The organism is Amycolatopsis sp. NPDC003861, assembly GCF_053605405.1.
This window is the reverse complement of record NZ_JBSGJD010000058.1, coordinates 1-41,905: the sequence shown is the minus strand read 5'-3', so window position 1 is coordinate 41,905 and position 41,905 is coordinate 1. Positions and strand designations below refer to the sequence as shown.

Genomic DNA, 41,905 nt, shown 5'->3' with positions numbered 1-41,905 from the left:
GTTCGGTGCGTAGGACGCACCGAACGCCACATTGGGTGCGTCTGACGCAACCAACGCCACATTGGGGCGCTTGAAACCGGCGTCAGAAGTCGAAGCCGCCGCCGTCGAAGCCTCCGCCGTCGAACCCGCCTCCGTCGAAGCCGCCGCCGCCCCAGTCGCCGCCGTCGCCACCGAAGTCGCCGCCGCCGTCGCCACCGAAGTCGCCTCCGGCGTCACCGCCGCCGTCGCCGCCCATGTCGCCGGACTCGAGCGCGTCCTGCTGGCCCGCGTCGTAGCCGGACTCCCAGGCCGAGGCGCTCGCGATGCCGCTCATGCCGGAGAACATCGCGCTGAACAGGAACATCGAGCCCAGACCCCAGGCGCCGGCGACGAGCGCGGGCTTCCACCACGGCTCGCTGTACCAGCCCTGCGGCACCGGACGGCCCGCGACGCGGCCGCCGGGGTAGTAGTACGGCGTGTCCTGGCCGGCGTCGGGCGAAGCGGCGTAGTGCTGGCCCTCGACGTCGACCTCGCGGCGCTCGGTGACCTTGCCGGCGCGCTCGCGCTCGGCCTCCTCCGGCAGCTGCGGGCCGGGGTCCATCCCCATCGCGACCCGCGCGGCGCGGACGTAGTAGAGGCCTTCGACGGCGGTGTCCTTCACCAGCCGGGCCTGTTCGATCGTGCGGGCCTGCTCCAGCTGCGAGCCGGCGGCGTTGTAGCGCTCGCTCGCGTCGGCCATCGCCTGCATCGACGCGGTGTCGTTGCCGTTGAGGTTGAGCACCTGGCCGCCGAGCCGCTCGACCAGGCGCCGGGCGTCGGCCTTGGCGTCGTCCAGCTCCCGCTGCCGGGCCGCGGCGCGCTGCCGCGAGAAATAGAGGCCGCCACCGACGATCACGACGACGAGCACGATCAGGAAGATCGCGGTGCCCATGGACCACTCCTGGAAGTTCGGGGCTCGGTGACGGGTGGTCACCGTTGAAACGGACAACGCGGACGCTACGCGGTGGGTTCCCGGTGCGTGACCGGGCCCACCGCGAGCGCTGGCCGAAGAAACTAGAACACGTTATAGTTCGGCCATGAAGTTCACCCTGTCGATCGCGATGAACCCCCTCGATCAGCTGGGCGAGCTCGCCCGGGCCGCCGAAGAGGCCGGCTTCGCCTCCATTGCCCTGCCCGACTCGCTCTTCTACGCCGAAACGGTGGACACGGACTACCCGTACACCCCGGACGGCAGCCGGTTCTGGACCGCGGAGACACCCTGGGTGGACCCGCTCGTCGCGACCGCGTCGATGGGCGCGGTCACCAGCCGGATCCACTTCTACACGTCGGTGCTGAAGCTCGGCTCGCGCAACCCGGTGCTGCTGGCCCGTCAGGTCGGCTCGGCGAGCGTGCTCACCGGCGGCCGGTTCGGCCTCGGGCTCGGCGTCGGCTGGCTGCCCCAGGAGTTCGAGTACTGCGGCGTGCCGTTCGAGCGGCGCGGCAAGCGCGTCGACGAGGCCATCGACGTGCTGCGGCTGATCCTCGGCGGCGGGATGGTCGAGTACCACGGCGAGTTCTACGACTTCGACAAGATCCAGATGAGCCCGGCGCCGCCGACCCGGGTGCCGTTCTACATCGGCGGTCACACCGAGGTCGCGCTGAAGCGCGCCGCCCGGGTCGCCGACGGCTGGTCGTCGGCGATGATGAAGCTCGACGAGCTCCGCGACACCATCGCCCGGCTCAAGGAGCTGCTCGCCGAGCGGGGTCGCGCCGACGACCCGTTCGAGTACCAGGCGGTCTGCATCGACGCCTTCGGGCTGGACGGCTACCGCGCGCAAGCCGACGCCGGTGTCACCGACGTGATCACCATGCCGTGGGTGTTCGACGGCATCGGGTTCGACGCGCCGGTCGAGCCGAAGCTCGAAGCGATCCGCAAGTTCGGAGCCGAAATCATCGCGAAGTTCGAGGAGTGACTCCCATGGGCGTGCAGGTCAGCTGGGACACCGAGGCGGAGCAGCCGCCCGCGCGGCGTGCGGCGTACGCGTCGATGACCGCGGTGACGGCGGGCGACAAGGAGGGCTGGCTGGCCCTGTTCGCCCCGGACGCGGTGGTCGAGGACCCGGTCGGCCCGTCGTTCTTCGACGAGACGGGCAAGGGCCACCACGGCCGCGAGGGGATCGGCGCGTTCTGGGACAAGACGATCGCCAACGTCGAGCGCTTCGAGTTCACCATCCGCGACTCCCACGCGGGCGGCGACGAGGTCGCCAATGTCGGCACGATCACGACATTCCTGCCCGGCGGCTACCGCGTCGACACCGACGGCGTCTTCGTCTACCGAGTCGGCGACGACGGCCTGATCCGCTCGGTCCGGGCGTTCTGGGAGACCGAACGCGCGATGGCGACGGCCCGCCAGGTCTGACCCCTACCCCTGCGAAGGCCACCCCGGGACCCGGGGTGGCCTTCGTCGTGTGTGTGATCGACACATACCGCAACCGCCATGTTGCGGAAAGAGCGCATTCTGGCGATTGTTTGCTCAACCGTGCTACTTTTTGCTCATGCAAGCAAAAACGTTCACCGAGAACGCCCGGCGGGCGCAGATCGTCCGCGCGGCGATCGAGACCATCGGTGAACTGGGGTATGCGAAGGCTTCGTTCGGGCAGATCGCGAAACGCGCCGGGCTGAGCAGCACCGGCATGATCTCCTACCACTTCGACGGCAAGGCGGACCTGATCGCCGAGGTCGTCCGGGACGTGCTGGCCACGAGCCTCGCTTACATGCGGGAGCGGATCGACGCGGTGCGGGGGCCGGCGGCGGAGCTGCGGGCCTACATCGAGTCGAACCTGGCGTTCATCGCCGAGCACCCGGTCGAAATCACCGCGCTGCTCGAGAGCCTGCGGCACGGCGGCGGTGTCACCGCGGGCAACGACGACTGGTACCACGGCGCCGTCGACATCCTGGAATCCTGCCTGCGCGAGGGCCAGCGCTCCGGCGACTTCGGCCGGTTCGACCCGCGCGTCATGGCGATCACCGTCCGCCAGGCCATCGACGGCATCCACACCGAACTGATCCGGCGTCCCGCCACCGACGCCGACGCCTACGCCGCCGAGCTCGTCGCCATCGTCGAACGGGCCACCGCGCCCGACTGAACTGGGGAAACCATGGTCACCTCGAACACCTCCGGGCGCGTGCTGCGGCCGGTCATCGCCCTGCTCTACCTGAACCTGCTGATCAGTGTCGCGTTCGCGGTGCTCACCTTCCTGCACAAGGACGGCATCCTCGACTACCAGGTGCTGCACTGGGAGTCGACCGGCCAGGCCGACCCGGCCGATCGCGCCGGCACGCGCGCGTCGCTGGAGAGCGTGCTGTGGATCCGCCCGGTGTCGGTGCTGGTCATCGCGATCGTCTACGTCCGGCTGGCGGGCCGGCTCAAGCTCGGCCGCCGCAGCACCTACGTCCGGCTGATGGTGATCACCGTGCTGGGGCTGGCCGGGCTGGTCTACCTCGTCGTCGCGGCCGAGTTCCCGAACTGGATGCGGGCCGGGCAGGTGGGGCAGGCGGTGGTCCTGCTCGTGCTGTTCCTGCTGCTGTGCACGAAGAGCGTCCGGGGGTACTTCTCGAAGCAGGGCCGGGTTCCGCAGAAGGTGTGAACCCGAACCGGATTTCCGTTCACATTGTGTTTCCCGGACATTGTTCAACGACTCCGGAAAAGATTCAGGTTTCGCGGAAGTAAACGTTACCCGGTCGCCTCGATCACCCGAATGCCCGAACGCCGGAGCGGCGGCTCCGACCCTGAGTGGAGCGCGGGTTCGTGCAGCTTCCGCCCGGTGTCCGGGGTGCCGGTACCCGCTTTGGTGGATCGGGACCAATCGGACATCCTCGGGTGGGGAAACCCCGTTGTGCCTCGTTGCGGCACGTAGGGGCAGGTGGTAGCTTCTGATCGTTATCTCCTCGCGGTGTACCGGGCGATCAGGGCAGTAATCGCCCAACGGGAACCGCGGGGATCTGGGGTCTGGGGAAAGGTTGTCCGATGAACGTTTACCGCGGTCCTTCATAAGGGACGCCGAATAACACTTCGCCGGCGGCTCGCGCGCGAGTCGACGGGACTTTGTCATCACCAGGCACTCGTTGGGGAGCGGTGGGCCCGGTCGATCGACCGTCAAGCATTGCGTGTGCGGCGGCATTTGCCCGTCGCGTGCGCGGCTGCGCTGGTGATTCGCGAAAAAAAGCCGTGTTCGGCCCGTCTGGGGTGGCCGCAACGCGGGTCGTGGATCAGCCGAACCCAACAGGCGACGAATTCCTGGGGGATTTACCTGTCATGCTCATCGAACGTGATTTCGAAACGGCGACGCTGAGCCAGATGCTCGCCGACGCCCACTCCGGCGCCGGCGGTGTCGGCCTGGTCCTCGGCCCGGTCGCCAGCGGCAAGACCGCGCTGCTGGAGACCTTCGGCCGGCAGGCCGCCGGCACCGGCGCGGTCGTGCTGTCCGCCTCCGGCGCCCGGTCCGAAACCGCCGTCGGCCTCGGCGTCGTTTCGCAGCTGGTCCACACGCCGGGCGTCCGCGCGGACATCGCGGACCAGGTGTCGGCGTACGTGGAGGACGCCGAGGCCGACGCGACGCTGCTGGACAGCCGGTTCCTGCACCGCCTCTCCAGCGCGGTGATCGGCTGGTCGGCCGAGAGCCCGCTGGTCGTCTGCGTCGACGACGCCCACCACGCCGATCCCGCGTCCCTGCAGTTCCTGCAGCACATGGCCCGGCGGATCCGCCCGGCCCGGGTGCTCGTGCTGCTCGCCGAACGGGCCGACCCGGGCGAGCGGCGCCCGGTCCGCCACGTCGACCTGATGCGGCGGCCGCACTGCCGCCAGCTGCGGCTGGCCCCGCTGTCCCGCAACGGCGTCGGCGTCCTGCTGGCCGGCAAGCTCGACGAAGGCAAGGCCCACGCGCTGGCCGCGCAGTGCTTCGCGGTCAGCGGCGGCAACCCGCTGCTGGCCACGGCGCTGGTGCACGACACCCGCGCGGCCGGCACGGGCGAGGTCGTCGCGGGCGCCGCCTACCGGCACGCCGTGCTGAGCTGCCTGCACTCCAGCGAGCCGCGGGCCCTCGAACTCGCCCGGGCGCTGGCCGTCCTCGGCGACGACGAGCAGTCGCAGATCGCGCTGGCCGGCGGCATGGTCTCCTTCGCGCCGGCCACCACCGAGCCGGTGCGCCGGGCGCTGGAGTCGGCCGGCGTGCTCGACGGGCACCGGTTCCGGCACCCCGAAGCCCGCGTCGCGGTGCTCGAGGAGCTCGACCCCGGGGTCCGGGCCGCCCTGCACGGCCAGGCCGCCCGCCTGCTGTTCGACCAGGGTGCCCGCCCGACCGCGATCGCCGCGCACGTGGTGGCGGCGAACCTGGACGAGCCGTGGACCGAGCACCTGCTGTCCGAGGCGTCGGAGGCGGCGCTGCTGGAGGACGACGTCGAGCTGGCCCGCGCGTGCATCGCGATGGCCAGCCGCTGCTGCACCGACGACCGCGACCGGGCGATCGCCAAGGCGTCGCTGGCCGACATCGAATGGCGGACCACCCCGGCGAAGGCGATGCGCCGGCTGCCGGAGCTGGTGCACGCGACCCGCGCCGGGTACCTGCCGGGCATCCGGGTCGTCGGCATCTTCGAGTTCCTGCTCTGGTTCGGCCGGGTCGACGAAGCCGTGGAGATCTCGAAGGCGTTCGGTGACCTGGTCGACTGCCGGGACCGCCGGACCCGCGGCGAGCTGCTGACGCTCGATTCGTGGCTGGCCAGCTCGGTGCCGGGGATGCGGCGCCTGATCGAGCCGATGCTCGCCTCGATCACCGACGAAACGCCGTCCCCGCAGCTCGGGCTCGCGGTGAACTCGCAGCAGAAGGCGATCGACGCGCTGACCAGCGCGGTCCGCGAAGGCCCGTCCGAGGCCGCGGTGCTCGACGCCGAGCAGGTGCTCGAAGGCACCCGGATGACCGACATCACCCTGCGGCACCTGGTCTTCGCGGCGACGGTGCTGGTCTACGCCGAACGCCTCGGCAAGGCCGCCACCTGGGCGGATCACCTGATGGCGCAGGCCGCCGGCCGTCCGGCGCCGACCTGGCAGGCGTCGCTGGCGGAGCTGCGCGCGGAGGTCGCGCTGCGGCAGGGCGACCTGCCGCTCGCCGCCCGCGACGCCAAGATCGCGCTGACGAAGATGACCCCGGAGGCGTGGGGCATCGGGGTGGGCGCGCCGCTGGCGACCCTGCTGGCCGCGCTGACCGAAATGGGGCGGTTCGACGAAGCGGCCGAGCTGCTCAACCAGCCGGTGCCGGACGCGCTCGGCGAGACCCGGTTCGGCCTGCACTACCTGCACGCGCGCGGCCACTACTACCTCGCGACCGGCCGGCTGCCGACGGCGCTGAACGACTTCCTCGCCTGCGGGGAGCAGATGGCCCGGTGGAACCTGGACCAGCCGTCACTCGTGCCGTGGCGCTCCAGCGCCGCGGAGGTCCACCTGAAGCTGGGTGACCGCGAGAAGGCCCGTCAGTTCGCCGAGGAGCAGGCGGCGAAGCTCGGGCCGGACTGCGGCGACCGCACCCGCGGCATCACGCTGCGGACGCTGGCGCTGGTGGCCGACCCCGCGCGGCGGCCGAAGCTGATGCAGGAAGCGGTGGACGTGCTCGAGAAGTCCGGCGCCAAGCTGGAACTGGCCCGCACGCTCGCCGAGCTGAGCCGGGCGGGCGGCGACACGCCCGCAGCGCGCACGGCCGCCCGGGACGCCCGGGTGCTGGCCAAGGAATGCGGCGCGGAGCTGCTGCGGAAGACGTTCCTCGACGGCGGGGACGACGACGTGGTGGTGTCCCTCCGCGGCCGGGTCGCCCCGGCCGACGTCAAGCTGCTGACCGACGCCGAGCAGCGGGTCGGCTGGCTCGCCGCGCGGGGCCACACCAACCGCGAGATCGCCAGCCAGCTCTACATCACGGTCAGCACGGTGGAACAGCACCTGACGCGCGTATACCGCAAGCTGAGCGTCAGCCGGCGCCGCGACCTGGCGTCGGAGCCGCAGCTGCGGGTGCCGGAGCAGCAGGAGCGCTTGCCGGGCGTGCCCCGGCCGCCGGTGGCGGTCAACCACCGGGCGCCGGCCCCGCCGGTGCGCCGTCCACTGAGGCCGGTGCCGCCGGTCCGCTGACGGACGTCACCGGAGCCGGGATCCCGTACGGGGTCCCGGCTCTTCCGTTTCCGCAGACCCCTATAGGTGCGCCCCTAGGTTTCCCTCCGCGGCCACTGACTTGGCGCCCGATTCGTTGACAAAGAACCGGTGTCCCGCGAGCGTGAACGTCGTTGCCGGGCACCGGATCCGGCGCGATTTTCGCGGCGGCGAGGTACCCCGGAGCTGCTCGCACGGCGGCCGGACGACGCCACGGCGGGAGCTGTACTCGTGACGTGGCAAGGAAGGCACATCCATGGCGAAGCGTGCGTTGATCACCGGAATCACCGGGCAGGACGGGTCGTACCTGGCCGAGCACCTGCTGGCCGAGGGTTACCAGGTGTGGGGCCTGGTGCGCGGCCAGGCCAATCCGCGCAAGTCGCGGATCAGCAGGCTGGTCTCCGATCTCCACTTCGTGGAGGGGGATCTGATGGACCAGGTCAGTCTCGTGTCCGCAGTGGACTTCGTGCAGCCCGACGAGGTGTACAACCTCGCGGCCATCTCGTTCGTGCCGATGTCGTGGCAGCAACCCGAACTCACCACCGAGGTGAACGGCATGGGCGTGCTGCGGGTGCTCGAAGCGGTCCGGATGGTGTGCGGGCTGGACAAGTCCCGCCCGACCGGCGGCGGGATCCGGTTCTACCAGGCGTCGTCGTCGGAGATGTACGGCAAGGTGGCCGAGACCCCGCAGAACGAGCAGACCATCTTCCACCCGCGCAGCCCCTACGGCGTCGCGAAGACCTACGGGCACTTCATCACCAAGAATTACCGCGAATCCTTCGGCATGTTCGGGGTGTCCGGGATCCTGTTCAACCACGAGTCCCCGCGCCGCGGCGCCGAGTTCGTCACCCGCAAGATCACCATGGCGGTGGCGGAGATCAAGCTGGGCCTGCGCGACAAGCTGTACCTGGGCAACCTGGACGCGGTCCGTGACTGGGGATTCGCCGGCGACTACGTCCGCGCGATGCACCTGATGCTGCAGCAGGAGACGGCGACCGACTACGTGGTGGGCACCGGGCAGATGCACTCGGTTCGCGACGCCGTCCAGATCGCCTTCGACGCGGTGGACCTGAACTGGCGCGACTACGTCGTCATCGACCCGGCCCTGGTCCGGCCCGCGGAGGTCGAAACCCTCTGCGCCAACCCGGAAAAGGCGCGCGCCGAGCTCGGCTGGAAGCAGTCGGTCGACTTCGAGGAGCTGATGCGGATGATGGTCGAGGCCGACCTGCGGAAGGCGTCGAACGAGCACAAGTACAGCGAGCTGATGCTCGCCGGGAGCTGGTGACGGCCGTGACGCCCATCCTGTTCGCGTCGATCGCGGACGCCGGCATGATCAACCCGCTGCTCGTCATCGCCGGCGAACTCGCCCGCCGTGGCGTGCCGGACCTGTACTTCGCGTCCACAGAGGACCGCCGCGCCGACGTCGAGGCGATCTCCGCGACCAACCCGGTCCGGTTCGTTTCGTTCGGGGAGCGGCTCGAACGGCCGCCGGGCGAGTGGCACCCGGACCTCTACGCGGCGGCGACCCAGCCCGCGAAGCCGGGCAGCCTGACCGCGCGGCCGCAGAACGTCGTCGCCTACCTCAGCGGGGTCACCGACGCGAGCATCATGGTGACGATGTACGAGCGCGCGCTGGCCGTCGTCGACGAGGTGAAGCCGGCGCTGATGGTCATCGACTCCTCCAGCGTCTACCCGACCGACGCGGCGATCGCCCGCGAGGTCCCGTACATCTACAGCGTGCCGATCTCGGTGAGCGAGATCTTCGCCGAGCGCCTGCCGTTGAGGTACCCGAGCCCGAACACCGGGCTGCCGCGCGCGCTTTCGGGACGGCAGAAGCTCGCGAACCTGTGGTTCCGGCTGCGGCTGCTGCACGGCATGCTGACGAAGGTTCCGGCGATGCAGTTCACCAAGGCCCGCAAGGAAGCCGGGATCCTGAACGCGACGGCCGGTCAGTCCGGCTACGCCGACCGCGCGCGGGCGATCCTCGGGTATTCGGTGTTCGGCATGGAGTACCCGTTCGACGCGGCGCCGTCGCACCTGCGGATGGTGGGGCCCGTGGTACCCCCGCTGCCGGAGGCGGTGACGCCGGATCCGGCGTTATCGGCCTGGCTGGACGAGCACGAATCGGTGGTGTACCTGGCGTTCGGCACCCACATGCGGCTCACCGCGCCCCAGGTGTCGGCGATCGCGGAGGCGGCGCGGCGGATCGGGCCCGAGCACCACGTGCTGTGGAAGCTGCCGAAGGCCCAGCGCGCGTTGCTGCCGGCGGACCTGCCGCCGAACGTCCGGCTGGAGAACTGGGTGCCGTCCCAGTTCGACGTCCTGGCCCACCCGCACGTGCGCGTCTACTACCACCACGGCGGCGGCAACAGCGCGTACGAAGGGATCTACTTCGGGAAGCCGGGCCTGGTGCAGCCGTTCTGGATGGACTGCCACGACCACGCGGCGCGGGTCCTCGACAGCGGCTGCGGGCTGGTCCTCTCGTACGAGGAGACGATTTCGGCGGCCGCGATCGTGGCCAAGCTGCGCCGGGTGCTGGAGGAGAAGGAGTTCACGGCCCGGGCCGAGGAGTGGGCGGACCGCTTCCGCGCGGCGGGCGGCCTGGGCGCCGCCGCCGACACCGTGCTGGCCGCTCTCGGGAAGGGATAGGCATGTCCGTCAAGTATCCGGTGTCCCAGCCGTACCTGAACGGCGACGAGCTGGCCAACGTCACCGACGCCGTCACGAGCGGCTGGATCTCTTCGCAGGGCCCGTACGTGGAGCGGTTCGAGTCGGATTTCGCCGCGTACAACGGGGTGTCGTTCGGGGTGGCGTGCTCGTCTGGGACGACGGCGCTGACGCTGGCGTTGCGGGCGCTGGGGATCGGCCCGGGGGACGAGGTGATCGTCCCGGAGTTCACGATGATCGCCTCGGCGTGGGCGGTGACGTACACGGGAGCGACCCCGGTGTTCGTCGACTGCGGCGACGATCTGAACATCGACGTGTCGCTGATCGAAGCGAAGATCACCCCGCGCACCCGCGCGATCATGCCGGTGCACATCTACGGGCGCCGGTGTGCCATGGACGCGATCATGGAGCTGGCGTACGAGTACAACCTGCGTGTCGTGGAGGACTCGGCGGAGGCGCACGGGGTGCGTCCGGTCGGGGACATCGCGTGCTTTTCGTTGTTCGCCAACAAGATCATCGCCTCGGGTGAGGGCGGGATCTGCCTGACGTCGGACGCCCGGCTCGCGGCGCAGATGAAGCACCTGCGGGGGATGGCGTTCAACCGGGACCACACGTTCCTGCACAAGAAGCTCGGGTACAACTTCCGCATGACGAACCTGCAGGCCGCGGTGGCGACGGCCCAGGTGGCCCAGCTCGATTCGATCCTCGCTCTCCGGTCGGCGATCGAGGCGCGTTACGACGCTGGACTGCGGGACATTCCGGGGGTGCGGTTGATGCCTCGGCGGGATGTGCTGTGGATGTACGACCTGTTGTGTTCGCGGCGAGACGAGCTGCGCGCTTTCCTTGCCGGGGAGGGGATCGAGACGCGGGTGTTCTTCAAACCGATGAGCCGGCAGCCGATGTACCTGGATCCGGTGTGGCCTTCGTTGCGGGCCAACCGGTTTGCGGAGGAGGGCTTGTACCTGCCGACGTACACTTCGCTGGGCGAGGATGATCAGGAGTACATCGTTTCGCGGGTAAGGAAGTTCTACAGCTGATCCGCCCGATCGAGTGATGAACTTCTGTTCGATGGTCGGTAATCTTGATCTATGTCCGACAGCGCTCGTTCGTCTGCCGAGGCGGTGGCTTTCGCCGACCGCCTCGGTGAGTTGCTCGCGTGTATGCGGTCTGCGGAGGCCGAGCTGGGGGCGCTGGTGGTGGAGATCGAGCAGCGTGGGGTGATGGAGGTGTTCGGGTACCGGTCTGTTGCCCGGTTGCTGGAGCACCTGGGTGACCTTCCGAGGTCGGCGGCGGAGCGTTTGGTGAAGCGGGCTCGTTTGGTGAATCCGGGTCGCGCTCTCGATGGCACCCCGATCCCGGCCCTGGCGCCGGCGACGGGTGTTGCTGCTTTGTCCGGATCGCTGAGTGCTCCGATGATCGATGTGATCACCGGGGTGCTGGCCGAGGTTCCGCCTGAGCATCGTGACCGTGTCGAGGCTGATCTGCTCGCCTTCGCGGCCGAGGCTGGGCACAAGCAGGTTGCGGTCCTTGGTGCCCGGATCCTCGCCCACCTGGCTCCCGATGGTGCCGAGCCCGACGACACCGAACCTTTGACTCCCACCCGGGAGCTGTTTCTGCGTCGTCGAAGATCCGGGGTCTGGGAGTTGAACGGCAAGTTCGACGATGAGACCGGCACCCGTGCCAGTGTTCTGCTCGATGCTTTGGCCGAGCGTCGTACCGGTGACGACGGGCCCGACCACCGCGCGATGCCGCAGCGTTACGGTGATGCGTTCTCCGACGCCATCGACCTGGCCCTCAACTCTCCGGACTTGCCGATGCAGGCCGGGGAACGGGCCCACGTCATGGTCGCGGTTTCCCTCACCGACCTGAAGTCCGGCGCCGGTCGGGCCACGCTCGGTGACACTGGCACGATGACCGCGGCCGAAGCCCGGGTCCATGCCTGTGACGCCATGGTCATCCCCGCGGTGTTGGGTGCGAAAAGTGAACCCCTCAACCTCGGGCGCCTCCGCCGTTTGATCTCCGCCGGACTTCGCCGCGCCCTGTTCCTGCGCGACCGAGGCTGCGCGTTCCCCGGCTGCCACCGCCCACCCCGGCACTGCCAAGGCCATCACATCCGGCATTGGGCCGACGGTGGCCCTACTGACCTGAACAACCTGGTGTTGATGTGCGCTCACCACCACCGGCTGCTGCACCGCTCCGGCTGGGAAGTCCGCATCGCCGCCGATGGCCTCCCGGAATTCCTTCCACCCACCTTCCTCGACCGGCGCCGAAAACCCCGGCGCAACAACCTCCACGAACCGCTGCCATTCGCAGCCTGAACACGGGAAAGGCCCCGCGGCCACACGGCCGCGGGCCCACACCCGCGCGCGCAGGCTGTCCTCAAAGGCCAGAGACCACGCGAGATGCCTCTCCAGTCATGCGCAATGCTTCTCCAGCCACGTGAGATGCCCCTCTGGTCACGTGTGATGCCTTCTCCGTCACGCCGACCAACCGCCTAGGTAAGCCGGCCGATTCTCCGTCGCACGACCCGACTGCTCAGGACCGCGAGCCGACCGTCCGATGGCCAGGCTTCCCAAAGCGACACTTCCGCAACCCGCCGACGCGAGCACCTACCCCTGCCGCACCTTGCTGCTCAAGTAGGTCAACACCGCCAGCACCCGGCGGTTGTCGTCCTCGTGCTGGGCCAGATCCAGCTTCGTGAAGATGCTTGCCGTGTGCTTGCCCACTGCGGCCTCGCTGATCGTCATCCGCTGGGCGATCGCCGCATTGGATCTGCCCTCGGCCATCAGTTCCAGGACCTGGCGCTCGCGGGGGGTCAGCGCGTCCAGGGGGTCGCGGCGCGATCTGCTCGCCAGGAGCTTGGTGATGACCTCCGGGTCCATGGCCGTCCCTCCGGCCGCCACCATGCGGAGGGCGTCCACGAACTGGTCCGCGTTCAGCACCCGGTCCTTCAACAGGTACCCGATCGCGCCCGCTCCGTCCGCCAGGAGCTCTCGGGCGTACGTCTGCTCCACGTGCTGGGATAGCACCAGCACCGGCAGCCCTGGGCGTCGGCGGCGGGCCTCCAATGCCGCGCGGATTCCTTCGTCGCTGAACTTGGGAGGCAGGCGGACGTCCACCACCGCGATGTCCGGTGCGTGGTCCTCGATCGCCTTCAGCAGCTCCGGGGCATTGCCCACCGCCGCCACCACTGCGAAACCGTGTGCTTCCAGGAGCCTCGTCATGCCGTCTCGAAGCAGGTAGAGATCCTCCGCGAGGACAACGCGCACGAACCGCTCCTGGGATTCCGGGCCGGGCGGGGCCGGGCTGGGTGGCCCAACCGTACCGGAGCCCTTCAGTCCAGTGCGCGCTTGAGGAAGCCCCTGATGCCGAACGCGCCGAAGATCAGCGTTGCCACCACCATGACCAGCAGGGAGATCCACAGCGGGATGGACTGGACCTGGTCCGGCATCACCAGCCGCCGCAGCGCCTCCGAGACGTACGTCAGCGGGTTGGCCGCGCAAATCACCTGGAACCAGCGCAAACCGGACAAGCTCAGCCAGGGGAACTGCCCGGATCCGGTGAAGATCAGGGGCACCAGCAGGATCGTGAACACCAGGTTGATGTGGCGGGGCGGCACGATCGTCCCCAGCACCATCCCCACCGCCGCGCCGGCCAGGGAACCCAGGGCGACGACTCCCGCCACCCCCGGCAGGGCCGCCGGGCTCCAGTGGACGCCGTCGAGGATGAGCAGGCCGATCGGGATCATCACCAGGCCGGCGATGATGCCGCGGATCGCGCCGAACAGCATCTTCTCCACCGCGACCAGGCGGATCGACAGCGGCGCCAGCAGCCGGTCCTCGATCTCCCTGGTCACCGAAAAGTCCAGCACCAGGGGCAACGCCGTGTTCTGCAACGCCCCGGTGAACGCGTTCATCGCCACCATGCCCGGCAGCAGGACCTGGGCGTACCCGGCGCCCGCGTAGCCGATCTGCGACAGCACCTTGCCGAAGATGAACAACAGGAACAGCGGCTGGATCAGCATCTGGGCCAGGAACGGGAGCAGCTCGCGCCCGGTGACGAAGAAGTCGCGGCCGAGCACGGCGAAGAACGCGCGGGCCTGGCCAGGCTGTGGTTGCGGCATTGGCGGGGCGACAGTGGCGGCGGTCATCGGAGGTCCCGTCCGGTGATGGAGATGAACACGTCTTCGAGGGTGGGCTTGCCGAACGAGATGCCGGTGACCTCGCACCGCTCGCGGCCCAGCACCGCCAGCACGCCCGGCAGGAGCGACGCCGGCTCGGCTTCGGTGTACAGGCGGAACTGGACGGCGTTCTCGTCCGCGGCCGCCCGGCCGGCGGCGGCGAGCCGCTCGACCCGCTCCACCGACGGCACCTGCTCCAGCTCCTTGCCGACGGCGTCGGCGTCGGCGGGCGACTCCGCCAGCCTCACGCCCACGGTCAGCGTCGTGTTGCCGGGCAGCGACCGGGTCAGCGCGTCCGTCGTGTCCAGCGCCAGCAGCTTGCCGCGGTCGACGATGCCGACGCGGTCGCACAGCTTGGCCGCTTCCTCCATGTCGTGCGTGGTGACCACCACCGTGACGCCCTCGGCCGTCAGTTCGGCGACGCGCTCGTGCACGAACAGGCGCGACTGCGGGTCGAGCCCGGTCGCCGGCTCGTCGAGGAACATCACCTTCGGCTGGTGCATCAGCGCGCGGGCGATCATCACACGCTGGGCCTGGCCGCCGGACATCTCGTCGACCCGGGCTTTCGCCCGTGGGCCGAGCCCCATCCACTCGATGAGCTCCTCGGCCCGGCGATGCCGCTGCGCCCGGCCCATGCCGTGGTAGGCGGCGTGGAACAGCAGGTTCTGCCGCACGGTCAGCGACTGGTCGAGGTTGTTGCGCTGCGGCACGACGGCCAGCGCCTGGCGGGCCGCCGTCGCGTGCTTGACGACGTCGATGCCCGCCACCTCGGCGTGGCCGGACGTCGGCAGCGCGCGGGTGGTCAGCATGCTGACCGTCGTCGTCTTGCCCGCGCCGTTGGGACCCAGCAGGCCGAACACCTCGCCGGTGGCGATGGTGAACCCGAGGCCGTCGACCGCCGGCCGTTCTGCTTTCGGGTACCTCTTGACGAGGTCCCGTACCACCACCGCGTCCGGCACGCCGGGCCTCCAGGGATCAGTGCGGACAAAAAGGGCAGGAAGAGGTGAGGAAGGGCCGTGGTGCTGGGGGACAACCTCGGCCCTTCCCCACAGGCGGCTGGTTCTGCCGAACCAGCGGGTCAGGAAGTGTGCTTGAGGTGCCGCTCGAGCTCGTCGGCCGCGCGGGCCGCGCCACCGGCGGCGCGCACCTTCGCGCCCATCGCGGCGACGGCGGACCGCACGCGCTCGTCGGCCGCCGTCGTCTTGACGGCGTCGCGCAGCAGCTCCGGCGTCGGTTCCCGGCCGGCCAGGTTCGTGCCCAGGCCGAGTTCCGCGACCCGGTTGGCGACGGCGGCCTGCTCGACGCTCTGCGGCAGGGCCACCATCGGAGTGTCGAAGTACAGCGCCTCCATCGTCCCGCCCATGCCCGAGTGGGTGATGAAGGCCGAAGCGTGGTTCAGCACCGCCAGCTGCGGCACCTGCGCGTGGGCCTCGATGTTCGGCGGGAGCTCGCCGAGCGAAGCCGGGTCAAGCGCGCCGATCGACAGCACGACGTGCCAGTCCTCACCGGTGAACGCCGCCACGACGGCCCGGAAGAAGTCCGGCCGGTCGTTGAACGCCGTGCCGAGCGAAACCAGCAGCACCGGCTTGCCGTCCGACGGCGGCTGCCACCCGCCCTGGAACGTCCGGTCGCCCAGGCACGGGCCGATGAACGCGAAGTGGTCGTCGAAAGTCTCGCCCTCGTACTGGAACTCCTTGGCCACGAAGGCGAGCGCGAACTCCTCGCGGCCGATGGCGAAGTCCGCGGGCGAGATCGCCGGGACGCCGTGGGCCTGCGTCAGCTCGGCGATCTTCTCCCGGAACGCGACGCGGGCGGGGTGTTCCTCGCTGAACCCGTTCTCCTCGCCGAGGAACTTCGCCAGCGACCAGTGGTCGTTGTAGGCGAAGGACGGGAACAGCTCCACCGCGGGCACGCCCCACTTCGCGGCGAGCACCCGTCCGGTCGCGTACACGGTCCGGTCGTAGAGGATCAGGTCCGGGACGTCTTCGGCGAAGGCCGCCTCGAACACCGGGATGGTCGCCGTGCTTTCCATGACCAGCACCAGCGGCAGCCACGCGGCGAAGTCGGCGGGCGGGTCCTCGGTGCGCGGCTTCGGCGTCAGGGACGACTCGTACCGCAGCACCCGCGCGCCGGTCGGCGCCACCAGCTCGGCGAACTGGTCCGTCGTGGCGAAGGTGACGCGGTGCCCGCGGCGGACCAGCTCGGCGGCCACGTCCAGCGTCGGCATGACGTGCCCGTACGCGGGGATGGTCAGCAGCGCGATGTGTGCCATGGGAAAGCTCCTCGGATTGCGGTGGACGGCCGGAGGCCCTCAGGCACGCAGGTCGTGCTTGCGGGTGTAGTAGGCCATGAAGCCGATGAGCCCGCCGAGGACCACGATCCACTGCACGGTCGTCACCAGGTTGATGTCGTCGAGCGGCAGCGTGTAGGCGAGCACCACGCGCACGACCGCGTCCACGATCATGCCGATGCCGAAGACGACGGTGAGCAGGCGCAGCCCGTGGCGCATCCGCGGCTCGGTGTCCCAGCGGCGTTCCCACACCTCGGCGCCGGCGCCGCCGCGCTTGGTGCGCGCGATGCTGACTCCGGCGTGCAGGAAGAACGGCTTCTCGAAGAACAGCGTGATCAGCATCCAGATGCCGAACATGGCGGTGAGCCAGCCGTCCTTGGCGAAGAAGAACCGCGCGTCACCCGAAATCAGCGAAACCGCGGTGCCGATGACCATCATCGTCACCATGAAGAGGCCGAGCCCGTCGATCTTGCGGTAGCGGGCGAAGACGTACACGGTGCGGACCACCGGGACGATGCCACCGATGATCGCAGCGGTCAACAGCGGGACGCCGTTCTGGCGCAGGATGTAGTAGACGGCGAGCGGGACGATCAGGTCGAAGGCCGCGGAAGCGAACAGCGCCAGCCGCGGATTGCGCGGTTCCCCGTGCGACGGCGCGTCGGCCTGCGTGCGTTGAATGCCGGCTTCGTTCATTGCTGCTCCTGGTGGTTCGCGAGTTCGTTCTCTTGCGGAACGCCATTCGCTTGCGTCGTGGCGCTGCTCCGGGGACAACGGTAGTGTCGCGATCCCGGTCGGCGTGAGCCTGTTAGACCGAACATAGGGGTATGGCTTCCTCTACCCCTATGAGTGGGCTTGGCCGATTGTGCGGCCCTCCGGGGCGCGTCCAGACTGGACCGACCTCGAGTGCGAGAGGGCCGGTCCGGCCCCCTGGAGACGATGGGGGACGCGATGAGCCGACCGGGAACACTGTCCCGTGGCGAGTATGATCTGCCGATGTCGACGATTCCGCGGCGCAGCGCCTCGGCCGTCCGGCGGGGTGTCGCCGGAATGGCGCGGCTGGTCGTTTTCGTGCTGTTCGCCGCGGTGCAGGTGTGCGTTCTCACGTTGCCCGCACTGTTCTGGCTGCCGGAATACGTCGCCGCCGCGGGGCTCACCGTGCTGGTGGCCATTCCCGCCTGCCGCCTGCTGCCGGTGCTTTCCCGCAAATGCGCGCCGGCCCTCTACGGCCGGGCCGTCGAATCGCCGTACCTGCCGTTGCCGGCGCTGGAACGCACCGAGAACGGCTGGTACTGGAACGGCTACGACTTCCACAAGTTCCGCTGGGTTTCGCTGGCCCAGCGGCGCGGCCGCTGGTTCTTCACCGACCCGGCGACCTGGCGCGACCTGGCCTGGCTGGTGGTCAACCCGCTGACCGGCGGCCTCCTGGCGGCCGTGCCCGTCGCGCTCGCCGGTTTCGGCGCGTTCCTGCTGGTCGCGCCGCTGACCGCGCCGCACCTCCCGGCCGGGGCGTGGTACTTCCCGCTGCCCGTCGACACCCCGGCCGGCGTCGCCGCGACGGTCGTCGCCGGGCTGGCGCTGCTCGTGCTGGGGCTGGTGGCCGCGCCCGGCGCGGTCGCCCTGCACGAAGCCTGGACGAGGTGGCTGCTGGCGCCGGACGAGCGGGCGCTGCTGTCGCGGCGGGTGGAGCGGTTGTTCGCCACCCGGGCCGCGGCGATCGACGCCCAGGCCGCCGAGCTGCGGCGGATCGAGCGCGACCTGCACGACGGCGCCCAGGCGCGGCTGATCGCGATCGGCATCTCGCTCGGCACCGCGGAGATGCTGCTCGACACCGACCTCGACGAGGTCCGGCGGCAGCTGGCCGGCGCGCGGGAGCTGTCCGCGGCGGCGCTGCAGGAGCTGCGCGGGCTGGTGCACGGCATCCAGCCGCCGATGCTCGCCGACCGCGGCCTCGGCGCCGCGCTCGAGGACCTGGCGATGGACGCGCCGGTGCCCACCGACGTCGAGGTCGGGCTGGTCGGCCGCCCGGACGCGGCCCTGGAGTCGGCCGTCTACTTCTCGGTGGCCGAACTGCTGGCCAACGCGGCCAAGCACGCGGCCGCCAAGCGCGTGCGGGTGAGCGTCACCCACCGGCCGGGCACGCTGCGGGTCGTCGTCGCCGACGACGGCAAGGGCGGCGCCGACTCGAGCCGCGGCACCGGCCTCGCCGGCGTCCAGCGCCGGATCGCGGCCTTCGACGGCGTCCTGGACTGTTCCAGCCCGCCGGGCGGCCCCACCGAAATCACCATCATGATTCCGTACGTGCTTCCGTCGGACGGCAATACCGAATAGTTTCAGGGGGATCATAATGCGTCGAGCGATTGTGGTGTGCCTGTTCGCCGTGGTCACTTCTCTTTCGGTGGCCGGATGCGATCATCTGATCGATCTGGGGTGTGCGGAACGGTCCTGCCACTTCAACCTCGTCAGCGGGGGAAAGGTGGACCTCGGCGGGCAGGAACTGGCGGTCGAGAAGGTGGACAACAATTCCGTGACCTTCCTGTCCAACGGCATCAGCGTTTCGCTCTTCCAGGGTGTCGATCTGGACTTCCTGGGCTACCACCTGCACCTCGGGGAGATCCGCGGCGGCGAAGCCAGCCTGGACGTCACGCGGAATTAGCGCGGAAACTTCAGGGGTTACGGTCCGTGCAGTAGTCACCTAGGTTGGTCGACGATTGGACCAACTAGCGGCGGGGGCGACCCGTTCGCGGGTTTCTGGGGTGACTATGCGTAATGATCTTCTCCGGGCGCGCCCTCGCGCGGTCGCGGTCGTCCTCGCCGGCGTGCTGCTGACGTCCGGTCTGACGGCCTCCGCCGCCGCGGCCGATCCGGCCGCGAAGTTCTCGCCCAGGGTGAAAAGCCTCGTCGGCGAGCTGACCCTCGACGAGAAGCTTTCCCTGGTGCACGGCGGCGACGACCCGAACAGTGTCGGTGAAGCCGGGTACGTGCCCGGCGTGCCCCGTCTCGGGATCCCGTCGCTGCGGCTGGCGGACGGCTCGGCCGGCGTCCGGGTGGACAAGCCGTCGGTCGTGATGCCCGCGCCGGTGGCGCTCGCGTCCACTTTCGACGAGTCGCTCGCCACCCGCTACGGCGCCGGCGTCGGCCGCGAAGCCCGCGCGCTGGGCACCGACGTCCTGCTCTCGCCGATGGTCAACACCATCCGGATTCCCTACGGCGGCCGCAACTTCGAAACGTTCAGCGAAGACCCGCTGCTGACGTCCCGGATGGCCGGCGCCGAAGTCCGCGGCATCGCCGGCCAGGGCACCATCCCGGTCGTCAAGCACCTCGCCGGGAACAACCAGGAGAACGACCGGCAAACGATCGACGTCGTGATGGACGACCAGACGCTGCACGAGGTCGAGCTGCCCGGCTTCGAAGCGGCGATCAAGGCCGGCGCCGGTGCGGTGATGTGCTCGTACAACAACCTCAACGGGCCGTCCGCCTGCGCGAACTCCGACCTGCTGACCGGGATCCTGCGCGAGCAGCTGGCGTTCCAGGGCTGGGTGATGTCGGACTGGCGGATGTCGCTGGCGCCCGGCAGCCTGCCGCTCGGCCTCGACCAGGAGATGCCGGGCGGGACGTACTTCGGTGACCTGCTCAAGGCCGCGCTCACCGCGGGCACCATCCCGCAGTCCGCTTTGGACACCGCCGTCGGCCGCATCCTCAGCCAGCTCGACCGCTTCCACCTGCTGAACGGCCCGGCCCGGCCGGCGCGCGACCTCGCCGGGCTGACGGCCACCGCGCAGGACGTCGCCCAGGCGGGTGCGGTCCTGCTGCGCAACGAAAAGTCGGCGCTGCCGCTGACCACCGCGCGGTCCGGCAAGATCGCGGTGATCGGCTACAACGCGAAGACGCCGAAACTCAACGGCGGCGGCAGCTCCCACGTGCTCCCGTCCGCGACGCCGGCCGCCCCGCTGGACCTGATCAAGCAGCGCGCGGGCAGCACCACGACCTACACCCCGGGCTACGACCCGGCGGGCGAAGCCGTGCCGGCCGGCGCGCTGGCCCCGGCGTTCACCCAGGGCGGCGGCCTGCCCGCCGGCGCGGAGGGCGTGTTCTACAACGGCACGATCACCGCGCCGAGCGAAGGCGATTACAGCATCCAGCTGCAGTCGACCGGCGGCGGCGGGTTCCTCCAGGTGGACGGGACGGCGAGCGGCCTGTTCGGCGACTCGATCGCGGGCGGCTACACCGGGATCACCGTGCACCTGACCGCGGGGCCGCACTCGCTGCTGCTGTACGGGTTCGCGGACTTCGTCAACCCGCTGAAGGTCAACCTGCACTGGATCACCCCGGCCGCGGCCCAGGCGAAGATCGACCAGGCGGTGACGGCGGCCAAGGCGGCCACCACCCCGGTCGTGTTCGCCTACGACGACAGCTCCGAAGGCCTCGACCGGCCGGACCTTTCGCTGCCCGGCTACCAGGACGAGCTGATCGACGCCGTCGCGGCGGCCAACCCGCGCACGGTCGTGGTGCTGAACACCGGCTCCGCCGTGAAGATGCCGTGGCTGGCGAAGACGGCGGCGGTGCTGGAGATGTGGTACCCGGGCCAGAAGGGCGCCGAGGCGACGACGGCGTTGCTGTACGGCGACGCCAGCCCGCAGGGCAAGCTGACCCAGACCTTCCCGGTGGATGAGGCCCACACGCTCGTCAGCGGCAGCGCCGGGCTCTACCCGGGCCAGGACGGCCAGGTGAAGTACACCGAGGGCGTCGACATCGGCTACCGCTGGTACGCGGACAAGAAGATGACCCCGCTGTTCCCGTTCGGCTTCGGTCTTTCGTACACGACGTTCGCCTACAGCGGCCTGTCGGCGGCGAACGCCTCCGACGGCGGTCTCGACGTGAAGGTGACCGTCCGCAACACGGGCACCCGCACGGGTACGGAGGTGGCCCAGGTGTTCGTCGGCCCGAGCCCGCAGGTGACGGCGCCCCAGCCGCCGACGGCCCTGGGCGGCTACGCGAAGGTGACGCTGACGGCGGGGGCGTCCCGGACGGTGACGATCCACGTCGACCCCCGCCAGCTGTCCTACTGGGACGTGACGGCGAAGGCGTGGAAGCGCGGTGCGGGCACCCGGGCGGTGCAGGTGGGTTCGTCCTCGACGTCCCTGCCGCTGAGCACCCGCGTCGCGGTGCGCTGAGAGCACGGACGAACGGCCGGCGCCCGGGTGGGGCGCCGGCCGTTTCGCCGTGCTCGTCAGCCGTTGGTCACCGGTAGGTGGCGGAGACCTCGGATGATCGCCGAGCGGCGGCGGTCGGCCGGGCCCGTCTGGTGGAGGTCGGGCAGCCGGGTGGCCAGGACGCGGAACGCGACGTCCGCCTCCAGGCGGGCCAGGGGCGCGCCCAGGCAGTAGTGCGAGCCGCCCGAGAAGGAGAGGTTGTCCGGGGTGGTCGGGCGGGTGAGGTCGAAGTGGTCCGGCAGGGACCACACCCGCGGGTCACGGTTGCAGCCCGCCGTCAGCACCACCACCGCCGTGTCCGCGGGGATGACCGTGCCGTCGACCTCGACGTCCACTGTGGACACCCGGCTGGACTGCTGGACCGGCGCCTCGAACCGCAGCGACTCCTGCACCGCCTGCGGTGCCAGGTCCGGGTCCGCGACCAGCTTGTCCCACTGCTCACGCCGCTCCAGCATGGTCTTCACGCCGACGCCGATGAGGTTCACCGTCGACTCCGCGCCGGCCAGCGTGAGCAGCTGGCACAGCGACACGAGCTCGTGCGTCGACAGCCGGTCCTCGGCGCGGGCGGTGAGCAGCTTGCTGATCGCGTCGTCGCCCGGGTGGGCCAGGCGCAGCTCCATCAGCTCGGTGAACAGCGCGTCGAGCTCGTCCAGGGACCGCTGGACGTCCGCGATGTGCTCGACGGACGTGATCTCGTCGAAGATCGTGCCGAACTTCGGCCCGTGCTCGAGGTACCGGCTCAAGAACGGCTCGGGGATGTCGAAGATGGCCGCCACGACGGTGACCGGGATGAGGTCGGCGAACGACGTCATCAGGTCGAACTCCCGGCTCGGGCCGGCACGGTCGAGCAGCTCGTGGCAGATCGCGGTCAGCCGGTCGCGGAACCCGGCGATCGCCTTGGGGCTCAGGAACGGCGTGGCCAGCTTCCGCAGCCGCGCGTGGTCGGCGCCGTCGGCCCCGAGCATCGAGTTGTCGAACGTCGTGATCACCGGGCTGATCGGCGTCCCGTCGGACTTGAGGACGCCGAACCGGCGGTCCCGCAGCACCTTCGTGGCCGTCGCGTGGTCGACCGTCGTCCACGCGCCGAGCTCGCTGCGGTGCAACGGCCCCTTCGCGCGAATCCGTTCGTACAGCGGATAGGGATCCTCCGGGCCGCGCAGCAGCAGCGCCAGGGGGTCGCCGAGCTCGCCGAGGGTCCACAGCACCCGCATCTGGGTGGTCATGTCCTGGACCGTCATGACGGCTGCCCGGCGGTGATCAGCCCGGCCACGCCACGCACGGTCGGCGCCTCGAACACCTGCGAGATCCGCAGTTTGACGCCGAGATCGCGGTTGATCCGCGAGCACAGCTGGGCGGCGGAGAGCGAGTTGCCGCCCTGCCGGAAGAACGAGACGTCGGTGGCGATGGACGGCACGCCGATGATCTCGCGCAGGATTCGCGCCACGGCAGCCTCGGTTTCCGACAGCGGCGAGTCCACCTCCGGCGCGGCCGCCATCCGCAGGCGCGCGGCCAGTTCGGCCAGCGCGCGGCGGTCGATCTTCCGGTCCTCCAGCACGGGCAACCGTTCCAGCCGCTGCACCAGCGCGGGCACGAGGTAGCCGGGCAGCCGATCGGCCAGCCGGGTCCGCAGTTCGTCCTCGCCCGGCGTGCCGGTGTAGAACAGGCAGAGGTCTTCGTACGCGCCGTCCGCGCCGGTCAGCGGCACCACCGCGCACGCGCCGACGCCCGGCACGCGCCCGGCGTTCTGCTCGACGTCGTCGAGTTCGATGCGGTGGCCGCGGATTTTGACCTGGCGGTCCGCGCGGCCTTCGAAATGGAGCAGGCCGTCGGCGGTCCAGCGTCCGAGGTCGCCGGTGCGGTAGACGCGCCCCGGTCCGGGAATCGTGACGAACTTCCGCGCGGTCAGCTCGTCGTCCTTGAAGTACCCCAGTGCCAGGCCGCGGCCGCCCAACGCGATTTCGCCGCTCTCGCCGACGTCGCACACGCGGTCGCCGTCGAGGATGTACGCCTGCGTGTTGGGGAAGGGGACGCCGAGCGGCACCTCGGGGCCGTCCTCGGGCCGCACGCGGTGGCAGGTGGCCGCGACGCTGGACTCGACCGGGCCGTACATGTTGTACAGCGGGATGTCCGGGTACGCCTCGAGGAACCGGGCGGCGTGCCGTGCCGAGAGCTTCTCGCCGCCGGTGCCCACGGCGCGGAGGCCGGCGAAGGCGTCGAGGTCGTTGTCGACCATGCTGTGGAACACCGCGGTGGGCGGGAAGATCGTGGTGACGCCGTGGATCGCGATCAGGTCGCGCAGCTTCGTCGCCAGCTCGAGGGTGTCTTCGAGCAGCACCAGGGTGCCGCCGTTGAACAGCACGCCCCAGGAGTCGAGGCCGAAGGCGTCCCACGTCGCGGCCAGGGCCTGTGGCATCACCGCGCCGGAATCCAGCGGGGTGAACAGCCAGTCGTCGAACAGCCGGACGTTGCCGCGGTGCGCGGTGACCACGCCCTTCGGCGTCCCGGTGGTCCCGGAGGTGAAGAAGACCGCGCAGGGGTCGTCGGCGCCGACGTCGACCGCGGCCGGCCGGGCGCCGAGGATCGGCTGCGCCGGCGGTGACCACACCGACGGCCACGAGGTCCCGCGCTCGGCGGCGACCACCGGCCCGCCGAGGTGCTCGATCAGCTCCGACAGCCGGCTCGACGGCCACCGCAGGTCGAGTGCGGCGTAGGCGGCACCGCACTTGAGCACCGCCAGCAGCGTCGCGAACAGCTCGGGGGAGCGGGGCAGCAGGACCGGCACGATCGAGCCGCGCTCGACGCCGCGGGCCTGCAGTTCGGCCGCGTAGGCGTCGGCGAGTTCCGCCAGCTCCCGGTAGGTGACGTCCCGGCCGAGGTGGTGCAGCGCGGTGCGGCCGGGCCACCGGGAGGCACACCACTCGAACAGGCCGTGCATGGTTTCGGCCCGCCCGAACGGGGTCGGGGCCGGGTTGACGGACGGGGTCATCGGGTGCTCCCGGTGATCAGCTCGGCCAGCGCGGCCGGCGTCGGGTGGGCGAAGGCGGCGGACAGCTTCAGCCGGACCCCGGTCTGCTTCTGGATCCGCTGGACGAGCTGGGCGGCCAGCAGCGAATGCCCGCCGCCGGCGAAGAAGTTCGTGTCCTCGGTGACGTCGTCGCGCTTGAGCAGGTGCCGGAACATCGCCATGACGGCCTCGGTCGTGGCGTCCGGCACGGACTTCGCCGGGGCCTCCGCCGGTGTCCCGGCCGAAGCGGCCAGCTCGGCGACCGCCGCCCGGTCCACCTCGTGCGCGGCCGTCTCGGGCAGCGCGTCGACCCGCAGGTACCAGGCCGGCCGTGCCGCGGGTGGCAGCACCGCCTCGGCGTGCCGGGCCAGGTCGGCGGCGAGCTGCGGTTTGTCGGGCGCCTGCACCACGGCGACCAGGTCTTCCGCGCCGGGCCGCAGGGTGACCGCGGCCGCGACGACGTCGGTGTGCGCGGTCAGCGCGTCCTCGACCGTGGCCAGGTCGACGCGGGTGCCGCCGAACGTCACCTGCCGGTCCAAGGGGCCGTGGACGTGCAGGGACCCGTCGGTGCGCCAGTGCGCGAGAACGCCGGTGGCGGTGCCCAGCTTCAGTTCGCCTCGCACGCCCAGCGGCAGCCGCCGCCCGTCCGGGGCGACGACGTCGGCGTCGAGGCCCGCGACCGGCACGCCGTCGGCGAGCACCCAGCGGCCGCCGAAGGAAAACACCGTGTGGACGTCGGCATCGAGGGCGCGCAGGGTGCGGACGAGCGGGCCGGGCGCGGGTTCGGCGCCGATCAGCGCGGTGCGGCCGCCGGCCGCGGAACCGAGCTGCTCGACGACCCGGGACCAGACGGCCGGGGTGGCGTGCACGACGCCGACGTCGTGCCGGGTGAGCAGGCCGGCCAGCAGGTGGCCGTCGGTGCGGGCCGCGTCCGGCGCCACGACCAGCGGCACGCCGTTGGCCAGGGCCAGGAGCGGTTCCTCGAAGGCGGCCGAAAGCCACAGCACCGGCCGGGAACCCACCGATACCGCGCGGACGGAGTCGGCGAGTTCCCGGTGGGTCACGCCGGGGAGCGCCACGCTGTCCGGGGGCACGGCCGCAGCGTCGGGGTCGACGGCCACCGTGACGGCGTAGGAGATTTCTTCGGCGCCCAGCACCGATTTCGCCGCGGAGACATCCGTGGTGACGGTAGCGCCGGCCAGCCAGCTGCCGAGGATCGCGGCCGCGAGGTCAGGGCCGCGCGGGGCGGTCACGGCGACGACGTCACCCGGCCCGGTCCCGGCGTCGGCCAGCAAGGTCGTGACCGCCGAAGCGGCGCGCCAGAGATCCCGGTAGAACGTCGTGCCTTCGCCGGTCACGATCGCGGGCGTGCCGGGGTTTTCCGAGACGTGGCGGGCGATCGCGGTGAGGACGGTCTCCGCCCCGGCAGGCTCGCCGGGGGTGTCGAGGACCGCGTGGTCGGTGGCACCCCAGCCGTCCAGTTCGCGCAGCGGCCGGTCCGGCGCGCTCGCCGCCGCGACGAGCAGGGCGTCGTAGCGCTCCAGCAGGAGCTCGACCTCGCCGCGGTCGAGCACCTCGGCGCCGTAGACCGCCTTGACGCGGCTCTCCTCCGCCGAAGGCAGGATGACGAACTCGAGGTCGAACTTGCTGTGCCCGGGGTCGATTTCGACGACCTCGGCGGGGGCGCCGCCGAGGCTCGTGGCCGCTCGCCCGCCGAAGGGCAGGTAGTTGAACACGTGCCGGAACATGGTGGTGCGCCAGGACGAACCGGCGCGCTCGACCTCCGGCAGGAGGACGTCCATCGGCACGTCCGCGTGCGCGATGGCCTCGAAGAACAGGTCCCGCACCCGGCGGCTGAACAGCCGGAACGTCTCGGCCGGGTCGATCCGCACGCGCAGCGGCACGATGTTGACGTGGTAGCCGATCGCGCGCTGGGCCTGCTGGCTGCGGACGTTCACCGGGAAGCCGACGGCGAGGTCGGGCCCGGCGCCGTGAGCGTGCAGCAGCAGGTAGTAGGCGGCCAGCAGCATGACGACGTCAGGCGCCTTGAGTTCCTTCTGCAGCGCGGTGACGACGTCCTTGGCCGCGGCGGAGAACGGGCGGACGAGCTGCTCGCCGCGCAGGGTCGGCTGGGCGCTTTCCTGGCCGCCGCACCACAACCCGGGCCCGCCCGCGTCGAAGTCGCGCAGGTGCTCGCGCCAGAAGGCGAGGCTCTCCGGCTTCGGTTCGGATTCCGGCCAGAGCGGGACGGGCGGGCCGGCGTCCGGGAGGTCCCCGGCGAGCACCGCGTCGTAGGCGGCGGCGAGCTCCTCCAGGAAGATCGACATCGACGTGCCGTCGAAGATGAGGTGGTGCACGGCCACGCCGACCGAGTCGTGCTCGGGGCCGTGGTACAGGCCGACGCGCAGCAGGGGCGATCCGTCCAAGGTGAACGGCCGGGTGATCAGTTCCCGCAGCCCGGCCTCGACCTCCGTGCCCTCCGCACCTTCGAGGCGGAGCGGGAAGGACGCGAGCACCGACTTGGTGAGCCGCGTGTCGCCGGCGTGGAACACCGTCCGCAGCGCGTCGTACCGGCGCACCAGCTGCGCGACGGCCTCCTGGAGGACGGCCCGGTCCAGCCGGCCCGCCACCCGCAGCGCCACGCCCGGCACGTTGTTGACGCCTTCGCCGGGCACCAGCCGTTCGAGCAGCCAGAGCCCTTCTTCCTTGCGGGTGGCCGGAATCTCAGCGGTCGGCATGTCCGGTCCCTTCGGGGAGGTCTTCGACGGTGACGAAGGCGTGCGGAACGGCCTCGGCGGGCAGCCGCGCGGCCAGGTACGCGCGCAGTTCGGCGACGAACGTGCTCGTCTTCGCCGCGCGCGAGGGGGCGTTCGCGTAGGCGGTGAACGGCAGCCCGGGCATGGCGGCCGAAGCGGGCACGGTCACCGGCTCGCCGTCGCGGGTATAGACGACGTCGACCAGGCCGGGGCCGTCGGCCGACCAGGTCACCGCGGCCTGGTAGCCCCGCCGCCGCCCGATCTCGTGGAGGTCTTCCGGGTCCGGCGCGGTCACCGCGACCGGCGTGCTGCCGGTGTCGAGCTTCGCCAGCGCGGCCAGCTCCCGCGCGACCCGGCCGTTCGGCACGCCGGTGATCCGCGCGGACGGCGGCCGGACGTCGCTCAGCAGGGTCTCCAGCGCGGCCGGGTCCCAGGCCTGCGTGTGCGCGGGTTCGACGGTCTCCGCGGGTTCCTTGCGCAGCACGGCGTCGTAGCGGTGCCGGCTCAGCTCGTTGTGGTGGCGGGCCCGCTTCAGCCGGACGTCGGCCGCGGCGATCCCGGGCAGCGTGGCGGCCAGCGCGGGGAAGAAGTCCGGGTCGACCAGCAGTTCCTTCTCTTCGAGGACGCTGTTCTCGACCAGTTCCCGGGCGGTGTCCGGCGCCGCGGCCACCTCCTCGGCCAGCACCGCGGCGCGGAAGGCACGCAGCAGCCGCAGGTTCCGCACGTCGCCGACGAACACCGCGCCGCCGGGCGCGATCAGCGCGGCGGCCTGGCGCAGGACGTCGGCGAGGTAGCCGATGCCGGGGAAGTACTGGACGACGGAGTTGATCACCACCGTGTCGAAGTGGTGCGCGGGGAGCCCGGCGAAGTCGTCGGCCTCGCGGTGGTGCAGCGTCACGTGGGCCAGCGCGGGGTCGGTCGCGACCTGGCCGGTGAGCGTCTCGATCACGGTCGGGGAGAAGTCCGTGGCCACGTACTCTTCGCACGAAGGCGCGAGCTTGGCCATCAGCAGGCCGGTGCCGACGCCGATCTCCAGCACCCGGCGGGGCCGCAGCGACCTGATCCGCTCGACGGTCGCGTCCCGCCACTCCCGCATCTGCGCGAGCTCGATCGGCAGCCCGGTGTAGGTGCTGTGCCAGCCCACGAAGTTCTCCCCGAGCCCACCGGACTCGGGGAGTTCGCCGTACACCCACTCGTAGATGAGCTGCCACTCCTCGACGCGCGCGCGGTCGTCGCCGGCTTCGGCGACCGGGTCCCGCGGCACGACGTGGGCGACGAGCCGCCCGGTCCCGGGTTCGCGGGTGACCCCGGCCCGCGCGACACCGGGGTGCCCGGCGAGCGCGGCTTCGGCTTGGCTTTCCGTGCCGGTGCCCAGACCGGTCGGTGACGTCGGCATCAGCTCTCCTGCTTGGTCTCTCCGAAAGGGGCGGTCAGGGGAGCAGGCCGCGGACGGCCTGCGCGACCTCCGGCTGGCTGAGCAGCCCGGAGTGGTCGATGTCGAACCGGAGCTCGCGGGCGCCGATCTCCAGCGCGCCGGGCAGTTCGGCGGAGCGGATCACGGCGACGCCGTCGAGGTCGCCGGGGACGGTGACCTGGGAGGCGGCCACCAGGTAGGTCAGGTAGCTGCTGAACCAGGAGACGAGCTCGTCGGCGCGGTCGGCGTCCAGCTCGACCCGCTCGAACGCGGTGGTACCGACCTCGCGGTAGAGCCGCACGAACTCCTTCGTGAGCGTCTCGAGGTCGTCGTGGGTGCGCTGGGCGGCTTCGCCGGCGGCGTGCGCGTCCCGCACCTCGTCTTCGGTGAGGACCGCGGCGAGCGCGTCCACCACGCGGAAGAAGCCGTAGTGCAGCACGGTGAACCCGGTCGCGGCGGTCGGGTCGAACAGGACCACCCGCGGCTTCGCCTGCCAGGTCGCGATGCGCTCGGCGATGGCGAGCGCGAACACGCTGGACGCGCAATAGCCGAACACCGCCTTGACCTCGGCGCCGCTCGCCCGCAGCTCGGCGGTCCACCGGTCGAGGTAGTCGTCGCCGGTCATGCCGGTCTCGTCGCCGATGGCGGGCGGCAGGCTCTCCCAGATCCCGTACGGGGTCTCGAGGTGCTTCGCGAGCTCGGCGAACCCCGCCTCCGGACGCCCGGTGACCGTGAAATCAACCGTGATGATTACTTCCTTGTCGTCCGCATTCTCGTCGATCGGGTGCCATGAATGGAGTTCGGCCACGATTGTCCGCCTTTTGGGTGCGAGCAGAATAAAGATTTCCGCAGTCTGAAGCTAGCAGCGGCCGATCGGGCCGGTAACCCCTAACGCGCCCCTAAGCAACGCCAGGTCAAGCCGTGGTTCCGGGCGGTTAGGGGTTGGAGTGGCCGTCGGCGCCGCCGTAGTGTTCGGCCACGATGACGACGGGTGGGATGCCCATTTCCGGCGTCGCCGAAATGGCCGAAGTGAAGAATGAGGGCGATCGATGGGTGCGGTGACCGTTCTGCCGGACGACGCCCGGTACGCCGATCTCGTGCGCGGGGTCAACCAGCGCTGGGTCGGCAAGCCCGACTACGTCCGCGTGCCCACTTCCACCGAAGAGGTGGTGGACGCGGTGGGCACGGCGGTGCGCGAGGGACGGCGGATCGCGGTCCGCAGCGGCGGTCACTGCGTCGAGGCGATGGTCGGCGCGCCGGACGTCCAGGTGGTCCTCGACCTGTCCGAGCTGAATCGGATCGGTTTCGACGCGGAACGGGACGCCTTCTTCGTCGAGCCCGGTGTCACCGTCGGCCAGGCCTACCGGACGCTCTACAAGCGCTGGGGCGTCACGATCCCCGCCGGATCCTGCCCGAGCGTCGGCCTCGGCGGGCACATCGCGGGGGGCGGGTACGGCCCGCTGTCGCGGAAGTTCGGGTACGTCTCCGACCACCTGCATGCGGTCGAGGTGGTGGTCGTCGACGCCGACGGCACCGCCCGCGCGGTGGTCGCGACCAGCGACCCGGGCGACGAGAACCACGACCTCTGGTGGGCGCACACCGGCGGGGGCGGCGGCAACTTCGGAGTCGTGACGCGCTACTGGCTGCGGATCCCCGGCGCGACCGGCGCCCCCGCGGCACTCCTGCCCACCCCGCCCGCGCGGCTGCTGGTGCAGCAGGACGTCTGGGTCTGGGACATGCTCGACGAAACCGCGTTCACGCGCCTCCTGCGCAACCACGGCGAGTGGTACGAGCGCCACAGCGACCCCGGCTCCCCGTACGAAGACCTCTACAGCGGCCTGTGGTGCGGGACGCGCGCGTCCCAGTTCGTCGCCATGTCGACACAGATCGACAGTGCCGCCCCGAACGCGGCCGGCCTGCTCGACGACTACGTCGCCGCGGTCCACCGCGACCTCGGCGTCGCGCCGGCGCTGAGCAGCCGCCAGGAGCTGCCGTGGCTGCACGCGACGTCGTGGGGCGGCATCGCCGACAGCGGCGACCACACGCTGAGCTTCAAGATCAAGGCCGCGGACCTGCGGAAACGCTGTACCGACGAGCAAGCCGCGAAGTTGTATGCGCACCTGCTGCGCGAGGACTACGGCAACCACCGCGCCGGCGTGATGTTCGTCGGCTGCGGCGGGCGGATGAACGCGCTGTCGCCCACCGACACCGCCATCGCCCAGCGGGACAGCATCCTCAAGCTCGTCTACTCCACCCACTGGGACGCCTCCGAGCAGGCCGAGCCGCACCTGGCGTGGCTGCGCGAGTTCTACGCCGACGTCTACGCCGGGACCGGCGGGGTGCCGGTGCCGGACGAGCGCACCAACGGGTCCTACGTGAACAACCCGGACTTCGACGTCCAGGACGAGCGGTGGAACGCCTCCGGGCTGGCCTGGCACGAGCTCTACCACCAGCACAACTACCCGCGGCTGCAAGCGGTCAAGGCGCGGTGGGACCCGGGCGACGTGTTCCGGAACCCGTTCTCCGTGCGGCTCCCCTGAGCCCGACCCCGGGAGGTAACGAGTGGCCACCCCGACCCTGACCACCGAGCACGAGCACACCGGCCGTGGCCACGACGTCGTGCCGCTGATCGTCTCCGCGGACAGCAAGGCGGGACTGCGGTCGAAGGCCCACCGCCTCGCGAGGTACCTCGCCGACCACCCGGACACGCCGTTCGAGGCCTTCGCGCGCTCGGTCGCCGCCGAGGACACCGGCCGGGCGCACCGGGCCGTGCTGCTGGCCGGCGACCGCGACGACGGCCGGCGCGGGCTGGACACGCTGGCCGCCGGCCAGAACCCGCCCGACGTCGTGCGCGGCAGCGCCCGGCGCGCCGAGCGGGTCGTGTTCGTCTTCCCCGGCCAGGGGTCGCAGTGGCCGGGCATGGCGCTCGACCTGCTGGACTGGTCGCCGGTGTTCGCGGCGGAGCTCGCCCGCTGCGACGCCGCCCTCGCCCCCTTCGCCGATTGGTCCATTGTGGACGTCCTCCGGGGCCGTCCCGGGGCGCCGACCCTCGACGACGGCGCCGACATCGTGCAGCCGGTGCTGTTCGCGGTGATGGTCGCGCTGGCCGCGCTGTGGCGCGCGCACGGCGTCGAACCGGCCGCCGTCGTCGGGCACAGCCTCGGCGAGGTCGCCGCCGCCTGCGCGACCGGCGCTCTGTCCCGCGAGGACGGCATGCGCGTGGCCGCCCGGTGGAGCAGCGCGCAGGCGACCCTGTCCGGCCGCGGCGACATGATCTCGGTGCCGCTGCCGGTGGCCGAGGTGCGCTCCCGGCTGACCGGCCGCGACGGCCTGGACATCGGCGCGGTGAACGCGCCCTCGTGGGTGATCGTCTCGGGCGACTCCGCCGCGGTGGCGGACCTGCTGGCCGACCTGACCGCCGAGGGCGTCCGGGCCCGGCGCATCCCGGTCGGGCTCGCGGCCCACTCGCGGCACATCGACGCCATCCGCGACCGGTTGCTGGCCGACCTCGCCCCGCTGACCCCGGTGTCCACCGTGATCCCGTTCCACTCGACGGTGACCGAAGGCCCCCTCGACACCGCCGCGCTCGACGCCCGCTACTGGTTCCGCAACCTGCGCAACCCGGTTCGTTTCGACGAAGCCACCCGCGGGCTCGTCGAAGAGGGGCACGGGGTGTTCGCGGAAATCAGCCCGCACCCGGTGCTCACGGTCGCGGTGCAGGACACGGTCGACGCGCTCGACGGCCGGGCCGTCGTGCTCGGCACGATCAGCCGCCGCGAAGACGGCCCGCGCTCGTTCCTCGGCTCGCTCGCCGCGGCCTACGTCTCCGGCGCCAGTGTCGACTGGACCGCGGCCTTCCCCGGCGGGGCCGAACCGGTCGCCTTGCCGGAGTCCGGCTCGGACGCGACGGTCGCGGCCGCCGGCCTGCTGGCCGCCGGGCACCCGCTGCTCGGCGCGGCCGTCGAACTCGCCGAAGACGGCGGCTGGCTGTTCACCGGCCGCCTCTCGGCCGCGCAGCACCCGTGGCTGGCCGGGCACACCGTGCTGGGCCGGACCGTGCTGCCGTCGTCGGTGCTCGTCGAACTCGTCCTGCACGCGGGGTCCGAGCTGGGCTGCGCCCGGATCGAGGAGCTCACTCAGCACCTGCCGGTCGTCTTCGCCGAAGAGGCCCTGTGCCTGCAGGTGCGGATCGGCCCGGTCGACGACGCCGGGGCGCGCCGGATCGGCGTGTTCGCCCGGCCGGACTCGGTCGGCGCCGCCCAGGGCGGGCCGTGGACGCGGCACGCCACCGGGATCATGGCCGAGACTGCGGGCTCGGCGGCCGGCCCGGAACCCCGGGACTGGCCGCCGTCCGGGGCGGTCGCCGAGGACGCCGGCACCGCCCGGGACCGCCTGCGCGCGCACGGCATCGAGCTGGGCCCCGAGTTCGGCGGCCTGACCGGCGCCTGGTCGCTCGACGGCGAGCTGTTCGCCGACGTCGTGCTGCCGGCGCCGGCCGGCAGCGGTGCGGGTTACGGCATCCACCCCGCCCTGCTGGACTCCGCGCTGCAGGCGGTCGCGCTGTTCCCCGCCGCGGCGGAGTCCGACGGCTGGCTCGCGTCCTCCTGGAGCGGGCTGGCCCTGCACACGGCCGGCGCCCCGGCGTTGCGGGTCCGGGTGCGCGCCACCGGCCCCGACTCGGTCTCGGTTTCGGCCACCGACCTGGTGGGACGGCCGGTGTTCTCCGCCGAGAACGTCGTGCTGGGTGCGCTGCCGCAGGCGTACGTCCGGGCCCCGCACGCCGCACCGGCCGGCCGTGGCGCGCACGACGGCGGGTTCGCCGCGAAAGTCGCCGCGCTGCCCGGGCCCGCCCGCGCCGAACTACTGCTGGACCTCGTCCTCGAGCACACCGCCGCGGTGCTCGGCCGGGACACCGCCGCCGGCGACGACACCTTCACCGAGCTCGGCTTCGAGTCGCTGACCGCGGTGGCGCTGCGCAACCGGCTCGCCGAGGCGACCGGGCTGAAGCTGCGCACCACCCTGGCCTTCGACTACCCGACCCCGGCCGCGCTGGCCGGGCACCTCCTGGACGCGCTGAGCCCCGCGGGCTCCGACGTGCTGGCCGACCTCGACCGGCTGGAGGAGGCGCTGCTGGGCGAGCCGGGCGGTCCGCTGCACGGCCGGGTCAAGGTCCGGCTGCGCGACCTGCTGTTCCGGCTCGACGGCGCGGGCGAACCGGACGGCTCCGGTGCCCCGCCGCTCGACACGGCGTCGGACGACGAAATCTTCGCACTGCTCGATCGGGAGCTCGACCTGTCCTGAGGCGGGTCAGGCGGACAACGCAGAGAGTTGACGGCACATGGCGAACGAGGACAAGCTCCGCGACTACCTGAAGCTGGCCACGGCGGACCTGCGCCAGGCCAAGCAGCGGTTGCGGGACTTCGAGGCGCGGGAGACCGAGCCGATCGCGATCGTCGGCATGGGCTGCCGCTTCCCGGGCGGCATCGAGACGCCGGAAGCGTTGTGGCGCCTGGTGTCCGCGGGTGAGGACGTCATCGGGGAGCTGCCCGCCAACCGGGACTGGGCGTCGCTCTACGACCCGGACCCGGCGCGGCCCGGCACGTTCTCCATGCGCGGCGGCGCGTTCCTCCACGACGCCGACCGGTTCGACGCCGGCTTCTTCGGCATCTCGCCGCGCGAGGCCCTCGCCATGGACCCGCAGCAGCGCCTCCTGCTGGAGACGTCGTGGGAGGCCCTCGAACGCGGCGGCATCGACCCGCGGACGCTGAAGTCCAGCCGCACCGGCGTCTTCGTCGGGGCGATGCAGCAGAACTACGCGCCGAGCTCGCACAAGGTGCCCGAATCGGTCGAGGGGCACCTGCTCACGGGCACGATCACCAGCGTCGCCTCCGGCCGGATCGCCTACGTCCTCGGCCTGGAGGGGCCCGCGGTCACCGTCGACACCGCGTGCTCGTCGTCGCTGGTCGCCCTGCACTGGGCGGTGCAGGCGCTGCGCCGCGACGAGTGCTCGCTGGCGCTGGCCGGCGGGGTGACGGTGATGGCGACGCCGGGCATCCTGATCGAGCTCAGCCGGCAGCGGGCGCTGTCGCCGGACGGCCGGTGCAAGCCGTTCTCCGCCGACGCCGACGGCTTCGGGGCCGCCGAAGGCGCCGGGATGCTGGTGCTGGAACGGCTGTCGGACGCCCAGCGCCACGGGCACCCGGTGCTCGCGGTGGTCCGCGGCTCGGCGGTCAACTCCGACGGCGCGTCGAACGGCCTCAGCGCCCCGAACGGGCCGTCGCAGGAGCGGGTCATCCTCGACGCGCTCGCCAACGCCCGGGTCGCGGCGAGCCAGGTCGACCTGATGGAGGCGCACGGCACCGGCACCCCGCTCGGCGACCCGATCGAAGCCCAGGCGCTGCTGGAGACCTACGGCCGCGGCCGGTCGCCGGAACAGCCGCTCTGGCTGGGGTCGGTGAAGTCCAACATCGGGCACACCCAGGCCGCGGCCGGGGTCGCCGGGGTGCTGAAGGCGGTGCTGGCGCTGCAGCACGCGACGCTGCCGGCGTCGAAGCACGCCGGGCGTCCGACGTCCGAAGTGGACTGGTCGGCGGGCACGCTGCGGCTGCTGGACACCGGCGTCGAGTGGCCCGAACGCGAGCACCCGCGGCGGGCGGCCGTGTCGTCGTTCGGCATCAGCGGCACCAACGCGCACGCCATCCTCGAAGCCGCCCCGCCCGTCGAACCCGTCCCGGCTGCTCCGGTGCCTGCGGTCGTCCCGTGGGTCCTGTCGGGTCGCACGGCGGAAGCCTTGCGTGCGCAGGCGGCGCTTCTGTCCGACGTGGACTCGGGGCTGTCCGAGGTGGGGTACTCGCTCGCCGTGACGCGGGCCCGGTTCGAACACCGGGCCGTCGTGGTCGGCCAGGACCGGGCCGAGCTGCGGCGCGGGCTCGCCGCCGTCGCCGCGGGCACGCCGGGCGACGCGGTGGTGTCCGGGGTGGCCGGGAAACCTTCCAAGGTCGCGCTGGTGTTCCCCGGCCAGGGCTCGCAGTGGGCCGGGATGGCCCTGGAGCTGGCTTCGTCCTCACCGGTGTTCGCGGCCCGTCTGGACGAGTGCGCGGCGGCGTTGGAATCCTTGGTGGACTGGTCGCTCCGGGACGTCCTGGCCGACGCTGAAGCGCTGACCCGGGTCGACGTCGTGCAGCCCGCGCTGTTCGCCGTGATGGTGTCGCTGGCCGAGCTGTGGCGCTCCTACGGTGTCGTGCCCGACGCGGTGGTCGGGCACTCGCAGGGCGAGATCGCGGCGGCCGTCGTCGCGGGCGCACTGTCCCTTGAGGACGGTGCTCGCGTGGTCGCTCTGCGCAGCAAGGCGATCCTCGCCTTGGCCGGACGCGGTGGCATGGTCTCGGTGGCTGCCTCTCTCGACGCCGTCGAGGCGCGGCTGACCGAAGGCCTCTCGGTCGCGGCGGTGAACGGCCCGGCTGCGGTGGTGGTCTCGGGCCCGCCGGACGCTCTCGCCGAGCTGATCAAGGCGTGCGAGGCCGACGGCATCCGTGCCAAGCGGATCCCGGTGGACTACGCGTCGCACTCCGCGCAGGTCGAGGAGATCCGTGACGAACTCCTGAGCGTGCTCGCCCCGATCACCCCGCGAACCGCCGAGACGGGGTTCTTCTCCACCGTCACCGGCGACTGGGCCGACGGCGCCGAGCTGGACGCCGAGTACTGGTACACCAACCTCCGCAGCACCGTGCTGCTCGACGACGCCGTCCGGACGCTGGCCGAACGCGGCTTCGGCACGTTCATCGAAGCCTCGCCGCACCCGGTGCTGACGATGGCCATCGGCGAGACGGCGACCGCGCTCGGCACCCTGCGCCGCGGCGACGGCGGCCTCGCCCGGTTCCAGCGGGCTCTGGGCGAGGCGCACTGCGCGGGCGTCCCGGTCGACTGGACCCCGGCGTTCCCCGGCGCGCACCGCGTGGACCTGCCCACCTACCCCTTCCAGCGGGAAAGCTTCTGGCTGCGCACCGAACGCGAAGCGCCCGCCGACGGGGGATTCTGGGACCTGGTGGACCGCGACGACCTCGCGGGCACCCTCGGCGTCGCCGCCGACGCGCCCCTGGACGAGGTGCTCCCGGCGCTGGCCGCGTGGCGCCGCCGCCGGGCCACCGAATCCACTGTGGACTCCTGGCGGTACGGGATCACCTGGCCGGCCGCGGACCTGCCCGCCGCGTCGCCGTCCGGACGCTGGCTGGTCGTCCGCGCCGACGGCACCGGCGGCCAGGACGTCGTGGACACCCTCGCCCGCACCGCCGACGTCGAGACCCTCGTCCTGAGCTCGGCCGACGACCGCGCCGCGCTGGCCGAGCGGCTCTCCGGGCCGTACGACGGCGTGCTGTCACTGCTCGCCGCCGACGAACGCCCGCACCCGGGGTTCCCGGAAAGCCCGGCCGGGCTGATCCTGACCCTCGTCCTGGCCCAGGCGCTGGGCGACGCCGGGGTCACCGCGCCGCTGTGGGTGCTGACCCGCGGCGCGGTCCGGACCGGGCCCGCCGATGAGCTGCCCGGCCTCGAACAGTCGCTGCTCTGGGGCCTCGGCCGCGTCCTCGCGCTGGAACACGCCGACCGCTGGGGTGGTCTGATCGACCTCACCCCGGAACCCGGCGCGGCCGAACTCGACCGGCTGGGCCGGATCCTCGCCGCCCGCGGCGCCGAAGACCAGCTCGCCGTGCGTCCGGGCGGCCTCCGCGTCCGGCGCCTGCGCCCTGCCGGCCGAAGCGACCGGCCGCGTCCGTGGCGGCCCGAAGGCACGGTGCTGGTCACCGGCGGCACCGGCGCGCTCGGCACGCACGTCGCCCGCTGGCTCGCCGCGGAAGGTGCCCCGCACCTGGTCCTGACCGGCCGCCGCGGCCCGGACGCGCCCGGCGCCCGCGAGCTCGCCGCCGAACTGGAGGCGCTCGGCACCCGCGTCACCCTGGCGCGCTGCGACGTCGCCGACCGCGAGGCCCTCGCCGCGCTGCTGACCGGCCTCGACGAGCCGGTCCGTTCGGTCTTCCACGCCGCGGGCACGGTCGAGCTGCTGCCGGTGACCGAGACGACCCTGCCGGGGTTCGCCGAGGTCGTCCGGGCGAAGGTCGCCGGGGCCCGGCACCTCGACGCCCTGCTCGGCGACGACCTCGACCGGTTCGTGCTGTTCTCCTCGATCGCCGGCGTCTGGGGCAGCGGCGACCACGCGGCCTACTCCGCCGCCAACACCTTCCTCGACACCTTGGCCGAGCAGCGCCGGGCCCGCGGCGCGACCGCGACGTCGATCGCGTGGGGCGTCTGGGCCCCGACGGACATCGAAGGCCAGGGCGGGATGTCCGAGGGCGTCGACTCCGGCCAGCTCGCCCGCCGCGGGCTGCCGCTGATGGACCCGGCCACGGCGATCACCGCGCTGCACGAAACCCTCGGCCACGACGAGACGTTCACCGTGCTCGCCGACGTCGACTGGGCCCGGTTCCTGCCGGTCTTCACGGCCGGCCGCGCCCGGCCACTGTTCGACGACCTGCCCCAGGTGCGCCAGGTGCCGGAAGCTCCGGCTCCGGAGTCCACGCCGTTGGCGCAGCAGCTCGCCGGGCTGTCCGGCGGCGACGTCGACCGGGTGCTCCTGGACCTGGTCCGCGCGCAGGCCGCCGCGGTGCTCGGGCACGCGAGCGGCGACGCCGTCGAACCGGACCGGCCGTTCACCGACCTCGGCTTCGACTCCCTGACCGCGCTCGACGTCCGCAACCGGATCGCTGCCGCGACCGGCCTGCGGTTGCCCGCGACGCTCGTCTTCGACCACCCGACGCCGCTCCGGCTGGCGGTCCACCTGCGTGACCTGGCGCTCGGCACCCGCACCGAGCCGGTCGCCGTGACCCGGGCCGCGGCCGCCGACGACCCGATCGCCATCATCGGCATGGGCTGCCGCTATCCCGGCGGCGTCCGGTCGGCGGACGACCTGTGGACGCTCGTCGCCGAAGGCCGTGACGCCATCTCCGGATTCCCTGCCGACCGCGGCTGGGACCTGGCGAAACTGTTCGGCGGCGCCGACGAGCAGGGCACGTCGACCGTCCGCGAGGGCGGCTTCCTGCACGACGTCGCCGACTTCGACGCCGGCTTCTTCGGGATTTCCCCGCGCGAGGCCCTCGCCATGGACCCGCAGCAGCGGCTGCTGCTGGAGATCGCGTGGGAGACCATCGAGCACGCCGGCATCGACCCGGCCACGCTGCGCGGCGAGCCCGCGGGCGTCTTCGTCGGCGCCAACTACCAGGACTACCACGCCCGGATGCGGGAGATCCCCGACGGCCTCGAAGGGCACCTGCTCACCGGCAGCGTGTCCAGCGTGCTGTCCGGCCGGGTCGCCTACACGCTCGGGCTGGAGGGACCGGCGCTGACCATCGACGCGGCCTGCTCGTCGTCGCTGGTGGCGTTGCACCTGGCCGCGCAGGCCCTGCGCCGCGGCGAGTGCTCCCTGGCCCTCGCCGGCGGGGTCGCGGTGATGCTGACGCCGTCGTCGCTCACCGCCTTCAGCCGCCAGCGCGGGCTGGCCGCCGACGGGCGCTGCAAGGCGTTCGGCGCCGGAGCCGACGGCATGGGCATGGCCGAGGGCGCCGGTCTGGTGCTGGTCGAGCGGCTGTCCGACGCGCGGCGCCTCGGCCACCCGGTGCTCGCCGTGCTGCGCGGCAGCGCCCTGAACCAGGACGGCGCCTCCAACGGCCTCAGCGCCCCCAGCGGACCGGCCCAGCAGCGCGTCATCCGGGCGGCCCTCGCCGATGCCGGACTGTCCACAACGGACGTCGACCTGGTCGAAGCGCACGGCACCGGCACGGCACTGGGCGACCCGATCGAGGCGCAGGCCCTCCTGGCCACCTACGGCCAGGACCGGCCGGCACCGCTGTGGCTGGGCTCCCTCAAGTCGAACATCGGCCACACCCAGGCGGCGGCGGGCGTCGCCGGGGTGATCAAGACCGTGCAGGCGCTCCGGCACGGCGTGCTGCCACGAACGTTGCACGCCGAGACGCCGACGTCCCATGTGGACTGGGAAAGTGGTGCGGTACGGCTGCTCGATTCACCGCGCCCGTGGGAACGATCGCAGCCGCGCCGGGCGGCGGTCTCGTCGTTCGGCATCTCCGGCACGAACGCCCACGTCATCCTGGAGCAGGGAGACGCCGGCCCCGCGCCCACGCCCGAGCCCGCGGTGGTGCCGTGGGTGCTGTCCGCGAAGACGCCCGAGGCCTTGCAGGCGCAGGCCGTCGCCCTCCGGGAGGTCGGGGGCAGCATCGCCGACGTCGCATTCTCCCTGGTCGCTTCGCGCACCGGCTTCCCGCACCGCGCGGTCGTCACCGGTGACCGGACGACGTTGCTCAGCGGGCTTTCCGCGCTGGCCGAGGGGCTTCCGGCGTCCAATGTGGTCACCGGGACGGCGGTTCCGGGCCGGACGGCGCTGGTGTTCCCCGGCCAGGGAGCGCAGTGGGCGGGCATGGCCCTGGACCTGGCGGAGTCGTCGCCGGCGTTCGCGGCGCGGCTCGACGAGTGCGCTGTCGCTTTGTCGTCCTTTGTGGACTGGTCGCTGCGCGTCGTCCTGGCTGACGCCGAGGCGCTGGCCCGTGTCGACGTCGTCCAGCCCGCGTTGTGGGCCGTGATGGTGTCGCTGGCGGAGCTGTGGCGCTCGTTCGGCGTCGTACCGGAAGCGGTGGTGGGTCATTCGCAGGGTGAGATCGCCGCCGCCGTGGTCTCGGGCGCACTGTCCCTTGAGGACGGTGCTCGGGTGGTCGCCTTGCGCAGCAAAGCCATCCTGGCGTTGGCCGGGGGTGGCGGCATGGTCTCCGTCGCGGCACCGCGGGAAGCGGTCGAGGCGCGGCTGACCGACGGGCTGTCGATCGCCGCGGTGAACGGCCCGTCCGCCGTCGTCGTCTCCGGCGAACCCGGCGCGTTGGCCGCCTTGATCGCCGCGTGCGAGGCGGACGGCGTGCGCGCGAAGCGGATCCCCGTCGACTACGCGTCCCACTCGGCGCAGGTCGAGCAGCTCCGCGCCGAACTCCTGGACGTCTTCGCCCCGATCCGGCCGCGGACCGGCGGCATCCCGTTCTTCTCGACCGTCACCGGAACCTGGCTCGACGGCGCCGAGCTGGACGCCGGATACTGGTACACGAACCTCCGGGAGACCGTCCGGCTCGACGTCGCGGTGCGCACGCTCGCCGCGGAGGGCTTCGCCACGTTCGTCGAAGCCTCGCCGCACCCCGTGCTGACCACGGCGATCGGCGAGACCGACGGCGTCGAAGCGTTCGGGTCGCTGCGCCGCGACGACGGCGGCTACGAGCGGTTCCTCCGGTCGCTCGGCGAGGCGCACGTGCGCGGGGTCGCGGTGGACTGGACGCCCGCGTTCCCCGGCGCCCACCGCGTCGAGCTGCCGACCTACGCGTTCCAGCGCCGTCGCTACTGGCTCGACGCGGGCACCGCGGCCGCCGACCCGGTGGACGCCGCGTTCTGGGCCGCCGTCGACGGTCTCGACCTCGACGCCGTCGCGGGCACCCTCGACATCGCCCCCGGCAGCACCCTCGCCGAAGTCCTGCCCGCGCTGACCCGGTGGCGCGACCGAGCCCGCACCGCGTCCGAAGTGGACTCCTGGCGCTACCGCATCGAGTGGAAGCCCGTCGCCACGCCGGCCGCGCCCGAGCTGTCCGGGCGCTGGCTGGTCGTCGTCCCGGACGGCGACGACGCCGGTGTCCCGGCCGCCCTGGCCGCGCACGGCGCCGAGCCGGTCGTGACCTCCGCATTCGCCGGCGCCGAAGGGTATGCCGGGGTCGTTTCGCTGCTGGCCCTCGACGAAACCGGCGGCGCCACCGCGAACCTCGCGCTGGCCCAGGCGATGGCCGGGAGCGGAACGCCGTTGTGGCTGCTGACCCGCGGCGGCGTGACCGGCGACGGGATCTCGCCCGCCCAGGCGATGACGTGGGGCCTGGGCCGGGTGATCGGCCTGGAACTGCCCGGCATCTGGGGTGGGCTGCTCGACCTGCCCGCCGAGCCGGCCGCGACGACCGCGTCGCTGCTCGCCGCCGCACTGTCCGGAGTGGACGCCGAGGACCAGCTCGCGATCCGGCCGTCCGGGCTGCTGGCCCGCCGCCTGGTCCGCGCGCCCGTCACCCCGCCGGCGCAGCGGTGGAAGCCGCGTGGCACGGTCCTGATCACCGGCGGCACCGGCGCGCTGGGCGGCCACGTCGCCCGCCGCCTCGCCGCCGAC

At 72.0% G+C, this 41,905-nt stretch carries 26 protein-coding genes; 15 read left to right on the top strand and 11 right to left on the bottom strand.

Annotation, left to right across the window (positions count from 1 at the left end):
- Positions 1-82: 82 nt before the first annotated feature.
- Positions 83-910: a hypothetical protein gene (locus ACWEVN_RS17105; protein WP_452051878.1), complete on the bottom strand. Its 828-nt coding sequence runs from the start codon at positions 908-910 to the stop codon at positions 83-85.
- A gap of 145 nt (positions 911-1,055) precedes the next feature.
- Between ACWEVN_RS17105 and ACWEVN_RS17100 the strand changes: the two genes are divergently transcribed.
- The 9 genes from ACWEVN_RS17100 (at position 1,056) to ACWEVN_RS17060 (ending at position 12,129) form a co-directional block, all read left to right on the top strand.
- A complete protein-coding gene (locus tag ACWEVN_RS17100; protein ID WP_449683416.1) occupies positions 1,056-1,931 on the top strand; it encodes a TIGR03619 family F420-dependent LLM class oxidoreductase in 876 nt (291 codons plus the stop codon).
- Between the two features lie 5 nt (positions 1,932-1,936).
- Positions 1,937-2,377: a nuclear transport factor 2 family protein gene (locus tag ACWEVN_RS17095; protein WP_449683415.1), complete on the top strand. Its 441-nt coding sequence runs from the start codon at positions 1,937-1,939 to the stop codon at positions 2,375-2,377.
- 136 nt (positions 2,378-2,513) lie between these two features.
- Entirely contained in the window at positions 2,514-3,104 is a 591-nt protein-coding gene (locus ACWEVN_RS17090; protein WP_449683414.1) for a TetR/AcrR family transcriptional regulator, read from the top strand.
- Between the two features lie 12 nt (positions 3,105-3,116).
- Positions 3,117-3,605: a hypothetical protein gene (locus ACWEVN_RS17085; RefSeq protein WP_449683413.1), complete on the top strand. Its 489-nt coding sequence runs from the start codon at positions 3,117-3,119 to the stop codon at positions 3,603-3,605.
- A gap of 668 nt (positions 3,606-4,273) precedes the next feature.
- Positions 4,274-7,126 carry an AAA family ATPase gene (locus ACWEVN_RS17080; protein WP_452051877.1) on the top strand — a complete coding sequence of 951 codons (2,853 nt, stop codon included), beginning with the start codon at positions 4,274-4,276 and terminating at the stop codon, positions 7,124-7,126.
- A 274-nt stretch (positions 7,127-7,400) separates the two neighbouring features.
- A complete protein-coding gene (locus ACWEVN_RS17075) occupies positions 7,401-8,429 on the top strand; it encodes a GDP-mannose 4,6-dehydratase (RefSeq protein ID WP_449683411.1) in 1,029 nt (342 codons plus the stop codon).
- Between the two features lie 5 nt (positions 8,430-8,434).
- The gene (locus ACWEVN_RS17070) at positions 8,435-9,793 is read left to right on the top strand and encodes a glycosyltransferase (RefSeq protein ID WP_452051876.1); all 1,359 of its coding nucleotides are present in this window, start codon (positions 8,435-8,437) and stop codon (positions 9,791-9,793) included.
- Between the two features lie 2 nt (positions 9,794-9,795).
- Complete coding sequence (locus tag ACWEVN_RS17065) at positions 9,796-10,848, top strand: DegT/DnrJ/EryC1/StrS family aminotransferase (RefSeq protein WP_452051875.1); 1,053 nt, start codon at positions 9,796-9,798, stop codon at positions 10,846-10,848.
- 51 nt (positions 10,849-10,899) lie between these two features.
- Positions 10,900-12,129 carry a DUF222 domain-containing protein gene (locus tag ACWEVN_RS17060; RefSeq protein ID WP_452051874.1) on the top strand — a complete coding sequence of 410 codons (1,230 nt, stop codon included), beginning with the start codon at positions 10,900-10,902 and terminating at the stop codon, positions 12,127-12,129.
- Positions 12,130-12,420: 291 nt separating this feature from the next.
- Here the strand turns inward: ACWEVN_RS17060 and ACWEVN_RS17055 are convergent, their stop codons facing one another.
- The 5 genes from ACWEVN_RS17055 to ACWEVN_RS17035 all read right to left on the bottom strand — a co-directional run bounded on the left by ACWEVN_RS17055 (position 12,421) and on the right by ACWEVN_RS17035 (position 16,974).
- Positions 12,421-13,080, bottom strand: a complete 660-nt coding sequence (locus ACWEVN_RS17055) for a response regulator (RefSeq protein ID WP_449683407.1) — start codon at positions 13,078-13,080, stop codon at positions 12,421-12,423.
- Between the two features lie 65 nt (positions 13,081-13,145).
- On the bottom strand, positions 13,146-13,961 hold the full coding sequence (locus ACWEVN_RS17050) for an ABC transporter permease (RefSeq protein ID WP_449683406.1): 816 nt from the start codon (positions 13,959-13,961) through the stop codon (positions 13,146-13,148).
- Positions 13,958-14,950: an ABC transporter ATP-binding protein gene (locus tag ACWEVN_RS17045; RefSeq protein ID WP_449683405.1), complete on the bottom strand. Its 993-nt coding sequence runs from the start codon at positions 14,948-14,950 to the stop codon at positions 13,958-13,960. The genes ACWEVN_RS17050 and ACWEVN_RS17045 overlap by 4 nt, the downstream gene beginning before the upstream one ends.
- A 119-nt stretch (positions 14,951-15,069) precedes the next feature.
- Complete coding sequence (locus ACWEVN_RS17040) at positions 15,070-16,263, bottom strand: macrolide family glycosyltransferase (protein WP_449683404.1); 1,194 nt, start codon at positions 16,261-16,263, stop codon at positions 15,070-15,072.
- 39 nt (positions 16,264-16,302) lie between these two features.
- The gene (locus ACWEVN_RS17035; protein ID WP_449683403.1) at positions 16,303-16,974 is read right to left on the bottom strand and encodes a VC0807 family protein; all 672 of its coding nucleotides are present in this window, start codon (positions 16,972-16,974) and stop codon (positions 16,303-16,305) included.
- Between the two features lie 300 nt (positions 16,975-17,274).
- Here ACWEVN_RS17035 and ACWEVN_RS17030 point away from each other — a divergent pair, with 300 nt between their 5' ends.
- The 3 genes from ACWEVN_RS17030 to ACWEVN_RS17020 all read left to right on the top strand — a co-directional run bounded on the left by ACWEVN_RS17030 (position 17,275) and on the right by ACWEVN_RS17020 (position 21,452).
- Positions 17,275-18,609: a histidine kinase gene (locus ACWEVN_RS17030; RefSeq protein ID WP_452051873.1), complete on the top strand. Its 1,335-nt coding sequence runs from the start codon at positions 17,275-17,277 to the stop codon at positions 18,607-18,609.
- Positions 18,610-18,643: 34 nt separating this feature from the next.
- A complete protein-coding gene (locus ACWEVN_RS17025) occupies positions 18,644-18,934 on the top strand; it encodes a hypothetical protein (protein ID WP_452051872.1) in 291 nt (96 codons plus the stop codon).
- 106 nt (positions 18,935-19,040) lie between these two features.
- Entirely contained in the window at positions 19,041-21,452 is a 2,412-nt protein-coding gene (locus tag ACWEVN_RS17020; protein ID WP_452051871.1) for a beta-glucosidase, read from the top strand.
- Positions 21,453-21,508: 56 nt separating this feature from the next.
- Here the strand turns inward: ACWEVN_RS17020 and ACWEVN_RS17015 are convergent, their stop codons facing one another.
- From ACWEVN_RS17015 to ACWEVN_RS16995, 5 genes are read right to left on the bottom strand one after another with little or no spacing between them, the layout of a single operon-like run.
- The gene (locus ACWEVN_RS17015; protein WP_452051870.1) at positions 21,509-22,729 is read right to left on the bottom strand and encodes a cytochrome P450; all 1,221 of its coding nucleotides are present in this window, start codon (positions 22,727-22,729) and stop codon (positions 21,509-21,511) included.
- Positions 22,726-24,477, bottom strand: a complete 1,752-nt coding sequence (locus ACWEVN_RS17010) for a non-ribosomal peptide synthetase (protein WP_452051869.1) — start codon at positions 24,475-24,477, stop codon at positions 22,726-22,728. The genes ACWEVN_RS17015 and ACWEVN_RS17010 overlap by 4 nt, the downstream gene beginning before the upstream one ends.
- Complete coding sequence (locus ACWEVN_RS17005) at positions 24,474-27,233, bottom strand: condensation domain-containing protein (RefSeq protein ID WP_452051868.1); 2,760 nt, start codon at positions 27,231-27,233, stop codon at positions 24,474-24,476. The genes ACWEVN_RS17010 and ACWEVN_RS17005 overlap by 4 nt, the downstream gene beginning before the upstream one ends.
- Positions 27,220-28,647 carry a methyltransferase gene (locus tag ACWEVN_RS17000; RefSeq protein ID WP_452051867.1) on the bottom strand — a complete coding sequence of 476 codons (1,428 nt, stop codon included), beginning with the start codon at positions 28,645-28,647 and terminating at the stop codon, positions 27,220-27,222. Before ACWEVN_RS17000 ends, ACWEVN_RS17005 begins: the two co-directional genes overlap by 14 nt.
- A 34-nt stretch (positions 28,648-28,681) precedes the next feature.
- Positions 28,682-29,473: a hypothetical protein gene (locus tag ACWEVN_RS16995; protein WP_449683395.1), complete on the bottom strand. Its 792-nt coding sequence runs from the start codon at positions 29,471-29,473 to the stop codon at positions 28,682-28,684.
- 241 nt (positions 29,474-29,714) lie between these two features.
- On the opposite strand from ACWEVN_RS16995, the gene ACWEVN_RS16990 reads away from it, so the two are divergent.
- The 3 genes from ACWEVN_RS16990 to ACWEVN_RS16980 form a co-directional block, all read left to right on the top strand.
- Positions 29,715-31,205 (top strand): FAD-binding oxidoreductase, encoded by a 1,491-nt coding sequence (locus ACWEVN_RS16990; protein WP_452051866.1) that lies wholly within the window; start codon positions 29,715-29,717, stop codon positions 31,203-31,205.
- 22 nt (positions 31,206-31,227) lie between these two features.
- Positions 31,228-33,966, top strand: a complete 2,739-nt coding sequence (locus tag ACWEVN_RS16985) for an acyltransferase domain-containing protein (RefSeq protein WP_452051865.1) — start codon at positions 31,228-31,230, stop codon at positions 33,964-33,966.
- A 37-nt stretch (positions 33,967-34,003) separates the two neighbouring features.
- Positions 34,004-41,905: type I polyketide synthase (locus tag ACWEVN_RS16980; protein ID WP_452051864.1), on the top strand; the 7,902-nt coding region annotated here is incomplete at its 3' end.

Coding starts and splice junctions, on each gene's coding strand:
- ACWEVN_RS17105 (WP_452051878.1), bottom strand. CDS start 910: ATGGGCACCGCGATCTTCCTGATCGTGCTCGTCGTCGTGATCGTCGGT.
- ACWEVN_RS17100 (WP_449683416.1), top strand. CDS start 1,056: ATGAAGTTCACCCTGTCGATCGCGATGAACCCCCTCGATCAGCTGGGC.
- ACWEVN_RS17095 (WP_449683415.1), top strand. CDS start 1,937: ATGGGCGTGCAGGTCAGCTGGGACACCGAGGCGGAGCAGCCGCCCGCG.
- ACWEVN_RS17090 (WP_449683414.1), top strand. CDS start 2,514: ATGCAAGCAAAAACGTTCACCGAGAACGCCCGGCGGGCGCAGATCGTC.
- ACWEVN_RS17085 (WP_449683413.1), top strand. CDS start 3,117: ATGGTCACCTCGAACACCTCCGGGCGCGTGCTGCGGCCGGTCATCGCC.
- ACWEVN_RS17080 (WP_452051877.1), top strand. CDS start 4,274: ATGCTCATCGAACGTGATTTCGAAACGGCGACGCTGAGCCAGATGCTC.
- ACWEVN_RS17075 (WP_449683411.1), top strand. CDS start 7,401: ATGGCGAAGCGTGCGTTGATCACCGGAATCACCGGGCAGGACGGGTCG.
- ACWEVN_RS17065 (WP_452051875.1), top strand. CDS start 9,796: ATGTCCGTCAAGTATCCGGTGTCCCAGCCGTACCTGAACGGCGACGAG.
- ACWEVN_RS17060 (WP_452051874.1), top strand. CDS start 10,900: ATGTCCGACAGCGCTCGTTCGTCTGCCGAGGCGGTGGCTTTCGCCGAC.
- ACWEVN_RS17050 (WP_449683406.1), bottom strand. CDS start 13,961: ATGACCGCCGCCACTGTCGCCCCGCCAATGCCGCAACCACAGCCTGGC.
- ACWEVN_RS17040 (WP_449683404.1), bottom strand. CDS start 16,263: ATGGCACACATCGCGCTGCTGACCATCCCCGCGTACGGGCACGTCATG.
- ACWEVN_RS17035 (WP_449683403.1), bottom strand. CDS start 16,974: ATGAACGAAGCCGGCATTCAACGCACGCAGGCCGACGCGCCGTCGCAC.
- ACWEVN_RS17030 (WP_452051873.1), top strand. CDS start 17,275: ATGTCGACGATTCCGCGGCGCAGCGCCTCGGCCGTCCGGCGGGGTGTC.
- ACWEVN_RS17020 (WP_452051871.1), top strand. CDS start 19,041: ATGCGTAATGATCTTCTCCGGGCGCGCCCTCGCGCGGTCGCGGTCGTC.
- ACWEVN_RS17015 (WP_452051870.1), bottom strand. CDS start 22,729: ATGACGGTCCAGGACATGACCACCCAGATGCGGGTGCTGTGGACCCTC.
- ACWEVN_RS17010 (WP_452051869.1), bottom strand. CDS start 24,477: ATGACCCCGTCCGTCAACCCGGCCCCGACCCCGTTCGGGCGGGCCGAA.
- ACWEVN_RS17005 (WP_452051868.1), bottom strand. CDS start 27,233: ATGCCGACCGCTGAGATTCCGGCCACCCGCAAGGAAGAAGGGCTCTGG.
- ACWEVN_RS17000 (WP_452051867.1), bottom strand. CDS start 28,647: ATGCCGACGTCACCGACCGGTCTGGGCACCGGCACGGAAAGCCAAGCC.
- ACWEVN_RS16990 (WP_452051866.1), top strand. CDS start 29,715: ATGGGTGCGGTGACCGTTCTGCCGGACGACGCCCGGTACGCCGATCTC.